Origin of the sequence: Amycolatopsis sp. NPDC057786, from assembly GCF_042797905.1 — a bacterium.
Classification (GTDB): domain Bacteria; phylum Actinomycetota; class Actinomycetes; order Mycobacteriales; family Pseudonocardiaceae; genus Amycolatopsis.
The window spans coordinates 1-57,671 of record NZ_JBHVKW010000022.1 but is presented as its reverse complement, the minus strand read 5'-3'; the positions used below and the strand labels follow the sequence as shown (position 1 = coordinate 57,671).

Sequence of the window (57,671 nt, the reverse complement as noted above, 5' to 3'; positions counted from 1 at the left end):
ACTCGGCGACTTACCCGGTTCCGGCCACGGGCTGATCCAGGGCGACCTGTCGGATCCCGAGGCGGCGCAGCGGGTCGCCGACGAGGCGGAGGCGCTGGTGGACGGCGTCGACGTCCTGGTGAACAACGCCGCCTTCGCGCCGTCCGCCGCGTCGGCCCATCCCGTCGCCGAAGTGTCCTATGAGGACTGGCAGCGTGCCTGGCGGCGGATGCTCGACGTCAACGTCCTCGGCACCGCGAACGTGACCTACTGCGTGGCCCGGCACATGATCGAGCGCGGCGCGGCAGGCAGGGTGGTCAACATCGGCTCGCGGGGCGCCTTCAAGGGTGAGCCCGAGTTCCCCGCATACGGCGCGAGCAAGGCCGCGCTGCACTCGCTTGGGCAGTCGCTCGCTGTCGCCCTCGCCCCGCACGGGATCGCGGTGACCTCGGTCGCGCCCGGTTTCACCGCCACGGACCGGGTCGCGGCGAAGGTCGAGGGCGCGAGCGGCGAGAGCCCGTTCGGCCGGGTCGGCACGCCGGAGGAGGTCGCGGCGGCGGTCGTCTATCTCGCTTCCGCCGAGGCCACGTGGGCGTCCGGCGCGATCCTCGACCTGAACGGCGCGTCGCATCTGCGGATGTGAACTGGATCACGAATGCAGCATTGACGGCCTCCCGCGCGTCTAAAGGTCGTGCACAAGCTGGGGAAGGTCCTGGTCGCCGCGCTCGCGGCGGCGGTGTTCGGCGGGACCGCGTACGGATACACGACGCTGAGTTCGCTGGACGGCGTCACCCGCGAAGACGTGATCGACGCGCCGGAGCCGGGGGAACGGCCCGCCGACGGTTCGCTGGACATCCTGCTGGTCGGCCGCGATTCGCGGTCCGACAATCAGGGCAGACCGCTGGCCCCGGAGGTGCTGCGGGAACTGCGGGTCGGCGCGAACGGCGACGACCTGACGGACACGCTCATCGTGCTCCGCATCCCCAACGGGCAGCAGGCCGTGAAGGCCTTTTCGATCCCGCGTGACTCGTGGGTCGCGCAGCCGGGGCAGAAGGACAAGAGCAAGATCAACGAGATCTTCGGCCGCGCCAAGTTCGCCTCGGCGAGTGAGCAGCGCGCGGCGGGCAAGACCGACAAGGCGGAGATCGAAAAGGTGGCGATCACCGCCGCGCGGAAGGCGACCTTGAAGGCCGTCGAGGAACTCGCCGGGATCAAGATCGACCACTTCGCCGAAGTCAACCTGCTGAGCTTCTACGAGATCAGCAAGGCCGTCGGCGGGGTCGAGGTCTGCCTGAACAAGGCGACCAAGGACCGCGAATCCGGCGCGGACTTCCCCGCCGGGCGGCAGACGATCCAGGGCGCCGACGCGCTGGCCTTCGTCCGCCAGCGCAAGAACCTGCCCCGCAGCGACCTCGACCGCGTACGCCGCCAACAGGTGTTCCTCGCCGGGCTGGCGAAGCAGACCCTGTCCGCCGGAACGCTGGCGAACCCGGCCCGTGTCTCCGAACTGATCGACGCGGTGAAGCGTTCGGTGGTGCTCGACGGTTCGTGGGACCTGCTCGACTTCGTCCGGCAGATGCGCGGGGTCTCCGGCGGTGGCATCGCCTTCGAGACGATCCCGGTGGTCAACCCCGACTACCGCTACGACCCCCGGCATCCGACCTGGACCGCCGTGCAGGTGGATCCCACCCAGGTGCGGGCGTTCGCCGCCTCGCTGATCGGCGCCCAGCCCACGACACCGCAGGCGCCCGCCGGCCCCAAGGTCGACGTCGTCAACGCGAGCGGCAAGGACGGTCTCGCCGCCCGCGTCTCGGACCTGTTGGCGGAGAAGGGATTCGGCAAGGGCGACACGAAGGCCGAAACCGGGCGGCGTACCTCCGTCGTCCGGTACAGCGACGCGGCCGGGCCCGCGGCGGAGATCGCGAAACTGCTCGGTGGACTGGACGTCCAGAAAGCCGATTCGGTCGCCGCGGGCCAGATCGAGGTCGTCCTCGGCCAGGTCTACAAAGGACCGGGCGTTTCCGCGGGCGGGGGAGCGCCCGCGCAGGGTGACCAGCCGATCACGCCGGACACCGCGGGCTGCATCGACTGACTCTCAGCCCGGTGGGACTTTGCCGTTCTTCGCCACCGGAAGGCCCAGCTGGACCGGTTCGGTGATGACGACCTCTTCGCCGGGAAGCCGCGCCAGCACCGGGTTCAGGTGGGTCAGTTTCAGGGTGACCGGCCCGACGACGCTCGGGGCGGTGCTGACGTCCGCCTTCGCCAGATCCAGCCACTGCACGGTGCCGAGCACTTCCGGCGGGATCTCGTCACCGCGTTTGGCCACCGGGACGCACAACTGCCGCGCGTTGCCGACCTTGACGTCCACCTTCGGCCGGTCGGCCAGCACCGGGTTGAGATGGCCCAGCGTCACCGGGAACGGGATGGTGGGGATGCCGAGGACGCGCAGGGCGTAGCACTCGAGGTCGATGTGCCGCACGAACGACAGGATCTCCGACGGTGGGATGGTGCCGTTCTTCGCGACCGGGACGCACAACTGCTCCGGCGACAACATCGTGACGTGCGCGTCCTGGATGCCGAGCTTCTGCACGACGGGGTTCAGATGGCTCAGCGTCAGCGGGAAGTCGACCGCGCGGCCTTCGATCCGGTAGCAGGACAGATCCACCCAGCGGACGTAGTCGAGGATTCCCGGCGGCGGGATGGCGCCGTTCTTCGCGACCGGTACGCAGAGCTGTTGGCGTTCACCCAGCTTGACCGTCTCCGACGGCAATTTCGCGAGGACGGGGTTGAGGTGCGTGAGGGTGAGTTCGACCGGCGGCGGTTTGTAGCCCTCGGTCCGGTAGCAGGACAGGTCGAGCTGGGAGACGAAAGGCAGCGGCGGCGGTGCGCCCGGAGCGGCGGTGGCCGCGCCGGGCAGTACCGCGACGAGCAAGAGCGAGGCCAGGGCGGCGAAGCAGCGCAGAGTCGATCTTCGTGACATGGCAAGGCCTTTCCGCGAAGTGGGTTGGCTACTTCACGGTGGACCCCTGCCGAGCCCGCCCGACACCGCCGACCGGGCAGCCTATGGTGCGGTCACCGGCTCCAGCCGCACCACGATCGCCTTCGACACCGGGGTGTTCGACTTGTCGGCCACCGAATCCAGCGGCACCAACGCGTTCGCCTCGGGGAAGTACGCCGCCGCGCAGCCCTTCGCCGTCGGGTAGGAGACCACCCGGAACCGTGGGGCCCGGCGGTCGCCGTCCCGCCATTCCGAGACCAAGTCGACCATCGCGCCGTCGGCGAGCCCGAGCGAGACCAGGTCCTCGGGGTTCACCAGTACCACGCGCCGCGCGTCCTCGATCCCGCGGTAACGGTCGGAGAGCCCGTAGATCGTGGTGTTGTACTGGTCGTGGCTGCGCATCGTCTGCAGCAGCAGCCTGCCTTCGGGCACCTCGGGATACTCGAGCTCGGAGACGGTGAAGTTCGCCTTGCCGTTGGCGGTCCCGTTGAACTGCCGGGAGTCGCGCGGCGCGTTCGGCAGGACGAAGCCGTCGGGCTCGCGCACTCGGGCGTTGTAGTCGTGGCAGCCGGGGACGACCTTGGCGATCCGGTCTCGGATGAGGTCGTAGTCGGCGTGGAAGTCCCGCCACGGCACGGCGTGCCCGGCACCGAGCAGGGCCTCCGCGAGATGGCAGATGATGGCGACCTCGGAGAGCAGATGCTCACTGGCCGGCGCCAGCCTGCCGCGTGAGGTGTGCACCTGCGACATCGAGTCCTCGACGGTGACGAACTGCTCGCCGCCCGCCTGGAGGTCGCGTTCGGTGCGGCCGAGGGTGGGCAGGATCAGCGCGGTCTTGCCGGTGACCACGTGCGACCGGTTGAGCTTGGTGGACACGTGCGCGGTCAGCGAACACGACTTGAGCGCCTTCTCGGTCAGCTCCGTGTCCGGTGTGGCGGAGGCGAAGTTGCCGCCGACGGCGAAGAAGACCTTGCCCTTGCCGTCCCGCATCGCGCGGATCGCGTCGACGGTGTCGTAACCGTGGTCTCGCGGGACCTTGATGCCGAACTCGGCGTCGAGACTGTCCATAAAGGACTCAGGCATCTTCTCCCAGATGCCCATCGTCCGGTCGCCCTGGACGTTGGAGTGCCCGCGCACCGGGCACAGACCCGCGCCAGGCTCGCCGATCATACCGCGCACCAGCGCCAGGTTCGCGACCTCGGAGATCGTCTGCACCGCGTGCTTGTGTTGGGTCAGGCCCATCGCCCAGCAGTAGATGGTCCGCTTCGACGTCGCGATCATCCGCGCGAGCCGCTCGATCTGCTCCCGTGGCAGCCCGGTCGCGGCGCCGACCTCGGTCCAGTCGATCTCCCGCAGATGCTTCGCGTAGTCCTCGAACCCCTCGGTGGACGATTCGACGAACGCGCGGTCGACGATCGTGCCGGGAGTCTCGCCTTCCCACTTCAGCAGCAGATGGCCGATCGCCTGGAACAGCGCGAGGTCGCCGCCGAGCCGGATCTGCGCGAACTCGTCGGCCAGCGGGGTGCCCTTGCCGACCACGCCGCGGACGTTCTGCGGATTCTTGAACCGCATCAGGCCGGCTTCGGGCAGCGGGTTGACCGCCATGATCTTCGCGCCGTTGCCCTTGGCCTCCTCCAGCGCGGACAGCATGCGCGGGTGGTTGGTGCCCGGGTTCTGGCCGACCACCACGATCAGGTCCGCCTTGTGGATGTCGGCGAGCGACACCGAGCCCTTGCCGATCCCGGTCGTGGCCGCGAGCGCCGCGCCGGAGGACTCGTGGCACATGTTGGAGCAGTCGGGGAGGTTGTTGGTGCCGAAGGAGCGCACGAGCAGCTGGTAGAGGAACGCGGCCTCGTTGCTGGTGCGGCCGGAGGTGTAGAAGATCGCCTCGTTCGGGTCCTGCAGCGCGCGAAGTTCGTCGGCGACCAGCGTGAACGCGTCGTCCCAGGAGATCGGCTCGTAATGCGTCGCGCCTTCGCGCAGCACGAACGGCTCGGTGATGCGGCCTTGCTGCCCGAGCCAGTAGTCCGTCTTCTCCGCCAGCTCTTGAATCGAGTGCGCGGCGAAGAACTCGCGGCCGACGCGGCGCTTCGTCGCCTCCTCGGCGACGGCCTTCGCGCCGTTCTCGCAGAACTCCGCGAGTTTGCGGTGCTCACCGTCGACCTCGCGCGGCTCCGGCCAGGCGCAACCTGGGCAGTCGAAGCCGTCGCGCTGGTTCAGCAGGCGCAACGTCTTCACCGTGCGCGCGGCGCCCATCTGTTCCATGCCGCGCATCAGGGAGACGGCGACCCCAGGGATCCCTGCCGCCCAGCTCTTCGGTTTCCCGACCTCGAGCTGGGTCTCGTCAACGTCGTTCGCGGGTGCTTCGCGGGTCATGACCCCATCGTGCGCCTTGCCGCTCCCGCGCGCGACCGAGGGGTGCCGGTTCGGATCATCGACGTAGCACATGTGCTACTCTGGTCCCATGGGTTCTGTTGGATTGCGGGAATTGCGACAGCAGGCTTCCGAGCTGGTGCGGCGGGCCGAAGCCGGGGAAGAGGTGACGATCACCGTCTCCGGTCGTCCCAGCGCCCGGCTGGTGCCGGTGTCCAGGCGTGCCTGGCGGTCCTACGACGAAGTGGCTGAAATATTCCGCGGGCCCGCCGATCCGGACTGGGACGCCGATCGGGACCTGATCGATCAGACCTTCCGTGATCCCTGGACCACCGCATGAGGGCGGTACTGGACACCAGTGTCGTCATCGCCACCGATCTGCCACCGCTCGAAGGAGAGCTGGCCATTAGTTCCGCCACCATCGCCGAGTTGCATTTCGGCGTCCTGGTGGCGGCGAATCCGGTCCGGCGCGCCCAGCGATTGCGACGGCTGAGCGCGCTTCAGCGTGATTTCGATGCGTTGCCGATCGACGACGCCGTGGCCGCCAGTTATGGGCTGCTCGCGGTGTCCGTGGTCGAAGCGGGACGTCAGCCGCGTGCGCGGACCATGGATCTCCTGATCGCCGCGACCGCGCACGCTCACGACGCCCGGCTGTACACCCGCAACGCCAAGGATCTCGTCGGGATCGAGGATCTGGTGGAAGTAATCCCGGTCTGACGCCCCTCGCGGCCCCGACGAGGTGCGTCAGGCGTCGGTGACGAGCCGGGTGATCTGCGATTCGTCGAGCGGGAACCAGGGCGTCTCGTTGACGCCGCGTTCCTGCACCGCGTTCACCGTGATCGCGGCCACGACCAGCACGATCAGGGCGACGATCGCGGCGACGCCCGGCCACCGGCTCGTCCCCGGCGCGGAGTAGCCGCCACCGGAGGCCGCCTTGCGCTCCTTGCGGCGTTTCTTCTTGAGCTCCTTCTTCGCACCCAGCCAGGCGTCCAGCTCGGCGTGCTTCTGCCAGTTCGGGTCGACCAGGTCCGGGTGGGTCTCGATCCGCCGGTCCTCTTCGTCCATCTCTGTCCTCTTCCCCAGGGTTCGGCAGGGCTACCCGCAGGTGTCCCTCGACGGGAGGGGTTTCGTCGGGTCGTAGGTGCTGGCCTCGTCGACCGGTGGCCCGGCGACAGGTCTGTCTTTGTCAGCGTACTGGGGTGCGAGGATGCCGGCCTTCGCCGCATCACAGGCCATGCGTGAGCTGTAGCCCGCGCCGTCTCCGAAACCGAGCCCGGCGTCGGCCTTCGCGAACGGCGGAGCCTTGCGGATCACGTAGTCCTGTTCGTCCCGGACGAACGGGACGACGTCCTCCGGGGACCTGACCTCGCCCGGACGCGCGTCGAAGGCATACGCGGTCACGTAACTCGCGTGGATGATCAGCTCGCCGTCTTCGCCGCTCTTCGTCGTGAGGGAGCCCGTCATGCGCGGACTCACCGGAAGCAGCCGGTTCGGTCCGATGAGGACCAGGTACTGGCTCTTCTCGAGGGTGGCCGTGCTCGTGACCTTCGGTTCGATCCGGGCGCGCTCGTTCGGAGCCAGCAGCGCCAGCAGTTCCGAACCATCGTGATCCTGCAACGCGCGCGAGCCGAGCCGCGCGGCCGAAATGGCCTCCGTCACCTTCCGGTACGCGGCGTCGACCTCCTGCGCGGTGAAGCCCGCGATGGCCTGCCCCGGCGGCACGGTGATCCCGGCCAGTCCCTCGCGCCAGTTCGCGGCGGGAGTGCGGTCGAAGGGCCGGTCGAGATCGACACCGATGAGCACCGGGGCCGCCTTCGGAGGCTGCCCCGGATCGGCGCTTCCCCGCATTTGGGGCACGACGACCGCCGCGGCCCCGAGCAGGGCCACGGTCCCGGTCAGGAACAGGACCACGACGAGCCGCCGTGACATCCCGAAACGGCGCCTCGGCCTCTGCTTCCGCCGCTGCTTGAGGTCCTTCTTCGCGCCGAGCCAGGCGTCCAGTTCCGCGTGCTTACGCCATTCCGGATCCATCAGATCCGGATGCGTCTCCAACCGCCGGTCTGCCAAGAGCCCGCCCCTCCCCAGTGCGTGACGACATCCCCTCATCGGCTGGGAACGGCGGGCGTTACGGCCGGTGAGGAACTCGTTAGAGGGGGTTCGTAGACTTGTCAACTGTGACCGAGAACGCCCAGCAGCAGCAGACCGACCTTCCGGGTACCTGGAACCCGGCCGACGAAGAAGCCTCGCTCTACCAGCGTTGGGTAGACGCCGGCTACTTCACGGCCGACCCCACGTCGGACAAGCCGCCGTTCACGGTAGTCATCCCGCCCCCGAACGTGACCGGTTCGCTGCACATCGGGCACGCGTTCGAGCACACCCTGATCGACGCCATCACCCGCTACCACCGCATGCTCGGCGACGAGACGCTGTACCTGCCGGGTATGGACCACGCGAGCATCGCGGTCCACGCGCTGGTCGAGAAGCAGCTCCGCGCCGAGGGCACCAGCCGCCGCGAGCTCGGCCGCGAGGCCTTCGTGGAGCGCGTCTGGCAGTGGAAGAACGAGCACGGCGGCAAGATCCTCGCCCAGATGAAGCGCCTCGGCGAGGGCGTCGACTGGACCCGTGAGCGGTTCACCATGGACGACGGCCTGTCCAAGGCCGTCAACACGATCTTCAAGAAGCTCTACGACGACGGCCTGATCTACCGCGCCGAGCGGCTGGTCAACTGGTCGCCGGAGCTGCGGTCGGTGCTGTCCGACGCCGAGGTGAAGCACGAAGAGGTCGAAGGCGAACTCGTCTCGATGCGCTACGGCGACGGCGAGAACGCGATCGTCGTGGCCACCACCCGGATGGAGACGATGCTCGGCGACACCGCCGTCGCGGTCCACCCGGACGACGAGCGCTACACGCACCTCATCGGCACCGAGGTCGAGCTTCCGCTGACCGGGCGCAAGATCCCGATCGTCGCGGACAAGCACGTCGACCCGGAGTTCGGCACCGGCGCGGTCAAGGTGACCCCCGCGCACGACCCGAACGACTTCGAGATCGGCCAGCGGCACGACCTGCCGATGATCACGATCATGGACGAGCAGGGCCGGATCGACGGCACCGGCACCGAGTTCGACGGCATGGACCGCTTCGAAGCCCGTGTCGCGGTGCGGGAGAAGCTGCGCGAGCACGGCCGCATCGTCGCGGAGAAGCGCCCGTACCTGCACAGTGTCGGACACTCCGAGCGGTCGAAGGAGCCGATCGAGCCGCGGCTTTCGCTGCAGTGGTTCGTGAAGGTCGGCCCGCTCGCGAAGGCCGCCGGGGACGCGGTGCGCGACGGCCGCGTGAACGTCCACCCGGCGGAGATGGAGAAGCGCTACTTCGACTGGGTCGACAACCTGCACGACTGGTGCATCTCGCGCCAGCTGTGGTGGGGCCACCGCATCCCGGTCTGGTACGGCCCGAACGACGAGGTCGTCTGCGTCGGACCGGACGAGGAGCCGCCTTCGGGTGAGGGCTGGACCCAGGACCCGGACGTCCTCGACACCTGGTTCTCGTCGGGCCTGTGGCCGTTCTCCACCCTCGGCTGGCCGGAGAAGACCCCGGACCTGAACAAGTTCTATCCGACGTCGGTGCTGGTCACCGGCTACGACATCCTGTTCTTCTGGGTCGTGCGGATGATGATGTTCGGCCTCTACGCCACCGGCGAGGCGCCGTTCAAGACCATCGCGCTGCACGGCATGGTCCGCGACCAGTTCGGCAAGAAGATGTCGAAGACCGCGGGCAACGGTGTCGACCCCATCGAGTGGATGGACCGCTACGGCACCGACGCGCTGCGCTTCACCCTCACGCGGGGCGCCAACCCTGGTACCGACGTGCCGATCGGCGAGGAGTGGGTCGCGGGCTCCCGGAACTTCACCACGAAGCTCTGGAACGCCACCAAGTTCGCGATGATGAACGGCGCGGACGCGAACGCCCCGCTGCCCGCGGCCGCCGAGCTCACCGAGGCCGACCGCTGGATCCTCGGCAGGCTCGGCAACGTCGTCGACGAGGTCACCGGTTACCTGGCGGACTACCAGTTCGCGAAGGCCACCGACACGCTCTACCAGTTCACCTGGACCGAGCTGTGCGACTGGTACCTGGAGCTGTCGAAGGTTCAGGTCTTCCAGGGTGACGAGGCCCGCGTGACGGCGACGCGCGCGGTGCTGGGACACGTGTTCGACACGGTGCTGAAGCTGCTGCACCCGTTCATCCCGTTCATCACCGAGAAGCTGTGGACGGCGCTGACCGGCCGTGAGTCGCTGGTGGTCGCCCCGTGGCCGGTGGCCGACGCCTCGTACGCCGACCCCGTGGCGGACAAGCGGATCGCGGACGTGCAGAAGCTGGTCACCGAGGTCCGCCGGTTCCGCGCGGACCAGGGCCTCAAGCCCAGCCAGAAGGTGGCCGCGCGGCTGTCCGGCGACGGGTTCGCCGAGCTCACCGGGCACGACGAGCCGATCCGTTCGCTGGTCCGGCTCACCCAGCCCGAGGACGGCTTCGCGCCGAGCGCGTCGCTCGAGGTCGGTCTGTCGGCCGGTGTGGTGACCGTCGAACTGGACCTGTCCGGCACCATCGACGTCGCCGCGGAGCGCAAGCGCCTGCAGAAGGACCTCGGCGCGGCGGAGAAGGAACTGGCGCAGGCCGAGGCCAAACTCGGCAACCAGGCCTTCATCGACAAGGCGCCGGAGCCGGTGATCGGCAAGATCCGGGCGCGCAAGGAGACCGCGGTCGCCGACATCGAGCGCATCAACGCCCGGTTGGCCGCCCTTCCCGCCTCCTGACGAGCGCTATGAAAGGTCCTTTCCTTGCAAAATTTGCAAGGAAAGGACCTTTCATAGCACGTGCGGTGGCTCAGCGGAGGTGACGGAGGACCACGCCGGCCACCCCCACCATTCCGGTGCGGTAGGGGTGATAGGCAGCCGCGGCGAGCAGTTTCGTGTGCTGCCCGTTGATCCACGCGGCCCCGTTCGGCGCGCAGGCGTCGTGCCCGGCGGACGGACCGAACGTATCCACGAAGGTCGCCTTGCCATCGGCGGCGACGGCCTTCTCGATCGCCGAGTTCAACGCCTTCTCGACGTCGTTGAGCCAGGCGTAGTCGCCCTCGGCGAACGGCAGGATCTTCGGGCAGTAGCCGCGTTCCGGCGCGATCCGCGGGTAGCCGACGACGAGCACGTCGGCGCGCGGCGAGCGTGCGTGGATCCCGGCAAGTACCTTCTCGACGTTCTTGCCGGTGTCGGCGATCTTGACCTTGATGGTGTCGACACCGCCGACGGTGAACCTGTCCTGGCACGGGTTCCCCGTGGGATCGCTCGCGCGCAGTGACGGGCAGACGCCGACCAGCGTGCCGAAGACGTCGTGGTCGTTGCCGCCGATCCCGACCGTGACCAGGTCGGTGTTCGCGCGCAGGGCGCTGAACTGGGGCGGGTTGCTGCCGAGGGTCACGCTCTGCCGCTGCGTCATGTTGGTGGTGTCGGCGCCACCGCAGCTGATGTCGGTGAAGGAGCGGACCCGCAGGGCCGAGGCGAGGATCGACGGGTAGTTCTGCGTCGACTTGCCGCAGAAGAGGGGGTCGAGGCGGGGGAGCGGGATCAGCGGCCCGGAGGTGTAGGAATCACCCAGCGCGACGTAATTCCGGTAGGACCGCGGGGCGGCGGTGGCCGCCGTGGCGGAGGCGATCAGCAGGACGACGGTCGAGACGGCCGCGAACAGGACAGGTCTGAAGCGCATGAGGACCCCGATCTCCGGACTGGACGGCCTCTCAAAAATGAACCGGATCCGGCCTGCTCGGCGCCGCCGATCGGGTGGTCGGGCGCCGGTTTCACCCGCTTGGGGTGTCACATCGGGTGATCGTCTTCCGGCCGTCGGTAGACGAGGAGATAGCGGTAGAAGAGCAGGTTCCGGACCTTGCTTCCCGGCAGCAGCCTGGCCGCGTCGCGCCGGATCCGGTTCATCGGCGGGTAGGTCTCCGCGATCGGCGCCGTCGGCAGCGGATCGGCCCCGCCGTTGAGCCGGTCGCCCGCGTACACGAGCGCCCTGGCCACGGCGTTGACCGGGGAGGCCACGAAGGCCCGCGCGTAATCGGCGAACGTGCTGGGCCTGCCGAGGCCGAGCACGGCCAGCACACCGCCCGGGACCAGCGCTTCACGCAGCTTCGTGACCGTGTCGAACGGCACATGGTGGAGCGACGCGAGGCAGGAGATGAAGTCATACGCCGCCTCCGGCAGCTTTTCGGCGACCACGTCGGCCTGCCGGTAGGAGATCGTGCCGGGCCCCGGCGAACCGGCGGCGCCGGCGAGCTCGATCATCGGGCCGGACCGGTCGATCGCCTCGACGTGCATCCCGGTCGCCGCGAGCCGCCGCGCGAACCGCCCGCTGCCGCAGCCCACGTCCAGCGCCACGCCGGGCCCAGGAGGCAGCTGGTCGAGCAGCAGCGGGTGGTAGTGGTCGTTGTGGTTGAACCCCATGCGTCGAGAGTGCCAGGAAAAGCCGCACGTAGACTCGGTCAGACAGGCAGCAAGGGTAAGAGGAGAGTTCGTGCCGCGAGGTGACGGCCGGGATTCCGAAGATTTCAGGGAAGCCCCGGACCTGGCAGATCTGGACAGTTTCGCCGGTGTCGACGAATTGGGGGCACGCGCCCACGATCCGTCCGACGACACCGACCCGGATCTGGACGCACCCGACGCCGCGTACCAGGCGGGCGGCGGCGCCGGCGGCGGGATCGGCGGGATCGGGCAGCTGGGGGACAACCTCGCGCTCGGCCCGGTGCCGGACCTCGTCGCCCCCGAGGACGTGGAGCTCCACGAACTGGACGACCAGGGCGACGAGTTCGCCCCGGCCGACCCGAACGGGGAGCAGGCGCGCCGTGAACTGCTCGCCGTCGAGGCCGAGCTGAACCAGCGCTGGCCCGAGACCAAGATCGAGCCGTCCCTCGCCCGGATCGCGGCCCTGGTCAACCTCATGGGTGAACCGCACCGCGGCTACCCGGTACTGCACGTCGCCGGGACCAACGGCAAGGGCTCGACCGTCCGGATGATCGACGCGCTGCTGACGAGGATGGGCCTGCGCGTCGGCCGGTACACCAGCCCGCACCTGCAGCTGGTCACCGAGCGGATCGGGCTCGACGGCGCCCCCATCTCCGCCGCCGCGTACGTCGACCTGTATCGCGACGTCGCGCCGTACGTGACCATGGTGGACAACGCGGGCGGGCCCGACGCGGTGCCGATGAGCAAGTTCGAGGTGCTCACCGGCATGGCGTTCGCGGCCTTCGCCGACGCGCCCGTCGAAGCCGCGGTCGTCGAAACCGGGCTCGGCGGCTCCTGGGACGCCACCAACGTCGTCGACGGCGAAGTCGCCGTCATCACCCCGATCGGCGTCGACCACGTCGAGTACTTCGGCGGCTCGCCTGCCAAAGCCGCGGTGGAGAAGGCCGGGATCATCAAGCCCGGTAGCGTCGCGGTCATCGCCGAGCAGGACCCCGAAGTGCAGAAGATCCTGCTGGAACGCGCCGTCGAGGTCGACGCGAGCGTCGCCCGCGCGGGCAGCGAGTTCGGTGTGCTGGAGCGTGAGATCGCCGTCGGCGGGCAGATGCTGAAGCTACAGGGCCTCGGCGGGGTCTACGACGAGATCTTCCTGCCGCTGCACGGCGCGCACCAGGCCGCCAACGCCGCCCTCGCGCTGGCCGCTGTCGAAGCCTTCTTCGGCGCGGGCAAGGACAAGCAACTGGTCATCGAAGCCGTCCGCGAGGCCTTCGCCGAGGTCGAGACCCCCGGCAGGCTGGAACGCGTTCGCGCCGCGCCGACCGTGCTGCTCGACGCCGCCCACAACCCGCACGGCGCCAAGGCGCTCGCGACCACCGTCGCCGAAGAGTTCGCGTTCCGCCGCCTCGTCGCCGTGGTCGGCGTGATGGCGGAGAAGGACGCCCGCGGCATCCTGGACGCCCTCGAACCCGTCGTCTCCGAGATCGTCGTCACCAAGAACTCGTCCCCGCGCGCGATGCCGCTCGACGAGCTCAACGACATCGCCATCTCGATCTTCGGCGAAGACCGTGTCGTGGCCGAGTCCAGCCTGGCCGCCGCGATCGAAACCGCCATCGGCCTCGTCGAGCAGAGCGACGACCCCGAGGAGCCCCTGGCGGGCGGCGGCGTGCTGGTCACCGGCTCGGTCGTCACCGCGGGCGAGGCCAGGACCCTGTTCGGTAAGGAGCCGGCGTGACCGACGAAACCCCGAAGCCGCCCGCCAAGGACCCGATGAAGTCCTTCCGCGGCGTGATGGCCGGGTCCCTGATCATGGAGGGCATCACCGTCGCGCTCGCGCTGCCGGTGGTGGCGAAACTAGGCGGCGGTGTCGGCTCGCTCACCGGCTGGTCGGTGATCGTCATCGCGGTCGCGCTGATCGTGCTGTGCGGTTTTCTGAAGAAGCCCTGGGCGGTACCAGCGGTGCTCGTGCTGCAGGTCGCGCTGATCGCCTTTTTCGTCGCGCTGCCCGCCGTGGCGATCCTCGGGGTGATCTTCCTCGGGATCTGGCTGTGGCTGCTGTGGCTGCGGCGGGACGTGGCGCGGCGGATGGCGGCCGGGACGCTCCCGAGTCAGCAACAGCAACCTCAGTAGGTTCTCCAGGGTCGCCAGGGCAAAGGCGTAACTCGCGTGTCTGGACACCGCACTGGGGTGTGCGGGGTCTGATCACGCGAGTTACGCCTCCAAGCACGCGAGTTACGTCTCCGATCACGTGAGTTTCGCGCGTGATCGCGCGCTCAGCGCAGCCTCACCACCTTCAGCTCCGGTGACCTCGCGATGTCCGCGGCGCAGAACCGTCCCCGCACCCAGCCACCCCGCGAGTACAACCGCGTTTGGTCGGCGAAATGCGGTGACGTGACGTCGGCCGACTGCGAGTACGTCATGATCGTCGAGACGTCCGGGCAGGCTTTGCCGTCGAACCCGACCACCTGGACATAACTGGATCCGTGGACGACCTCGTGGTTGCCCTTGGCCGGATCCCACAGCGCCGTGATCACGTTCAGCACGCCGAGGTCACCCGGCCCGCCGTGGATCGGGATCCGTTGTCCGGCCCGGGTCACCGTCTGGTGGTCGCCGAGCCTGCCGTCGACCGGGATGCCGTTGGCGCGGAATTCCGCGAGCGTGTCACCGAAGGCCTTCTGCACGTCGGGATTCCCGGTCGCGAGGGTGTTCGGGGTGGTGACAGGCCGGTTCGGGTCGAACGGCACCTGCCAGATGCCCCGGAGCCCGCCGAGCCGGTCTCTGAACCGCTCGAAGAAGAGTGCGCCGCGGCTGTCGAGCCGGAACGTGCGGTCCCAGGAAGCCAGTGTCGTGCAGGCGTTGCCGACGGGCACCGGCCCCGACGTGGACGGAGCCTGGCCGCCGGGGAAGGCCGCGCACATCTTCGCCGTGTCGGCGGCGGCGAGTTCCGCGGTGCGGCTTCGGCCGCGGTACAGCATGTCCTTCATCGACGACGGCGTGAATCCCTTGCCGGTCATGCCTTCTTCGGTGGCGATCAACGCTTCCCGCGTCCGGTCCGACCGCTGGGTTCCGGTCGAGCCGACGATCCGGGGGAGCGGCGCGATCGGCGCACGGGCGTTGGAGAGCCAGGCACTGTCGTTGGCGTTGAGTTCGTAGTCACGTCGTTGCTGCAGCGGCAGCCGGGACGGTGCGAACAGGCCCGGTTCCAGGGAATCCGGGTCGGAACCCCAGTCGCACGACGATTTCGAACCGTCCAAAATGGAGAGTCCGGTACCGGGGAACAGTGCGCGGCCCAGCGGGGTCCCGCAGTTCGCCGCCCGCTCGTCGGTGACGTGCGGGACGACCTGGATGTCGCTGTACAACGCGTTGCCCGCCCGGTCGGCGGCGAGGGTGTTGACCCACGGGACACCCTGCGTGCGCGCGAGTGCGGTGGCGACGTCCGTGGTGCTGCGCGATCCGGCCAGCTCGAACCAGGTGTTGAGGCCGCGCAGGTTTCCGGCGTTCCCGTCGCGCAGCGCGTGGGCGGACTTCGTCGTCCACGGCGTGGGCACGCCGAACGCCGAACCGACGACCTGGCCGTACCGCGTTCCGTAGAAGGTGCGGGCGACCTGCCGCCGCTCGCCGTCCGGCTCCCGGACCTCGACCTTCACCTCGTGCGTGGTCATCTTCTCCGGTTTCCCGTCGACGAGGTAGGTCGTCGGGTCGCCGGGGGTCAGCGGCACTTCGAAGAGGCCGAACGTGATCGCCGTCGACACCGTATGCGTCCACGTGACGTCGGCGTTGTGGCCGATCTGCGGCAACGGGAGCCCCAGCAGGCTCCCGCCCGCGACGTCGAACCGGCCGGGGATGGTCAGCTGCGACTGCCAGAACCGGCGCCCGCCCTGCCACGGATAGTGCGGATTCCCGAGCAGCAGGCCGCCGCCGGACCTCGTTCCGTCGCCGCCGACGGCGATGCCGTTGCTGCCGAGCTCGCCGGTCTTCATCGTCTCGCGGAGGCCGTCGGCGATCTTCGGCGCCGACTCCGGCCCGGCGGCCGGAACGTCCTTTGTGGACGGCGGCTGGGTGCGGACGAGGTCGGCGGCGAGCAGGCCCTGCCCGCCCACCGAGGAGACGGCGTAGAAGTGCCGGTAGAAGTCGAGTTCGGTGATCGGCCGGACCCAGTCCGCGCCGCGGCACACCGGATCGGTGATGCGCTGGACGCCGGTCTGCTTCAGGTACGCGTTGTAGCCAGCGACGTATCCGGCCGCCAGCTCGCGCACCTCGGTCCGCGGGCCGTGCGGCGCGGGCCGCTCGAGAAGCCTTTCGATCACCCCGGAGTCGTTGATCCGCTGGAAGTGCAGGTCGCTGTCGAGGTTGTTCTCCGCCTCGCTCATCGCCGGATTGCCCTGTCCGCCGGCGCCGAAGTACGCGGAGCGCCGCGCGGACACCGTCAGATAGGTGTTCGCGAGTTCGCAGATGTTGTCCTTGGCCGCGGCGAACCCGTAGCCGTAGCCGAGGCCGTCGAAGTCCTTCGCCGCGATATGCGGAATGCCGTACTCGGTGTACCGGATCACCGCCCGCGACCGGCCCAGCTCGTCCGCCGACGAAACCCCGGCCGTGACGCTCGCCACCGCCAAAGCCGCCGTGAGCAGCACGAGCCCACGCTGGAATCTCCGCATCGTTCCCCCATCCGGATCGATCGTCCCCGGTGATCGACGCTACCGGCGGCGAGCGGCGGGAAGCATCGGCCGAACGGTTGAGCCGGCTACCGTCCGTTCGTTCATCACCAGGTCAACCGCCGTTGGCCCACCGGCCGTGGCCGCGGGATAGAACCGCGCCATGACCGCTTCCCACCACAACCGCCGCACGCTGCTCAAAGCCGGTCTCACCGGCGCTGGAGCCGTCGCGGGCGGCTTGCTCTTGCCAGGGGCCGCGAACGCCGTCCCGCTGCTCCGCCGTGACCGTCCGGTGCTCACCCACGGTGTCCAGTCCGGCGACGTCACCACCGGTTCCGGCATCGTCTGGTCGCGCGCCGACCGGCCTTCGCGGCTGATCGTGGAGATCTCCCGGGATCCGTCGTTCCGGCACGCGCGCGTCGTGCGCGGCCCGGTGATGAGCCCGGAGACCGGCGGCACCGGCAAGGTCCGCGTCGCCGGCCTCATGCCGGGGACCGAGGTCCACTACCGCGTCACCGCCGAAGACCTCGACGGCCGCGCTCGCAGCGAAGCCGTCACCGGCCGCTTCGCCACCGCCCCGGTCGGCCGCTCGGACGTCCGGCTGCTGTGGTCCGGCGACGTCGCCGGGCAGAACTGGGGCATCAACCCCGAACGCGGCGGGATGACGATCTACCGCGCGATGGCGGACCGCCGTCCCGATCTGTTCCTCCACTGTGGAGACACGGTCTACGCCGACGGGCCGCTCACCGAGACCGTCGCGCTGCCCGGCGGGCGCGTGTGGCGCAACATCGTCACCCCGGAGAAGGCGAAGGTCGCCGAGACGCTCGACGAGTACCGCGGCCAGTTCGCCTACAACCTCCTCGACGAGAACCTCAAGCGCTTCACCGCGAACGTGCCCGCGTATGTCCAGTGGGACGACCACGAAGTCGTGAACAACTGGTACCCGGGTGAGATCCTCGACGACCGCCCCGAATACACCGAGAAGCGCGTCGACGTGCTCGCCGCCCGCGCGTTCCAGGCGTTCCACGAATGGCACCCGATCGACCGGCGCCAGGCCGTCGACGGCCGTGTGTACCGCAACTTCCGGCACGGCTCGCGCGCCGAGGTCTTCGTGCTGGACATGCGGACCTACAAGGACGCCAACACCTCGGACCAGACCAAGCCCGGCCACGTCCTCGGCGACCGTCAGGCGCGCTGGCTCGTCGACGCGCTCGACCGCAGCACCGCCACGTGGAAGATCATCCAGGCCGACCTCCCGATCGGTCTCACCGTCCCGGACGGCAAGGCCATCGAAGGCGTCGCCAACGGACTCCCCGGCGCGCCCGGCGGCCGCGAGACCGAACTCGCCTGGGTGCTGCGGGAGATCTCGCGGCGCCGGGTGCGCAACGTCGTCTGGCTGACCGCCGACGTGCACTACACCGCGGCGCACCACTATTCGCCGGATCGCGCGTCCTTCACCGATTTCGACCCGTTCTGGGAATTCGTCTCCGGCCCGCTCAACGCCGGCGCGTTCGGCCCGAACAAGCTCGACCCGACGTTCGGGCCGGAAGCGGTGTTCGTGCACGCCCCGCCCGCCGCGAACACCTCGCCCGCCGACGGCTTCCAGCACTTCGGTGAGGTGAACATCGACGGACGGAGTGGCGTGCTCACGGTCGACCTGAGGGACGCGACCGGCGCTTCGCTGTGGTCGAAGACCCTTCAGCCCCAACGCTGAGCAGTTCCGTCAGGACCGCGATGCTGCGGTCGCCGTGCCCGGCCTCGGCGGCCCGCCGCACGAGGTCGTGCAGCGGCGACTGCCAGCCGACGTCGACGCCTTCCTCGGCCAGTTCGAGGTCGGCGGCGGCACCGGCGTGGAAGATGTCCACCGAGGCCGCGGGATCCGAGTAGTCGCGGTTGTCGATTTCCTTGGCGTACATCGGAAGCACCGAGATGATCATCTCGAACCATTTGGTGGCGTAGGGCAGGAGCGTGGCGGCTTCGAGCCCGCGCGACCGCAGCGCGGCGGCACCCTGGAAGAACCCGACCAGCGCGGGCAGCAGGGTGCCGCCGACGGCCGTTTCGTACAGCGCCGCGAGGTCGCTGTCCCCGCCGAGGTGGACGGTGTCGCCGCCCAGCACCCGCAACGTGTCCAGGTGCTCGTCGAAGACGGTCTTGTCGCCGCCGTAGTACAGCAGCGTGTCCGGCGCTCCGACAGCCGACGGCACGTTCTTGATCGCGCCGTCGAGGTAGCGCGCGCCGTGCTCCTTCGCCCATTCGGCCATGCGGCGAGCTCCCGCCGGTGAGCCGCTGTTCAGGGTCACCAGAGCGCGTCCGGTCAGGGAAGCGGGCTCCAAGGTCGCGCGCGTGTCTTCGTAGGTGGTCAGGCAGGCGATGGTCACCGGGCTCGCCCGCACCGCGTCCCCGGCCGTCGCGGCCAGGACGGCTCCCCGTGCGACGAGGGGATCGGCCTTCGAGGCCGTCCTGTTCCACACGGTGGTCGGATGCCCGGCCGCCAGGAAGGCGTCCGCCAGGGCCGAACCCATCGAACCGAGGCCCACGACGGTCACCGGCGTCTTCGGCATTTTTCGCTCCAGTCAAAGGAAATCTTCGGGATGACTCCATGCTGGGCGGTCGCGTACATTAGATCAAGTACCTACTATTTTGCCGGGTACTGACAAAAAGGTATGTGAAGCGATGACCAAGAACCGGACGTTCACCTGCGGCCTCGACGCCGCGATCGCCGTCATGGGCGGCAAATGGAAAGGCCTCATCCTGTTCGCGCTCCAGGACGGGCCGCTGCGCTTCGGGGAGCTGCGCCGCGCGGTGCCCGGTATCAGCGAGCGGGTTTTGATCCTGCAACTGCGCGAGATGGAGACCACCGGACTACTGCATCGCGAGGTGTACCACCAGGTTCCGCCGAAGGTGGAGTATTCGCTGACGGAGTTCGGGGATTCCCTCAACACCGCGATGGCCGCGCTCGGGGAGTGGGGCGAGGAGCACCTCGAACGGATCGAGGCCATTCCCTGGTCCGAAGTGAAGTGAGCCGCGAAGCACCCAGTAGGCTCCGGGCGAATAGCACGAATCCCACCCAAGGAGAAATACCGCCGTGACTGAACGCACGCTGGTCCTCGTCAAGCCCGATGGCGTCGCGCGCGGCCTCGTCGGCGAGGTCATCGCTCGCATCGAGCGCAAGGGCCTGAAGCTCGCCGCCCTCGAACTGCGCACCGTCGAGCGCTCGGTCGCCGAGGAGCACTACGCCGAGCACAAGGAGCGCCCGTTCTTCGGCGACCTCCTCGAGTTCATCACCTCGGGCCCGCTGGTCGCGATCGCCGTCGAGGGCCCCCGCGCCATCGCCGCGTTCCGTCAGCTCGCCGGCGGCACCGACCCGGTCGAGAAGGCCACCCCCGGCACCCTGCGCGGCGACTTCGCGCTGGAGACCCAGTACAACCTGGTGCACGGTTCGGACTCCCCGGAGTCGGCCGAGCGCGAGCTCAAGCTCTGGTTCCCCGAGGTCTGACAGAATCGTGGACGGCGCGGGAGCGCCGCGCCGTCCACGATCCTGGGGAGCCACGATGACACCGGACGAGTACCTGGAGCGCTTGCGGGACCTCACCGCCGGTTTCGCGCGGGTCGTGCGCACCGGGGACCACGCCGCGCCCGTGCCGTGCTGCGGGGAGTGGCGCCTGCGTGACCTGGCCGTCCACCTCGGCAACGTCCACCGCTGGGCGGCCGGGATCGTGCGCACCGGCGACCCCGGCCCGCAGGACCTCGAAGCCGAGCCGGACGGGGATCTCGCCGCCTGGTACCGCGAAAGCGCGGACGAACTCATCGAGGCGTTGCGTGAAGCCTCCCCGCACGACGGTGCCTGGAACTTCACCGCCGCCGACAAGACCAAGGCCTTCTGGTTCCGCCGCCAGGTCCACGAGACCGCGGTGCACCTGCTCGACGCGCACCGCTCGGCAGGGACCGGCTACACCCTGGACCCGTCCCTCGCCGCCGACGGCGTGGACGAGGTCCTCCTCGCCATGCTGCCGAAGGTGAAACGCTGGCACACTCCGCCGACGGTCACCGTTCCGTTGCTGCTGAAGACCTCCGACACCGGAGACGCCTGGTTGATCACACCGCCGGGTGATACCGACGTTCCCGGCTCACGGCGGGCGGACCCCGCCGAGGCCGCGGGCGCCGTCGTCGAAGGGCCCGCGGAGGAGCTGGATCTGCTGCTGTGGCAACGGATCGAACTCGCCGCTTCGGGTATCAAGATCACCGGTGACGTAGAGGCGGCCGAGACCTTCCTCGCCGGGCCGGTCACGCCCTGACCTTCGCGCCCTACGCCGTTCGGTTCACGTTCACCTCGGGGTCTTCTCCTGGCGGCTCGCGTCCGCTGTGCTGAGCGATGCTGCCTATCACTCGATCGTGGGGTAATTCGTGAGAAATTCACGCCTGTTGCTGCTCGCTGCCCTGCTGCCCGGATTGTTCGTCGCCGCACCGGCGCACGCCGATCCCTTGGCCGCTCCGCTCGGTCCGGCGCCCGTCGAAGCCGCCCCCGCGGCCTCCTCGGCGAAGGAGGGGCCGTCCGCGTACGCCGTGGCCGCGCCCGACGACGGACTCGTCACCACCAGCGCGACTTCGCGCGTGGCACCGGGTCTGAGCCTCACCGAGTTCGACCGCTACGACCCGGCGGGCTGGATCCGCGGCGACACCCTCGCCGTCGACCTCACCAGCAAGACCCTCAAGCCGACGTATCTCAGCCCTGGCACGGTTTCCGCGCGGACACCGCTTTCGCAGCAGGTCGCCAGGTCCGGTGCGGTCGCCGGGGTCAACGGCGACTTCTTCGACATCAACGCCAGCGGCGCGCCGATCGGCGTCGGCATCGACGCCGGGAAACTCCAGACGGCGCCCGCGCGCGGCCACAACCTGACCGCGTCGATCACCGAGGAAGGCAAGGCACGGCTCGCGGAGGTGTTCCTCGACGCGTCGGTCACCCTTCCGGACGGCCGGGTCGTGCCCGCGTCGAACTTCAACAGCCCCGTGCTGAGCGGTGACGCGATCGGCGTCTACACGCCGTTGTGGGGCGCGTCCTCGCGGCGGACCTCGGTCGCGGGCGCCCGGCGGGTCGTCGAGGTCGAGGTCTCCGACGGCGTCGTCACGCAGGTGCGGCCGCAGCCCGCGGACGGCCCGATCGCGGCCGGCGCGACGGTCCTGCTCGCCCGTGACGGCGGCGTGGACACGTTGTCCGGCTTGAAGACCGGCGACCGGGTGGGGGTCACGTACGCGCCGAAGAGTGACGCGGGCAAGCTGTCCGTCTCGATCGGCGGCAACAAGGTCCTGCTGCGCGACGGCGCGGTCCAGCCGGTCGACAACGTCGCGATGCATCCCCGGACCGCGGTCGGGTTCTCGGCCGACGGCACGAAGATGTGGCTGGCGACGGTCGACGGCCGTCAGGCGGACAGCCGCGGCATGACGGAGCTGGAACTCGCGCGCCACATGAAGTCGCTCGGCGCGGACGACGCCCTCAACCTCGACGGCGGCGGCTCGTCGACCATGCTCGCCCGTGAAGTGGGGGAGAAGACGCCGCTGGTCCGCAACTCGCCGTCGGACGGCGGGGAACGCCTGGTGCCCAACGGGATCGGCGTCGCGACCACACCGGGAAGCGGACGCCTGACCGGATTCGCGCCCCGTCCCGCGCAGGACACCGCCGACGCGACGCGCGTGCTCTCCGGGCTGACGCGGAAACTCGCCGCGGGCGGTCACGACGAGACCGGCGCCGCCGTCGATGGCAAGGTCCAGTGGCTCAGTACGAATCCGATCCGTGGCACCGTGACCGACGGTGTGTTCACCGCGCACGCCGACCGGCTCCGGCCGGACGCGCCCGCGGACGTCGACGTCTACGCGAAACGCGGCGGTGTCATGGGCAAGGCCACGCTGAACGTCCTCGGCTCCCCGGTCCGTCTTGGCACGAGCACCGAGCAGGTCGCACTGTCCGGCGAGGGCGCGAAGAGCACCTTCAAGGTGTTCGGTTACGACGCCGACGGTTACGGCACGTGGATCGAGCCCGACGACGTCAAACTCGATTACGACCCCGCGGTGGTGAAGATCGAACCGTCCGGTGACGGGTTCGCGGTCACCGCGCTCAAGGCGTCGGGCGCTTCGGCGATCACCGCCACCGCCGGCGGGAAGGTGACGCATCTGGCGGCTTCCGTGGGCACGGAATCCCGCGTTGCGTCCCCACTGGACGGCCCGGCGGGCTGGTCCGCCAGTGTCTTCCCGGCCGTCGTCGGCGCCGCGCTTTCCGAGGCACCCGGCCGGGACGGCGGACGCGGTCTCGCGCTGGACTACCGGCTGAACGGAACCAACGCCACGCGCGCGGCGTACGTCAACTCGGCGGCGCCGATCGCGCTGCCCCCCGGCACGCAGCGGGTCGGTCTGTGGGTCAACGGCGACGCGAAGGGTGCCTGGCTGCGGGCGGAACTCCGTGACGCCGCCAACGTCCCGTCCGTCGTGGATCTGTCGCTGAGCGTCGACTGGACGGGCTGGCGCTACGTGCGCGCGGCCATCCCCGCCGGGCTTCCCGACGGGCAGCGGCTGACGAAGTTCTACGCCGTCGAGAACGTCCCGGCTCAGCAGTACGAGGGACGTTTGGTCTTCGACGACCTCACCTTCGAGGTCGCACCCGCGGCCGCCGTCCCCGCCGATCCGGCCCCGCGCGACCCGGCGCTGATCACCGACGGCACCGCGACCGGCGGCCTGCGGATCGCCGTGGTCAGCGACGCGCAGTTCACCGCCGACCAGCCCGACGGCCCGCTGGTCGCCCAGGCCCGGCGCGCGCTGCGCGAGGCGGTGGCGGCGAAACCGGATCTCGTGCTGATCAACGGCGACTTCGTCGACCGCGGCACGGCGGCCGACTTCGTGCTGGCTCGCTCGATCATCGATGAGGAACTGGCCGGCAAGGCGCCCTGGTACTACGTTCCGGGCAACCACGAAGCCGACGGCGGGCACGGGCTCGCGGAGTTCCAGGCGGCGTTCGGGGAGACCCATCGCGTCGCCGATATCGCCGGGATCCGGCTGGTGCTGATGGATTCCTCGCGCGGTTCGCTGCGCGCGGGCGGGTTCGACCAGATCCGGATGCTGCGCGAGGCGCTCGACGGCGCGAAGGCGGACAAGCGGATCCGCGGCGTGGTCGTCGCGATGCACCATCCGGTCAAGGATCCGAGCCCCGCCGGGAACTCGCAGCTGGCCGACCGCAAGGAAGCCGCCATGCTGACCGGCTGGATGACCGCCTTCGAACGCGAATCCGGGAAGCAGGCGGCCGCGATCGCCTCACACGCGGGCGTGTTCGACCTTTCGCGGGTCGACGGCGTGCCGTATCTGGTGAACGGCAACTCCGGGAAGTCGCCCGCGGCGGCCCCCGGTGACGGCGGGTTCGTCGGCTGGACGATGGTCCGGTTCGAACCGGGGGACAGGGCGCAGCCGGTGCGGTTCGAGACGCGGCCGAACGTCGACGCGCTGACGGTCTCCGGACCTTCGTCGCTGGCTCGTGGGGAGAAGGCGGACATCCGGGCCGTGGTGACGCAGGGAGCACGTCAGGTGCCGGTCTCGTACCCGGTCAGCGCGGACTGGAAGGGCGGCTGGGGTACGCATGTCGCCGGCGGGTTCCTGCCCGCGATGCCCTGGGACGTCGCGTCGTTCGACCCGGCGACCGGGGTGCTGACCGCGCTGCGGCCCGGGACGGCGAACCTGTCGGTCACCGTCAACGGGGTCACGCGGAGCCTCTCGGTCACCGTGGGCTGAAAGCGTCCTTCACCGCATTACACGCTATGAAAGGGCCCTTCACCGCGTCGCACGCGGTGAAGGGCCCCTTCAGCCCACGAGCGTCAGGCGGCTTCGTGCTCCTCTTCGACCGACCCCGGCAGCGCCGGACCCCGCGGCGGGATCGCCTCGGCGTCGGCCGGGTCCACCTTCCGCACCGAACCGTCGGCAGCGGACTGCGCGATCGCGAGCATCGAGGCCAGCGCGTCCTGGATCTGCTGCTGTTCCCGCTCCGGGATGAGGCTCAGTTCGATCAGCACGCTGCCGTTGCCGAGCAGCCCGTAGCCGTTGCGCGCGATACCCTGGTACGAACCGCCGGGGTATTGCGAGACATAGCCGCCGTTGGCGTCGATCGACCGCTGCACCACGACCGCGACCTGCTTCGCGAAGTCCACATCGGACGGTTTCACGCCCGGATGCGTCGGCCACATCGTGGAAGCGGTGATCTCCTTGCCGTTGGCGTCCCGGTAACGGCCCTGCATGTGGTAGTCGACCATGATGTCCGGCTTGAACGACGCGTTCCGTCGCTGGATCAGGCCCGCTTCGGTGGCCGGATTGTCCTTCGGTGCCACGGCCGGGTCGTGGTAGCGGTTGATGTCGTACCCCTTGCCCTTCTCACCGTATTCGGGAGTGGCGTCGGGGTCGTAGTTGTAGCGCCAGTCGCGCTCGTGCCCGTCGGGGTTGGCGCGCACGACGATGTCCACGGTCACCTTCGCCAGCAGCTTCTGCGCCCACGGGCTGTGCCCGACCCCGACCTTGCGCAGGAATTCGAGCGCGGCGGGAGTTCCGAGCGGCTCGTCGCCATGCTGCTGGGTGACGTACTGGATCCGCGTCTTGCCATGACCGACCCTGGCCGCCCACACCGGACGGCCCTCGTTGCTGCGGCCGATCCTGTCCACCCGGATCTTGCCGTGGCTGAGCGCCGCCAGCTTGTGCAGTTCGAAGGCCAGCTTGGCGGTGGACGGCCGCGGGTCCACAGTGGCCGCACCGGTCTCCGCCGCTTGGGCGGCGGGCGCCACCAGGAGCCCGGCGCTGACGAAAACGGACAACAGGGCGATTCTGGGCTTGAGACTCATGGACGGTGAGTATCGACGAGCGGGCAACGGCCGACAAGGGGCCGGATAAACCGGTCGAATTCTGTCGGTGGCAGGTCCTAGGGTGCCTACCGTGGGTGACTCAGAGCACGAACCGGCGATGGTGCAGGCGAAGGCGTTGGTCAAGCGATTCGGCGATTTCGAGGCCGTCCGCGGGATCGACGTCGAGGTCCGGCCGGGGGAGGCGTTCGGCTTCCTCGGGCCCAACGGCGCGGGCAAGTCCTCCACCATGCGGATGATCGCGAGCGTCTCCCCGCGCACCGACGGTGACCTGCGGGTCCTCGGGATGGATCCGGACGTCGAGGGGCCGAAGATCCGAGCCCGGCTCGGGGTGGTGCCGCAGCAGGACAACCTGGACACCGAGCTCACCGTCCGGCAGAACCTGCAGATCTACGGCCGCTACTTCGGGCTTTCCCGGTCGCACGTGCGGAGCAAGGCCGAGGAGCTGATGGAGTTCGCCCAGCTCACCGACCGGGCGAACGCGGAGGTCGATTCGCTCTCCGGCGGGATGAAGCGGCGGCTGACCATCGCGCGGTCCCTGGTCAACGACCCGGAGCTGCTGCTCCTCGACGAGCCGACGACGGGGCTCGACCCGCAGGCCCGCCATCTGTTGTGGGACCGGCTGTTCCGGCTCAAGGCCGGCGGGACCACGCTCATCATCACCACGCACTACATGGACGAGGCGGAGCAGCTCTGCGACCGGCTGGTCGTGATGGACAACGGCCGGATCGCCGCCGAAGGCTCGCCCGCGGACCTGATCAGCCGGTACTCCACCCGCGAGGTCGTGGAGCTGCGCTTCCCGAACGGCGAGCAGGAGTCGGCCGCGAAGCGGATCGAAGGCCTCGCCGAACGCGTCGAGGTGCTGCCGGACCGTGTCCTCCTCTACACGATGACCGGTGAGGCCACCCTCGAACAGGCGCACGCGCGCGGGCTGCGTCCGCTGTCGAGCCTGGTCCGCCGCAGTTCGCTGGAGGACGTCTTCCTCCGCCTCACCGGCCGGACGCTGGTGGACTGATGACCACCGCGCAGACGAAGGCGTCGACGGGCCGCGTGGTCTCGCGCTGGGCGGGAGCCTGGCTGCGGGTCGAGGGCCATTGGATGTGGTACCGCCGGTATTGGGTGTCCACTTTGTACTCGACAGGCCTGCAACCGGTGCTCTTCCTGGCCGCGATGGGGCTCGGGTTCGGTTCACAGGTCCAGGCCGGCGCGGCGACGGGCGGGTTCTCGTACCTGGAGTACGTCGCCCCCGCGCTGCTCGTGGCGGGTGCGGCGCAGCTGGCGGTGGGGGAGTCGAGCTACCCGGTGCTGTCGGGGTTCAAGTGGCAGCAGGACTACATCGCCGTCACCGCCACCCCGATCACGCCGGGACAGGTGCTCGGCAGTCAGATCATGTGGGTGAGCCTGCGGCTGACCTTGGCGGGCACGATCTACGCCGTCATCGCGGCGCTCTTCGGCTCCTGGACGAGCTTCGGCGTGCTCGCCGTCATCCTGATCGGGACGCTCACCGGGATCGCGTGCGGCACGCCGGTGATGGCGCTGGCCGCGACCACCTACGACGAGGGCACCCGGTTCGGTCTCGTGTTCCGGTTCGTCCTGATCCCGATGACGTTGTTCTCCGGCACGTTCTTCCCCATCACCGAACTGCCGGCCCCGCTGATGTGGATCGCCTGGGTCTCCCCGCTGTGGCACGGCAACGAGGCGGCGAGGGCGGTCAGCCTCGGCACCGTCGGCCCGCTCGCCACGCTGGGCCACCTCGCCTTCCTGGTCGTGCTGGCCGGGGTGGGCTGGGCGCTGGCGCACAAGTACTTCTACCGACGGCTGGTGGTCTGAAATGGCGGTGCTCACCGAAGCCCCGCGTCGCGGGGTGCTGCTGCGCATCCTGCCGTCCGCGCTGTACAGCGGGCGGTCGACGGCGGTGCTGGAGCGCACCTTCCTGACGTATTCGCACGCCTGGATGCTGTTCGTGTCCGGCGTCTTCGAGCCGCTGTTCTATCTGATGGCCTTCCAGCTCGGCTTCGGCAAGCTCGTCGGCGAGGTCGTGGGGCCCGGCGGGCAGGCGATGAGCTACGTCGCCTTCGTCGCGCCCGGCCTGCTCGCGGCGTCGGCGATGAACGGCGCGATCCTCGACTCGACGTACAACCTGTTCTTCAAGCTGAAGTACGCCAAGCTGTACGACGCCATGCTCGCCACCCCGATCGGGCCGCTGGACATCGCGCTCGGCGAGGTCGGCTGGTCGGTGCTGCGCGGCGGGATCTACTCGGCGACCTTCCTCGGCGTGATGACCGTGATGGGGCTGCCCGGCTCGTGGTGGGCCCTGCTGATGATCCCGGCGGCGCTGCTGATCGCGATGGCGTTCTCGGCCATCGGCATCGTGCTGGTGACCTTCCTGCGGTCGGTGTCGCAGTTCGACTACATCAACCTCGTGCTGATGCCGCTGTTCCTGTTCTCCACGACGTTCTACCCGCTGTCGGTGTACCCGGCGGGGATCCAGTGGATCGTGCAGGTCTTCCCGCTGTACCACGGGATCGAGCTGATGCGCGGCCTCTCGGCGGGCGTCCTGTCGTGGAGCATGCTCGGGAACGTGGCGTATCTGGTGGCGCTGGCGGCGGTCGGGATCTACGCGTCCTCGAAGCGGTTCGGCAAGCTCCTGCTGCGCTGACCGGTCAGCGGGCCGGGTTCGCGCCCGTTCGCCGCGGCGCCACCGCGGCCAGCGCGTCGACCATGCCGTGCCCGTAGAAGCCGTTGAACCCCGCGTAACCGGTGCAGTACGCGTCCTGGGAGCCGTCACCGGTCAGGTCGTAGTCGGCGGGGCACGTGATCGGGGTGGCCTGGGCGTCCAGCGTCCGCCTCAGCTGGCGCGCGCTGTAGCCTGGATGCTTCGACGCGAGCAACGCCGCGACCCCGGCGACGTGCGGCGCGGCCATCGACGTCCCGCACAGCGGCGCGTAGCCGCCGGGAACGGTCGAGAGCACGCACCGCCCGGCCTCGCCGCCGGGAGCGGTCACGTCGATCACGCCCAGCCCGTACGAGCTGTAGCCGGCCTTGACCCGCTCCTCGCTCACGGACGACACCGCGACGACGTCACGCAGGCCGGCGGGCAGCGCCTGGCAGCCTTCGGAGCCGGACCGGGCACCCGAGCGCGGCGATGGCACCAGCTCGGCGGCCTCGTTGGTCGCCGCCGCGATGCTGAGGGTGCCCGCCGAGGTCGCGTACTCGACGGCGCGGGCCATGACCTCGTTGACCACGCCCCGCTCGTCGTTGTGGGCGCACGAGAGCGACCACGGGTCGACGAAGTAGCTGCTGTTGGTCACGGCCATGCCCTGTGAGGCGGCCCACATCAGGCCGCAGACGGCGGCTTCGGGGTCGGCGTACCCGCGGTCGTCGATCACCTTCACCGAGGCGATCCGGACGCCGGGCGCCACCCCGGTGATGCCTTTGCCGTCGTCGGCCGCGGCGATGATCCCCGCGACGTGGGTGCCGTGCACCGACGTCGTCGCGGCCCAGTTCCGGTCGGGCACGCCGGTCAGGCAGCCCGCGGACTTCCCGGGGTCGAGGGCGCCCGCCAGTTCTGGATGGGCGGAGTCGATACCGGAGTCGAGGACGCCCACGACGACGTCCCGGTCGCCCGGTTCGATCTCCCTGGCCCTGTCGGCGCCGATCGCGCGCATGTCCCACTGCTCGCCGGAGCGGTCGGCGGAGGGGACCTTCGCCGGATCCGTCGGCTGGAGTTCGGCGCGAGCGGGCGCCGACCTGGCCGGTGACGTGCCGTTGGCGCGCTGCACCGCCAGCCGTTCCGCCTGCGCGCTGAACGCGGCGGCGGGCCGGACCAAGTCGGCGAAGGCACGGTCGGCCGAGGTCGCCACGGCCACCGCTATCTGCGGATAGTAGGTCGTCGTGCTGCCGCAGCCGCCGTCGATGGCGGCCCTGGCCTCGGCCTCGGAAGTGCCCTTGTCGAAGGCGACGACATAACGCAGCGCCCGTCCCTGGGGATGGCACGATGGCTCGGCCTCGGCCGTCGCCACAGCGGCGACCGAGCCGCAGAGCGCCACCAAGGCGCACACGGCCGCTCGCAGGGACCGCCCCAGCAGGGACACCGGACCTCCCACCGGAGAACATCGGACAACGAGGGCACCGAGGCCTACGCTTCAGTACCCCCGAGCGGCACGCTAGCCACCCTCGGCCGGGCCGACAAGCTCTTCCGCGAAGTTCGCTCGGCCGGTGGCCGCGGCGCGCCCGGGAGGCGGCTCTGTGGCACCGAGTACACCGGAGTGGGGCCGGTGTGTGGGATACTCGCGGTGGCCGCTGGCCGACGGGCACACGTGAGAGGTGGCGCTCGCGGTCTCGTGGCCCGGTGGTGTGCTGCACATCCTCCACACGCGTCGCCGCTGTATGCGGCTCGACGACGTGGCGGGCGGCCCGATGTCGCGAACGTGGCCAGCGCTCCGCCGAGCAGACCTTCAGCCGTACGCGGCGCCCGGACAACCCCGGCGCCGTCGCGGTGCCGGGCAAGGATTCCCGCTGCTGGTGACCACCACGGCGGAACGAACAGAAAGGGGCCCCTGCGCGGCCGCGTCGAGCCGGTGAGAGCCAGCCGACGCGCCCGGGGGCGGAGGAGATATATGTCGAACGCGGACACACCCGCCGTCACCGGCGGGAATACCGCCACACCCATCGCAAGCCAGCTGGGCGAACTGCCTCCCCGGATCCGGGTGCACGCGCTGGCGAAGCTGCTGGGGACCAACAGCCGTGAACTGATGGCCAAGCTCGGTGAGCTCGGCGAAACCGTCCGGAGCGCGCAGTCCAGCGTCACGCGTGAGGTGGCGCACAAGCTCGCCGAAGCCCTCGCCGGCGGAGACGAGCCCGAAAGCGCCGAGGCGGCCCCTGCCGCCGAAGCTCCCGTCGCCGAGACCCCGGCGGCTCCCGAGACCAAGCCCGAGGCCGAGCCGGAGCCCGCTCCGCAGGTGGAGGCCCCTTCGCGGCGTGTTCCGCCCGCGCTCGCCGCCCCGGTGACGCCGGAGCCGCCGCAGGCGACGACCAGGCCCGCGAAGGCCTCCGTGCACGTCCCGGTGTTCGCCGCGCCGTCGCCGGTGTTCCTGCCGCCGGAGCCCGTCGCGGCGAAGCCGGCCCGCAAGCCGGAGCCCGCCTTCACCCCGACCGAGGAAACCGCCTCCGACGAGGACGAGACGCAGACCGAGCAGGCCGAAGGGCACGGCACCGACGAGGACGGTGACGACGCCAACAGCCGTCGCCGCCGTCGTCGTGGACGCCGTGGGCGCGGCCGGGGCAAGGGCGGCGACGAGAGCTCGGACTCGGCCGAGTCCGAGAACGAAGACGAGCAGCCCGAAGCCCCGCGTAACCGTCAGCAGCGGGCGAAGGACAAGGCCGCCGAGACCGAGGAGACCGCGGGCGAGACCGCCGAAGAGGCGTCCGCCGAGGCCGATTCGGACAACGACGGCGATTCGGACGGTGGCAGCAAGCGCCGCCGTCGCCGCCGCCGCCGTAAGGGCGGGGACGACGACAACGCCGAAGCCACCAGCGACGACCCGCCCAACACGGTCGTCCACGTGCGCCAGGCCAAGGCCGCCGAGACCGAACGTCCCGCCAGGGACGAGGTCCGCAGCGTGCGCGGCTCGACCCGGCTCGAGGCCAAGCGCCAGCGCCGCCGGGACGGCCGCGAGGCGGGCCGTCGTCGTGCGCCGATCCTGTCCGAGGCCGAGTTCCTCGCCCGCCGCGAGTCGGTCGAGCGCACCATGGTCGTCGCCGAGAAGGGTGACTCCACGCAGATCGGCGTGCTCGAGGACGGCGTCCTGTGCGAGCACTTCGTGACCTCGTCGGGCACCGGCTCGATCGTCGGCAACGTGTACCTCGGCCGCGTGCAGAACGTGCTGCCGTCGATGGAGGCCGCCTTCATCGACATCGGCCGCGGCCGCAACGCCGTGCTGTACGCCGGTGAGGTCGACTGGGACGCCGCCGGACTCGAGGGCAAGGCCCGCAAGATCGAGCAGGCGCTCTCCACCGGTGACTCCGTGCTGGTCCAGGTCACCAAGGACCCGGTCGGGCACAAGGGCGCCCGGCTGACCACACAGATCTCGCTGCCGGGTCGGTTCCTGGTCTACGTGCCCGCGGGCGGTGCCACCGGTATCTCCCGGAAGCTCCCGGAGAACGAGCGCCGCCGCCTGAAGGACATCCTCAAGCGCATCGTCCCCGAGGACGCCGGTGTGATCATCCGCACCGCGTCCGAAGGCATCAGCGAGGAGGAGCTGGACCGCGACGTCCGCCGCCTCAAGGCGCAGTGGGACGTCATCAAGGAGAAGGCCGAAGCGGGCAACGGCGGCAAGAAGAACAGCGCCCCGGTGATGCTCTACGAGGAGCCGGACCTGCTGGTCAAGGTCGTGCGCGACCTGTTCACCGAGGACTTCGCCAAGCTGGAGATCCAGGGCGACAAGGCCTGGGACACCATCTACAACTACGTCCAGCACGTGGCGCCGGACCTGGCGGATCGCGTCAAGCGGTACACGGGCACCGGTTCGGCCTTCGCCGACCACCGGATCGACGAGCAGATCACCAAGGCGCTGGACCGCAAGGTCTGGCTGCCCTCGGGCGGCTACCTCGTCATCGACCGCACCGAAGCGATGACGGTCATCGACGTCAACACCGGCAAGTTCACCGGATCGGGTGGCAACCTCGAAGAGACGGTGACCAGGAACAACCTGGAGTCGGCGGAGGAGATCGTCCGCCAGCTCCGGCTCCGGGACATCGGCGGCATCATCGTCATCGACTTCATCGACATGGTGCTCGAATCCAACCGTGAGCTCGTGCTGCGACGGCTGACCGAATGCCTCGGCCGCGACCGCACGCGTCACCAGGTCGCCGAGGTCACCTCGCTCGGCCTGGTGCAGATGACCCGCAAGAAGATCGGCACCGGGCTGCTCGAGGCGTTCTCGACGCCGTGTGAGCACTGCAAGGGCCGCGGCGTGGTCGTCTCGACCGAGCCGCAGCGCACCGCTGGTGGCGGCAACGGCCACAACCACGGCGGCAGCGGCGGTGGCGGCGGCAAGGAGCAGGGCTCCCGCCGGTCCCGCGGCCGGGGCAAGGGCGAGGACCAGGGTCAGAACGAACCCGCCGCGGCCAAGGTCGAGGCGCCGGCGCCCGCTCAGCGCGAGTCGGTGGTTTCGGCGGTCCAGGCCGTGGCCAACGCCACCAAGGCGGCCAAGGGCGAGCACTCGCACGAGGCCACCGAGAACGTCGAGGGCGCCGCGCTCAACGGCCACGCCCCGCAGGCGGCTGAACAGCCCGCTGAGCCGGTGGCGGCGGTTTCGGAGCCCGTAGCCGACGCGACCGTCGAACAGGCGGCCGAGGCGGCTTCCGAGCCGGTCCGGGAGCCGGTCGCCGAGGCGCCCGCGACCGAACTCGCCGGTGAGCCGGTGACGACTTCGGACGACGAGGCTCCGGCCGTGCGTGAAGAAGAGATCGCCGTCGTCGCGGAATCCGGCCCGGAGCCCGAAGCACCCGAGGTTCCGGTGACCGCTGAGACTGTTGTGACGGAAGAGGTTTCCGCGCCCGAGGCCCCGGTGGCCCAGGAGGAGACCGAGCCCGAGGTGGACGTCCCGGCCCCGGCCGTGCGCTCCACGACCCGCCGTCGTCCGCGACGGGCGGCCTCACGGCCGGCCGGTCCGCCGGTCAAGGCGTCGGAAAAGAGCTAGTGAACACCTAGGGGCACCCCGGTGTGATCGCACCGGGGAGCCCCACGTAACCTATAGAACGGCCCGCCACTTAGCGGCGGGCACCTTGCGCAGAATCTGCCCACCGAGAATTTCTTGATGGGCCGGGTCACGCAAGCCCCCACCCGTTGTCGAGTAAGCAGGAGACTTCCGTGTCGGCGTACGCGATCGTCAAGACTGGCGGCAAGCAGTACAAGGTGGCCGTCGGCGACGTCGTCGAGGTCGAGAAGCTCGAAGGCGAGCCGGGTACCGAGCACACCTTCCCCGCAGTCCTTTTTGTGGACGGTGGCGACGTCACCACGGACGCCGACGCGCTGGCGAAGGTCTCGGTCACCGGCAAGGTCGTCGAGCAGACCAAGGGTCCGAAGATCCGGATCCACAAGTTCAAGAACAAGACCGGCTACCACAAGCGCCAGGGTCACCGGCAGAAGCTGACCCGCGTCGAGGTCACCGGCATCTCCAAGTAGGACTTTCTCCGGATCTTCGTCAGAAAGAGGACTGAGCCATGGCTCACAAGAAGGGTGCGTCCAGCTCCCGCAACGGTCGCGATTCGAACGCGCAGCGGCTGGGCGTCAAGCGTTACGGCGGTCAGGAAGTCAACGCGGGCGAGATCTTGATCCGCCAGCGTGGCACCAAGTTCCACCCCGGCGTGAACGTCGGCCGTGGCGGCGACGACACGCTGTTCGCGCTGGCCGCCGGTGCGGTCCAGTTCGGCGAGAAGCGTGGCCGCAAGACGGTCAACATCGTGCCGACCGAAGCCTGAGTTCCGGCTTCGAGTTAGAACCTCTGACGAGGGGTGGGCCGGAATATCCGGGCCCACCCCTCGTTTGTTTTATGTATCCCCTTTTTCTCGAGAGTGAATAGAGGCAAGTCATGGCGTCCCGGTTCGTGGACCGAGCGGTGATCCATCTGGCCGCCGGCGACGGTGGGAACGGCTGCGCCTCGGTGCACCGCGAGAAGTTCAAGCCCCTCGGCGGCCCGGACGGCGGCAACGGCGGCAACGGCGGCGACGTGCTGCTGGTCGTCGACCCGAACGTCCACACGCTGCTCGACTTCCACTTCCGCCCGCACGCCCGCGCCGGCAACGGCAAGCTGGGCCAGGGCGGCAACCGCGCCGGTGCCGCGGGGGAGACGCTGGAGATGCGCGTCCCGTCCGGCACCGTCGTGATGACCGAGGACGGCGAGATCCTGGCCGACCTGGTCGGCCCCGGCACCACCTTCGTCGCCGCGCAGGGCGGCCGCGGCGGTCTCGGCAACGCCGCGCTGGCCTCCAAGGCCCGCCGGGCCCCCGGATTCGCGCTGCTGGGCGAGCCGGGGGAGTCCCGCGACCTCGTCCTTGAGCTGCGCTCGGTCGCCGACGTCGGTCTCCTCGGCTTCCCGTCCGCGGGCAAGTCTTCGCTGATCTCGGTGCTTTCGGCCGCCAAGCCGAAGATCGCCGACTACCCCTTCACCACGCTGGTGCCGAACCTGGGCGTGATCACCGCCGGCTCGACCGTGTTCACCATGGCCGACGTCCCGGGGCTGATCCCCGGCGCGAGCGAAGGCAAGGGCCTCGGCCTCGACTTCCTGCGCCATATCGAACGCTGCGCGGTGCTGGTGCACGTCGTCGACTGCGCCACCTTCGAGCCGGGGCGCGACCCGCTGTCCGACATCGACGCTCTTGAAGAAGAGCTCGCCCGCTACACCCCGAGCCTCGGCGGCGACCTCGCCGACCGGCCGCGCGTGGTGGTGCTGAACAAGATCGACATCCCGGACGCCGCCGAACTCGCCGAGTTCGTGCGCCCGGAACTGGAAGCCCGCGGGCTCAGCGTGTTCGAGATCTCCACGGCGTCGCGGCAGGGCCTGAAGGAACTGACCTACGCGCTCGCCGCCGTCGTCGAGAAGTACCGCGCCGACCAGCCCGCCCCCGAGCCGGCGAAGGTCGTGCTCCGGCCGATGGCCGTCGACGACGCCGGCTTCACCGTCGAGCACGACCCGGAGGAGGAAGGCGCGTTCATCATCCGCGGCTCCCGCCCGGAACGGTGGATCCGGCAGACCAACTTCGGCAACGACGAAGCCGTGGGTTACCTCGCGGACCGGCTCAACCGGCTGGGCGTCGAGGAAGTGCTGGCACGCAAGGGCGCCGTACCCGGCAGCCCCGTCACCATCGGCGACGTCCAGTTCGAGTGGGAGCCGTCGACCCCGGCCGGGGTCGCGGTGCACCTGTCGGGCCGGGGCACGGACGTGCGGCTGGAGAACACCAGCCGGATCGGTGCCGCCGAGCGCAAGGAAGCCCGCCGGATCCGTCGTGACGGTCCGGACGGCATCGAAGACGAAGACGAGATGGACGACGAGTGAGCTCAACCCGGGTGGCGATCGCCGACGCGAAGCGGGTGGTCGTCAAGGTCGGTTCTTCAGCGCTGACCACCGCCGGCGACGGTCTCGACGTGACCAGGCTGGACGCTCTGGTGGACGCGATCGCCGACCGGGTCTCCCGCGGCACGCAGATCGTGCTGGTGTCCTCGGGCGCGATCGGCGCGGGCCTCGCGCCGCTCTCGCTCGGCAAACGGCCGCGTGACCTCGCCACCCAGCAGGCCGCGGCCAGTGTCGGGCAGCTCGCGCTGGCGCACGCCTACGCCGAGTCGTTCGGCCGGTTTTCCCTGACCGTGGGCCAGGTTCTGCTGACCTCGGACGACGTCGTGCGCCGCGCGCACTACCGCAACGCGCAGAACACGTTCACCCGGCTGCTGGCCCTCGGCGCGGTTCCGGTGGTCAACGAGAACGACACCGTGGCCACCGAAGAGATCCGCTTCGGCGACAACGACCGGCTGGCCGCACTGGTGGCGCACCTGATCGGCGCCGACGCGCTCATTCTGCTGTCCGATGTGGACGGTCTGTACGACGGGGATCCCCGTGACGGCGCGACCCGCAAGATCGCCGAGGTCGCCGGGGAGTCCGATGTGGACGGAATCACCGTCGGCATGTCGAGCTCCGGACTCGGCACCGGCGGCATGGTCTCGAAGCTCGCCGCCGCCCGCACCGCCGCCGGTGCCGGCATCCCGGTCCTGCTCGCCGCCGCTTCCGAGGCGGCACGCGCCCTGACCACCGCCGACGTCGGCACGGCCTTCGCCGCCGCCGACTCCCGGCTGTCGGCCCGCCGGTTCTGGCTGGGCTACGCCGCCGGCGCGACCGGGAAGCTGCACCTCGACGACGGCGCGGTCGCGGCCGTCGTCCGCCGCCGCCGCTCGTTGCTCGCCGCCGGGATCACCGGCGTCGACGGTGACTTCCAGGCCGGCGACGTCGTCGATCTGGTCGATCTTCGGCAGCGGACCGTGGCGCGCGGGGTCGTGGCCTTCGACGCGGGCGAGTTGCCCGACCTGATCGGCCGCTCCAGTCACGACCTCCCCGCGGAACAGCGGCGTGAGGTCGTCCACGCGGACGACCTCGTCCCGCTGCGCCGCTAGGCCACCCAGCCCGCGGTCACGGCGATTCCGCGGACCCCGGCCTCGCTCGGCAGCGACAGCAGGGGACCTTTGCTACCGCTTCCCCGGATCGGCGAGGTGACCGACGAGGCGCGCCAGCTGTTCGCCGTAGGCCTCGGCGAATTCGGCCGATGCGGGGTCCTGGCCGGAGACCGCGCGTACGACGCGAGGCAACGCCAGCGCGGCGCTGGACGCGGCCATGAAGATCACCAGCAGAAAGGCAGGATCGAGGTCGGCGGGGAAGTCGCCCGCGGCCTGCCGGGCCCGTACGTACTCCACCTGGCGCTGGAGGAACCCGCGCTGGCCCTCGACGCCGACCGCGTCGGGAGCGCCGTCGGTCAAGTTCTCCCAGAGGAACAGCTTGGCGAGTGCGTGATCCCGGATCCCCGACCGGGCAAAGTACCGGACGACCTCCGCGAACGGCGTGTCGGGGTCTGAGGCCGCGGCGTAGTCGTCGTACATCGTCGCGGTCAGCGCGTTGTACAGCCCTTCCTTGCCGCCGAAGTAGTACGAGATGAGCTGCTTGTTCACGCCCGCTTTCGCGGCGATCTCGCTGACGCGTGCCGCGGCGTACCCCTTCGCGCCGAATTCGTCCTTCGCCGCCTCCAAGAGCAGCTTCTTCGTGCGCTCGGGATCGCGGTGGCGTTCGACAGGGGCGCGGCGAGGGGCGCGTGGGGCGGCTTCGGACATGGGGTTCAGCTTAGCCGCTGACTCTTTCAAACGTACGGTTGACTTTATTATCCGTCTGGTTGATAGTTGTCGGCGGAGAGAGGAGAAACCCGTGACCACGAGAATCGCGATCATCGGCGGCGGAACGGGCGGGCTCTGCCTGGCGCAGGGATTGCGCAAGGCGGGGATCGAAGTATCCGTCCACGAGCGCAGCCGCACCCGGACCGAACGGCTGCAGGGCTATCGCGTGCACATCAATCCGCATGGTTCGGCCGCACTGCACGAATGCCTGCCGCCTGAGCTCTGGCAACGCTTTCTGGAGACCACGGGCGCCACGAGCGGACCGTTCACCTTCGTGACCGAGCAGTTGCGGGACCTGCTGGTGATCGACAGCGAGCTCACCTCGAGCCCCGATCCCGCGTCGGACCACCACTCGGTCAGCCGGATCAGCCTCCATCAGGTGCTGTCCGACGGGCTCGACGGAGTTCTGCACCACGGCAAGGAGTTCGTCGGCTACCGCCGTGAAGGCGAGGTGGTCGTTTGCGAGTTCGCCGACGGCAGCCTCGTCGAGGCCGACCTGGTCATCGGCGCCGACGGGGCCAATTCCCGGGTACGCAAACAGTTCCTGCCCGAAGCCGACCGGGTGGACACCGGGATCATCGCGATCGCGGGCAAACACCCCCTGACCGAAGAGGCTCGCAAGCGTTTGCCCGCCCGGCTCACCGACGGCCCGAGCATGGTGATGCCGCGTACCGGCGCGGGGCTGTTCAGCGCACCGCATGAGCTGAGCGGGGTCTCGTCGGTCAACGACGAAACCGCCGACTACGACCCCGTCCTGTTCGACAACACCTCGAGTTACGTCATGTGGGCGTTCGCTGCGGACGCCCGGCGCTATCCGGACGACCTGTCGTCAAGGGACGGGGCGGCTCTGCGTTCTCTGGTGCTGGACCTGATCGACGACTGGGCTCCCGCGTTCAAGGAGCTGGTCGCCGGCTCGCCCGAGGGGACGGTGTCCCGGCTGCCGATCTTCACCTCGAAGCCCGTCGCTCCCTGGCCGACCGGCAACGTCACCCTGATCGGCGACGCGATCCACAGCATGACCCCGTTCCGCGGTATCGGGGCGAACACCGCCCTCCGGGACGCGCAACTGTTGTGCCGCAACCTCGTCGAAGCTCGGAAGACCGGCGCGGTGCGCTCCGCGGTCGCCGACTACGAGCAGCGGATGCGGGACTACGGTTTCGCGGCGGTGCGCGACTCGGAACGCAGCGCCCGCCAGTTCGTGTCGGAGAACCGCGCGGGCCGCACGATGGCACGAGGGATGTTCCGCTTCTTCCAGGCGGTCCCTCCGCTGAAGCGCAAGGTCTTCAGCGACCACGGCGACTCATAGCCGGGCAGGGGTGGAGATGCCGAGCAGGGACAAACCCAGCGTCAGCGTCTTCGAGGTGAGCTCGGCCAGCAGCAGCCGCGAGTCGCGGACGCCGGGACCTTTCGCGCCCAGCACCGGGCACTGTTCGTAGAACCGCGAGAACACGACCGCGGTTTCGTACAGGTAGGTGCACAGCTTGTGGGGGAAATTCCCGGCGGTGGCCGCGCCGACCGCCTCGGGGAAGCGGGCCAGCGCGAGTGCCAGTGTCCGTTCCTCAGGCTGGCCGAGCAGGATCCGCGCGCCGGTGAGGTCCTGGTCCGCCTTGGCCAGCACGGAACGGATCCGCGCGTTGGCGTACTGCAGGTAGACCGACGTGTTCCCGTTCTTGGAGAGCATCCGGTCCCAGGAGAAGACGTAGTCACGCTCGCGATCGCCGGAAAGATCGGCGTACTTGAGCGCGCCGATCCCGATCGCCTTGGCGACCTCTTCCCTCGCGTCGGGAGAGAGGTCGCCCCGGCCGTCGATCACTTCGGCGGCGTGGGAGACCGCCTCGGCGAGCAGGTCGGAAAGACGGACCGACTCGCCCGCCCGGGTCTTCATGGCACGGCCGTCTTCACCGAGTACCGAACCGAACCCGATGTGCTCCGCCCGATGCTCGTCGCGGAGCCAACCGGCGGCCCGGCACACGGCGAACACCATCGCGAAGTGCTGTGCTTGCGGCGCACCGACGACGTAGAGCAGGTCCGAGACACCGCGCTGCTCCGTCCAGTAGCGCAGGGTTGCGAGGTCTGTGGCCGCGTAGCCGTAACCGCCGTCCCGCTTCCGCACGATGAGCGGCAGCGGATCGCCCTCCCGGTTGCGGAAACCGTCGGGAAAGACGCAGACCGCGCCATCGCTGATCTCGGTCAGCCCGGCGGCGATCAGATCGTCCACGACCGCGGCGAGAAACGGATTGTAGAAGCTCTCGCCGTAGATGTCCTGATCGGTCAGGTCGATGCCGAGGAGCTCGTAGACGTGAGTGAAATGCCGTGTCGACTCGCCGACCAGCCGCCGCCACAGCGACAGAGTGTGGTCGTCACCGCTTTGCAGGAGCACCACCCGGTTCCGTGACCGGGCGGCGAAGTCGTCGTCGCTTTCGAACTTCGACCGGGCGGCACGGTAGAAGCCGTTGAGGTCTGCGATCGTGTACGGACCCGAGGGGCGCTCGTCGAGCAGATGCTCGATCAGCATGCCGAACGGCGTACCCCAGTCGCCGAGATGGTTGTGCGGGATGACCTCATGCCCGGCGAACCGCGCCAGCCGCGTGATCGCGTCACCGATGACGGTCGACCGGAGGTGTCCGGCGTGCATTTCCTTCGCCACGTTCGGGCTGCTGTAGTCGATGGCGATCCGCCGCGGCCGCTGCGTCACCGCGACTCCCAGGCGTGCGTCGCCGTTGAGCGCCGTCGTCCGCTCCTCCAGCCAGGACGAGCGCAGCCTGAAGTTCAGGAAACCCGGCCCCGCGACCTCGGGTGGTTCGGCGAGGTCGGCGACGTCGAGCCGTGCCACGATCTCGGCGGCGATCTCCCTCGGTGGTTTGCCGAGTCGCTTGCCCAGGCTCATCGCGAGATCGCATTGGTAGTCGACCCCATCTTGCGCGGAGACCCGCACCAGTGCGGACGGAGGCTCGAGGTCCGTGACGTGGCGAAGGGCATCCACCACGCGTCGCGCCAGTTCCTCGCTTACATCGCCGAACAACACGGTGCCCCTCCTTCGCGCTCGTCGTAGGAGCGCGAGGGTAGCCACCTCGCCCGTCATCGGCGACGGAGTTTCAGCGCAGGTCGCTGCCCTTGGTCTCCGGCAGGGTACGGATGACGAAGAACGCGATCACCGCTCCGGCGGCCACGTACCAGAAGAACAGCGTCGACAACCCCGCGTCGGACAGCGCGGTGAGCACCAGGGGAGCGGTCCCGCCGAACAACGCGACGGTCAGGTTGTACCAGGCGCCGATGCCGAGACCGCGCAGTTCGGTGGGGAACAGCTCGCTCATGATCGCTGGCGCGATCGACGTCATCGCCGTGTACAGGCAGAGCCCGACGCAGAACACGACCATCAGGCCCGGCAGCCCTGGCCTGACCAAAGTGGACAGTGGGACGATGAGGATCGCGGTCGCCGCCGCCCAGACGAGCAGCTGTGGCTTGCGCCCGAAGCGATCCGACAAGACGCCCATCGGGTATTGAAGCGCGACGAACAACGCCGTCGCGATTGACAACGCGAGGAACACGTCGACGTCGTCGGCCTTGCGGGTCTTGACCGCGAAGGAGGTCAGGGCGCTGAAGAACGTGTAGTAGCAAAGGGTCGACAGCATCGAGAAGCCCACGAGCTGCACGACGGCCCGCGGGTGCTCGCGAAGGGTGGTGCGCAGCGGACGTTCGACCCGGCGCGCCGTCGACTTCTTCTCCTCGAAGATCTCGGTCTCGGCGAGGCTGCGCCGGAGCCACAGGCCGATGATGCCGAGAACACCGCCGAGCAGGAACGGGATCCGCCAGCCGTACGCGGTCAGATCCGCCTTGGACATCGTCCGCGCGAGCACGAACCCGAGGATCGAGGCGAGCAGGACGGCGGAGCCGGTCGAGATGTAGAAGAAGGCGGAGTACCGGCCGCGGCGGGCGGGCGGCGCGATCTCACCGAGGTAGGCCGAAGCGTTGGAGACCTCGCCGCCGAGCGACAGCCCTTGCGCAACCCTGGCCAGCAGCAACAGGATCGGGGCCAGCCAGCCGACCTGGTCGAACGTCGGCAGGAGACCGATGGCCACCGATCCACCCGCCATCAGGACGATGGTCAGGATCATCGCCGGCTTCCGGCCTCTGACGTCGGCGAACCGGCCGAGTAACATCCCGCCGAGCGGCCGGAAGAAGAACGCCAACGCGTAGGTGGCGAAGGTGTTGATCAACGCGAGGGCTTCGTTGCCCTTCGGGAAGAACTCGCTGGCGAAGTAGATGCTGAAGGTCGCGTAGATGGTCCAGTCGAACCATTCCAGCGCGTTTCCGACACTGGCGGCGAACAACTTCTTCACCGGGAGCCGATGCCCCAGCCGCTCCGTCGTTGAGTCCGCCATCGGCACCTCCGTACTCGCGCGTGGACGGAACCTTGCCAGAAAGTCCCCGCGCGGGAAAGAACCTGTCGAATGTCGGGATCGGGCTCTTCGGTTACGAGGTGCTGGCGAGAGCGAACGGCAGCACCGCACGGGCTCCGGCCTGACGGAGCAGCCGCGCGGACAGCGTCATCGTCCACCCGGTGTCGATCAGGTCGTCGACCAGCAGGATCGGACCGTCGGCCGCGGCCACTCGCGCCGACAGGTCCTCGGGGAGGCTGAGGCGTTTCCACAGATCGGCCAGCCGCTGGGCGCTGTTCGCCTGACGCGGGGGCGGCCCCGCCGAGGCGACTGCGCCCAAGTACTCCAGGCGTCCGATCGAGGCCAGCTTCGTCGCCAGGCTGTGGACCAGCTGAGGTCGTGTGGCTGAGGGCACTTCCACCACGGCCACCGGGCGCTCCGACCACTGCCAGCCCTTGAGTACTTCGATACAGGCGTGGAAGACCGGGTCGGGGAGTTCGGTGTCCTGCGCGGCCGGGCCGACGAGTTCGCGCAGCCGCGTGCCCCAGCCGACGTCGGTCACGCGGCCGACGACCTGGCCGGTTTCGGCCTGCTCGCCCGCCGGCAGGCGCCCGGAGAGCGGGACGTCCAGCCCGGCCATCCCGGTCGGCCACATCTTCCGCGGCGCGACTTCAACCCCCGGACGGCCCAGCCGTTGCCGGGTGGCGTCGACGACGTCATCGGAAATCGTGGTGTCCCAATGCTTTCCGGTGCAGTTGTCACACCGCCCGCAGGGGGTCGCTTCGGGGTCGTCGAGCTGCTTCCGGAGGAACTCCATCCGGCAGCCGGTGGTCTCCAGATACGCCAGCATGGCGTTCTGTTCGTTGGTCCGAGCCGCGCTTACTCGCGCGTAGCGTTCCTTGTCGTAGCGCCACTCTTCGCCGGTGCCTTCCCAACCGCCCTTCACCCGGCGGACGGCGCCATCGACGTCCAGCACCTTCAGGACCATCTCGAGCCGGGAACGGGAGAGTTCGACGAACGGTTCGAGCGCCGGTGTCGACAGTGGACGGTCAGCGTAGGCCAGCGCGTTGAGCACCTGGGTCACCCGGAGTTCGTCCGGGAACGCCAGCGAACCGAAGTACGCCCAGATGTCCTTGTCCTCGTGGCCCGGCAACAGGATCACTTCGGCGCGGTCGACGCCACGCCCGGCGCGGCCGACCTGCTGGTAGTACGCGATCGGGGAGGACGGGGCGCCGAGATGGACCACGAAACCCAGGTCCGGCTTGTCGAACCCCATGCCCAGCGCCGAAGTGGCCACCAGCGCCTTGACGTTGTTGTTCAGCAGATCGTCTTCGGCCGCCTGCCGGTCCGCCGGGTCGGTCTTGCCGGTGTAGGCGGCGACCGGGTAGCCGCGCTCGGTCAGCAACCCCGCGACGTCGTGCGCGGCGGCGACGGTGAGCGTGTAGATGATCCCGGACCCGGGCAGCTCAGCCAGGTGCTCGGCCAGCCAGGCGAGCCGGGCCTGCGACGTCGGCAGCTTCGCCACCGACAGATGCAGGCTCTCGCGGTCCAGGCTGCCGCGCAGGACGAGGGTGTCGCCCCCGTTGCCGATGCCGAGCTGCTCGGCGACGTCGGTCGCCACGCGGTCGTTCGCGGTCGCGGTGGTGGCGAGCACCGGGACACCGTCGGGCAGATCCTTCAGCAGTGTCCGCAGCCGCCGGTAGTCCGGGCGGAAGTCGTGGCCCCAGTCCGAGATGCAGTGCGCCTCGTCGACCACGAGCAGGCCGGCGGTCGCGGTCAGCTTCGGCAGGACGGTGTCGCGGAAATCCGGGTTGTTGAGCCGCTCGGGGCTGACGAGGAGGACGTCGACCTCGCCGGCCGCGATCGCCGCCTGGACCTGGTCCCACTCCTGCGGGTTCGCGGAGTTCATCGTCGCCGCGTGGATACCCGCCCTGGCCGCCGCGGAGATCTGGTTGCGCATCAGCGCGAGCAGCGGCGAGATGATCACCGTCGGGCCGTTGCCCCGCTCCCGCAGCAACGCGGTGGCCAGGAAGTACACCGCGGACTTCCCCCAGCCGGTGCGCTGCACGACGAGCGCGCGACGGCGGTGGGCGACCAGCGCCTCGATGGCCGTCCACTGGTCGTCACGCAGGCGGGCGCCCTCGCCCGCCAACGACTGGAGGAGGGTCTCGGCGCGATCCCGGAGAGTCGATGTGTCCACGTCCCCACCTCTACCCCATGCCACCGACGAAGTCGCGATCGGCATGTCGTGAACGGACCGTTCATCCATGGAACGGACTGTAATGTGACCCAGATCACCACCGGTCGGTGGGTCCGGCGACCCGAGCGTGGAGCCTCGTGCGCTGTATAGGCTCACGACCCATGTCACCACGCAGGATCGGGGTCATGGGCGGCACGTTCGACCCCATTCACCACGGGCACCTCGTCGCGGCCAGTGAGGTCCAGGCGCGATTCGCGCTCGACGAGGTCATCTTCGTGCCCACCGGTCAGCCGTGGCAGAAGTCCGACAGGGTGGTCACCCGTGCCGAGGACCGCTATCTGATGACTGTGATCGCGACGGCGTCCAACCCCGTCTTCTCGGTCAGCCGCGTCGACATCGACCGCGTCGGGCAGACCTACACCGTCGACACCCTGCGCGACCTGCGTGCCGAGTACCCGGACGACCAGCTGTTCTTCATCACCGGCGCGGACGCGCTCGAACAGATCCTCACCTGGCGCAACGCCGACGAGCTGTTCGACCTCGCCCATTTCATCGGCGTCACCAGGCCCGGCTACCGCCTCAATTCGCAGCATCTGCCGAGCGGGAAGGTGAGCCTGGTCGAGGTGACCGCGATGGCGATCTCGTCCACCGCGTGCCGCGAACGCGTCGAAGGCGGGGAGCCCGTCTGGTACCTCGTCCCCGACGGTGTGGTGCGCTACATCGCCAAAAAGGACCTCTATCGGAAAGACCGGGGTGCTTGACCGGGTACCCTCGTCGGGCGAACCCGCGAGTAAAGCCATCTGTTTGAGGAGAACTGTGACAGCCACGTCCGAGGCACGAGAGCTGGCCGTAGCGGCCGCCCATGCGGCGGCGGACAAGAAGGCGAGCGACGTGGTCGTGCTGGACGTGTCCGACCAGCTGGTCATCACCGACGCCTTCGTCATCGCGTCCGCGCCCAACGAGCGCCAGGTCGGCGCCATCGTCGACAACGTCGAGGAGCAGCTCCGGCTCGGTGGGCACAAGCCCGTCCGCCGTGAAGGCGCCCGTGAGGGCCGCTGGGTCCTGCTGGACTACGTCGACGTCGTCATCCACGTCCAGCACCAGGAGGAACGCTCCTTCTACGGTCTCGAGCGGCTCTGGAAAGACTGCCCGCGGATCGAGGTCGCCGGTCTGGAGACACCCGCCGAGGAGGACCCCGCCGACGCGCAAGGCGCCTCGTGAGCCCGCGGCGGCTGGTGCTCTGGCGCCACGGCGAGACCGACTACAACGCGGCAGGCCGGATGCAGGGGCATCTGGACTCCGCGTTGACACCGGTCGGCTGGAACCAGGCCAGGTTCGCCGTGCCCGCGCTCGCCCGCTTCTCGCCGGATCTGGTGATCGCCTCGGATCTGCGCCGCGCCACCGACACGGCCACCGTGCTCACCGAAGCCATCGGCGTCCCGCTGCGGATCGACAAGCGCCTCCGGGAAACCCATCTGGGTGAATGGCAGGGCTTCACCGGCCAGCAGGTCGACGAGGCGTACCCAGGAGAACGCGCGCGCTGGCGCGTCGACGCGACCTGGGCACCGCCCGGCGGCGAGTCGCGGGTCGACGTCGCCGAACGCGCGATGGAGGTCGTCGCGGACCTGGACCGGCCCAATTCCGACGCCGGCGACGCGGTACTGCTGGCCACGCACGGCGGCCTGATCATCGCGCTGACCGCGAAACTGCTCGGCCTGCCGGTCCCGTCCTGGCCTTCGCTGGGCGGGATCGCGAACTGTCACTGGGTCGAACTGACCAGGCGTGACGGCAACTGGCGGCTGGCCGCCTACAACGCGGGCATCACCGGCTGACCATGGCCCCGCGCCTGCTGGTGTTCGGCGATTCCCTCAGCTTCCACGGCCCGGACGGCCCGCACGCCGCCGACGACGCGCGTCTGTGGCCCAACATCGCCGCCGAAGCGCTCGGTGGCGCCGCGGACCTAGTCGCCGGGTTCGGCTGGACCGCCCGCGACGCCTGGTGGTCGTTGATCGGTGATCCGCGGGTCTGGGCCGATCTGCATCACGTCGACGCCGTCGTGCTGGCCGTCGGCAGCATGGACACCCTGCCCTCGCCGCTGCCCACCTACCTGCGCACCGGTCTCCGCTATCTGCGGCCCGACCCGCTGCGGCGCGTGGTGCGCAAGGCGTATCTAGCCGCTCAACCGCGGCTCGCGATCGCCCTCCGGGGGCGCCCGGTGGTCCTGCCGTCGAAGCTCACCGTCCAGTATCTCGACACCGCTGTGGGGGCTTTGCGCACGCTGCGACCGGAGCTGCCGATCTTCGGCATGCTGCCCTCCGTGCATCGATCCGACTCTTACGGCCGCGTCCACACCGCCCGCGCCGGTGCCGCCGCCGCCCTCGCCGACTGGGGCCGTCGCGCGGACGTCCCGCTGCTGGATCTCGAAGCCGTCGTCGGCGACCACGTGCTGAGCGGGCGGGGCAATCCGGACGGAATGCACTGGGGGTGGGAGGGACATGCCGCCGTCGGCGCGGAAATGGCCCGCCTGATGGCCCCGGTGCTCCGCCCCGCGGCAACGTAGGCTGACTGCCGTGTCGGTCGCCGTAGTCACGGATTCCACTGCCCACCTGCCGGAAGGCTTCGCCGAACGGAACGGGATCCGGGTGGTCCCGCTGCACGTCCTCGTGGACGGCGTCGTTTTCCTCGACGGCCTCGAAATGGGCCCCGCCGCCCTGGCCGAGGCGCTCGGCAAACGCAGACTGGTGACGACGTCCCGGCCGACGCCCGCCGAATTCGTCAAGGAGTTCCGGGCCGCGCTGGCCGAGGGTGCGGACGCCGTCGTGTCGGTGCATCTGTCCCGGGAGTTGTCCGGCACCTGGGAGGCCGCGGTGCTCGCGGCCCAGGAGGTCGGGCCGGACAAGGTGCGCGTGGTCGATTCGCGCAGCACCGCGATGGGACTCGGCTTCGCCGCCCTGCGCGCGGCGAGTGCCGCCGCTGACGGGGCGGAACCCGCCGAGGTGGAGGCCGCCGCGGTCGACGCGGTGAGCCGCTCGGAGACCTTGTTCGCCGTCGAAACCCTCGAATACCTGCGCCGCGGCGGGCGGATCGGCCCGGCGGCCGCCCTGCTCGGCACGGCGCTCGCGGTGAAACCCGTGCTCCACATGTCCGAAGGCCGGATCCAGCCGTTGGAGAAGGTGCGGACGATGAATCGCGCGGTGGCGCGCCTGGTCGAACTCGCCGTGAAAGCTGCCGAAGGCGGGCTCGCCGACATCGCCGTCCACCACCTGGCTTCCCCCGAGCGCGCCGTCGAACTGGCCAACCGGCTCGAGGAATCCATCAACTGCCCGGACGGGTGCGTGGTCTCGGAGATCGGCGCCGTCATCGGGGCCCACACCGGCCCCGGTGTGCTCGGCGTCGTGATCCAGCGAGCCGGTTAGAAAACCGGCAAGCCTCCCACGCCTCCCCGACGGAAACCGGCGAACAGGGCACGGCCGCGGCCGGGTTGTCCACAACACCCCACTTGTCCACAGCCTCGGGATTCACCACTGCCGCCCGCCACTCCCGCTCCGTAGCGTCGTTCACGTGTTCGACCAAACCGCCCGTCCATCGGGACCCTCCGTCAACGCCAGGCTGGCGTGGCTGGCAGCGCAGCTGTCGTCGCCCACCCAGGGCCCGCCCGTGGGCAGGCTCGTCCGCCGCTGGGTGCCCGCCCGGTTCACGGCGGACGGGATCCCGGTGAACCGGCGGTGGTTCGTCGTGGCGGCCGTGCTGATCGCGGTGGCCGTGATCGTGACCGGCGCGATCGCCTTGTTCGGACACCGGCCGGGGGCGGAGACCCCGCCGCCCCTGCCGTCGGCGAAGGCCGCCGGAGACGTCCCCGCCGCGGCGGGCAAGGCGCCTCTGGTGATCAGCGTCGTCGGCCGGGTCCTCAAACCCGGCCTGGTCACGGTCCCTCCGGGCGCACGGGTCGCCGATGCCCTCACGGCGGCCGGTGGGGCACAGCCCGGAACGGATCTGACCGGAGTGAATCTGGCCCGGCGGCTCACCGACGGCGAGCAGGTGGCCGTCGGCGTCCCCGTTCCCGCCGCGGCGGGAACGGCGGCACCGCCGGGGAAGCTCGACCTGAATTCGGCCACGGCCGAGCAACTCGACACCCTGCCCGGGGTCGGCGAAGTGATGGCGAAACGCATCGTCGACTGGCGGTCCGGGCACGGCGGGTTCACCAGCGTCGAGCAACTCCGTGACGTAGAAGGGATCGGCGAAAGCAAGTTCAAGAAGGTCCGGGAATTGGTGTCCGTCGGATGAACCCGTCCGCCGATCCGTCCGAAGTGGACACCGCGTCGTGGCGAGGGCAGGACCTGCGGCTGATACCGGCCGCGATGACTGCCTGGCTCGGCACTCTTTCCGGGTTGTTGGGCGGCTGGTGGATCACGATGCTCTGCGGTGCGGCCGCCGTGGTGCTCGCGATCGCCGCCGGTGTCCGCGCCCGCCGGACGGCGTCCCGGTGGGTGGCGGGCCTGGGTGCCCTGGCCGTCCTCGGCGTGCTCACCGCCGGTCCGGTGGCGCTGCGGATCCGGGCCGCCGAGCTCGACGACCTCCGTGCCGCCGCCGCACGGGGGAGTGACGTCACCACGAGGGTGGTGGTCACCGAGCGGCCACGTCCGGTCCGCGGTGCCGGATACGCCGATCGCCGGGCAGGAACCCGCCTGGTGGTCATCGCCGCGACGGTGGACACCGCGGTGACGGGTGAACGGGTGGTGGATTCGGCCGGCCGGATCCTCCTGCTCGCTCCCGCCGAGGGGTGGACCGGCCTGTTGCCCGGGCAGCAGGTCACCGCCTCGGGGCGGCTCGCACCGTCGAAGGGGGCCGAACTGACGGTCGCGGTCCTCTCGGTGCGAGGCCCGCCGTCGGCCCTCGGGCCGGAGCCTTGGTGGCAGCGAGCCGCGGAATCGCTGCGCGCCGGGCTCCGGGAGCTGTGCGCCGTCCTCCCGGAGGAGCAGGCCGGTCTCGTGCCCGGGCTGGTCGTGGGGGATACGAGCACACTGTCCCCGAGGGTCGAACGCGAGTTTACGGACTCCGGTATGTCCCACCTGATGGCCGTGAGCGGTGGGAACGTGGCGATCGTCTGCGGCTCGATCCTCCTCCTGCTGAGGGTGCTCCGGGTCGGGCCGCGGACTTCCGCCGCCGCGGCCGCCGCGGGGCTCGCCGGGTTCGTGGTCCTCGCCGGGCCCGCGCCCAGCGTGCTTCGCGCCGGGGTGATGGGGGCGGTCGGGCTGCTGGCGCTGGCACTGGGGCGCCGGGGTTCGGCGCTGCCCGCGCTGGCGTTCGCGGTGGCCGGGTTGGTCGTGGCCGACCCCGCGATGGCCGCCGACTTCGGATTCGCGCTTTCGGTGCTGGCCACGGCCGGTCTGGTACTGCTGGCGCCGAGGTGGGCGGAATGGCTGGTCGGACGCGGTGTTCCGGCCGGTTACGCCGAGGGGCTGACCATCCCGCTGGCCGCGTTCGTGGTGACGACGCCGGTCATCGCGGGCATGGCGGGATCGGTCAGTCTCGTCTCGGTGGTGACCAACGTGCTCGCCGCGCCGGTGGTCGCCCCGGCCACCGTGTTCGGCGTGCTCGCCACCGTCGTCGGCCCGTGGTGGCCGTCGGCGGGAAGGCTGCTGGTCCGCTTGACCGAACCCGAGGCGAGCTGGCTCATCACCGTGGCCCGCCACGGCGCCCGTGCGCCGGGAGCGGTCATGGACTGGCCGGATGGCTGGTGGGGCGGGCTGCTCGCGGCCGGAGTGCTGGTCGTCCTGCTCGTCGCCATCCGGCTGCGGCACGCCAGGATTCTTCTGGCGGTCGCGCTGGCCGCCGGATTGCTCGTCTTCGTGCCGGTGCGAGTGCTGGCTCCGGCGTGGCCGCCGGCGTCGTGGAGTGCCGTCGCGTGCGACGTCGGGCAGGGTGACGCCGTCGTCCTCGCGACGGGTGAGCAAGGGCGGGCGGTCCTGGTCGACACCGGGCCGGAACCGGGACCGGTCGACGAATGCCTGAGCAGGCTCGGCGTCGACCGGGTGCCGTTGATCGTGCTGAGTCATCTGCACGCCGACCACATCGGCGGTCTCGTATCCGTCTTCGAGGGCAGGTCGGTCGGGGCGGTCGCCGTCGGACCCGGCCGGGCTCCCGCGTGGGCGTGGCAGCAGGTCGCGGACGAAACCGCGCGCCGTGGGATTCCCTTGCTGGAGCTGGAGATCGGGCAACGGCTGGACTGGCCGGGGTTGTCACTGGACGTACTGGGGCCGCGGTATGTCACCGGTCGATCGGTCCGCGAACAGGACGGCACGGTGATCAACAACGGTTCCGTCGTCCTGCGCGCCGGGACCCCGGCTGGCAGGGTGCTGCTGACAGGCGACATCGAGCTAGCCGCGCAAGCCGACCTGATGGCCGAGGGCGCCGAACTGCGTGCCGAGATCCTGAAGGTCCCGCATCACGGAAGCCGTTACACGGCACCGGATTTCCTCAACGCCGTCGCGCCGCGGGCGGCCTTGGTGAGCGTCGGCGCCGGAAACACCTACGGGCATCCGAACAAGTCCACTATGGACAATCTGGCGGCCGTCGGCGCCTCGGTCGCCAGGACGGATACGGACGGCGACACCGCGGTCCTCTCCGACGCGCGAGGTCTCGCACTGGTGCGCCGGGGTGAGCCCCGAGGCCCGCCTCGTTCCTGAGGCGGGCCGCAGGGACTCAGATGCCCCGAGCTTCTAGATGCCTAGAGCCTCGCGGACCGCGTCGGCCGAGGCGCTGACGGTGGCCTTGGGGCCGATCTTGTCCTCGACGGCGTCGAGGGTCTTGAGGCCGTCACCGGTGATCAGCAGGACGATCTCCTCGTCCGGGTTGAGCTTCCCGGTCTCGATGAGCTTCTTGGCCGTCGCGACGGTGACGCCGCCGGCGGTCTCGGTGAAGATGCCCTCGGTGCGGGCGAGCAGCCGGATGCCTTCGACGACCTCTTCGTCGGTGACGTCTTCGATAGCGCCACCGGTGCGGTTGACCACGTCGAGGACGTAGGGACCGTCGGCCGGGTTCCCGATCGCCAGCGACCGGGCGATCGTGTCCGGCTTGACCGGCTGGACGACGTCGTGTCCCGCGCGGAAGGCCGCCGAGACGGGGGAGCAGCCGGTGGCCTGCGCGCCGAACACCTTGTACGGCGTCTCGTCGACGAGGCCGAGCTGCCCGAACTCGCGGAAACCCTTGTCCACCTTGGTGAGCTGGGAACCGGAGGCGATCGGCACCACGATCTGGGACGGAAGCCGCCAGCCGAGCTGTTCGGCGACCTCGAAGGCCAGCGTCTTGGAGCCTTCCGAGTAGTAGGGCCGGACGTTCACGTTGACGAACGCCCAGCTCTCCTGTTCGGCGGCGAGCTGGGTGGCGAGCCGGTTCACGTCGTCGTAGTTGCCGTCGACCGCGATCAGGTCACCGTCGTACACGGCGGTGGTGAGGATCTTGGCGCGTTCCAGGGTCTTCGGGATCAGCACGACCGACCGCCAGCCGGCGCGGGCCGCCGCGGCGGCGACGGCGTTGGCCAGGTTGCCGGTCGAGGGACAGGCGAGCACGTCGAACCCGAACTCGCGCGCGGCCGCCAAAGCGACGGCGACCACGCGGTCCTTGAACGAGTGAGTGGGATTGCCGGTGTCGTCCTTGACCCAGACCTTCTTGACGCCCAAGGCTTTCGCGAGCCTGTCGGCCTGGATGAGCCGCGTGGCGCCGGGCTCGGTGTTGGGGATCTCTTCGACGTTCGAGGGAACGGGAAGGAGTTTCTTGTAGCGCCAGATGTTCTTCGGTCCGGCTTCGATGTCCTCGCGGCGCACGCGGCCGAAGTCGTAGGCGACCTCGAGCGGCGAGAAGTCCTCGGCGGATACGAATTCGGGAGCGAGCGGCTGCCGGTGTCCCTCTTCCTTCGACACCAGTTCGACGGCCGGTCCGAGATCCGGGGTCTTGGTGGTGGAGGTCGTGCCGAGGGTTGCGGTCATCGCGAGGTTCCTTTCCTCATCTGCCCCGCCATGGCGGGCCGGAATTGGCACCGTGTTCGTCAGCTACCCCGCGATCGCGGGATGACAGGCTGACGCCGGTTGCCGGGGCTTCATCGGGCCGTTCCCTCTGCCCCTCTGGATGAGCGGTATTCGATTGTCGGCACGCGCGTGATCGCGTCGCCTCGCCAACACCGTACGACATGAGGCTCAGGTGGGGCCACAGTGCCCGCAACACATCACCGGACAAAGCACACGAGAGGAGGAGTGGGAGGATCGTCACCGTGACGACGCAAGCTTCCGCCCCATCGCCGCTGGTCCTGGTTCTCGGTGAGGAAGAGCTGCTGATCGAACGCGCGGTCCGCAGCGCCTCGGACGCGGCCAAGGCGATCGATCCGACGGCGGATCTCACCCGGATCCGGGTGTCGGACCTCACAGTCCCGGCGCTCGCGGAGATGGTCAGCCCCTCCCTGTTCGCCGAAGGGAGGGTGATCGTCCTCGAGTCCGCGCACGACATCTCACAGGAACTCGCCGACGGGGTGATGGCCTACATCAAGGCACCCGCCGACGGCATCGTGCTCGTAGTCGTGCACAGCGGCGGTGGCCGGAGCAAGGCCGCGAAGGGGCTTCCCGCCGCCTTGAAGAAGGCCGGTGCGGAGGTCGTCGAATGCCCGAAACTGACCAAGCCCGCTGAGCGGGAATCCTTTGTCCGCAACGAAGTCCGCCGGGTCGGCGGGAAGATCGACGGTGCGGCCGTGCTCGCGCTGATCGACGCGGTCGGCTCGGATCTGCGTGAACTGTCGTCGGCGGCGACCCAGCTGGTCGCGGACGCCGGGGGAACGGTCGACGAGCAGGCGGTCCGGCGCTACCACCGGGGCCGCGCGGACGTGAACGGGTTCGCCGTCGCGGAGAAGGCCGTCGCCGGTGACAAGGCGGCGGCGCTGGAGTCACTGCGCTGGGCGATGCAGCTGGGCGTACCGCACGTGCTGGTCGCGGACGCCCTCGCCGACGCCGTCCGGACGATCGCGCGGGTGTCCGGTGCCGGTCGCGGGAACCCGAACCAGATGGCGGGTGAGCTGGGGATGCCGCCGTGGAAGGTGCGCAAGGCCCAGGGGCAGGCCCGCGGCTGGGGCCAGGACGGGCTCGCCACCGCGATGCGGGTGGTCGCCCGGCTCAACGCCGAGGTCAAGGGGGTCGCGGCCAACCCGGAGTACGCGCTGGAGCGCGCGGTCCTGGAGGTCGTCGCCGCCCACGGCACAAGCCGCTGAAAACGGCGAAGGCCCCGGAGACTCGCGTCGCCGGGGCCCTTCAAAAGCCGATCAGAGAGAGTTCGCGCGCTTCGCCAGCGCGGACTTCTTGTTGGCGGCCTGGTTGGCGTGGAGAACGCCCTTGGTCACAGCCTTGTCCAGCTTCTTGGCCGCGTCCTTCTGCAGCTCCAGGGCCTTGGCCTTGTCGCCGGCGTCGGCGGCCTCGCGGAACTTGCGGATCGCGGTCTTCACCGAGGACCGGATCGCCTGGTTGCGCTGACGCGCCTTCTCGTTGGTGGTGATGCGCTTGATCTGCGACTTGATGTTGGCCACGGGGGCGCTCCTCTTGAATCTCTCGGTGGTTTCATCGCCGCGCTGTGACCGGCCCTGCCGCTCGTGAGAGCGCGCGGGTTTCCTCCATGACGGAATGCCACACGACGGTGAAAGGCAAGCTTAACAGCCGTCCAGTGGTGGCTCGCGGCCACCTCGGGACGGGTGCGTGAGGTACGGTGCGGAGCGTAGTGCCTAGGGTTCCGCCGCCTGCCTGTTCAGCAAAACACACAATCAGGGCAGACGGGACAGGTCCGAGCGGCACCATCGGCGGGGCCGGAAGCGCCGCCGTTCATCTGACGGGACAAAAGCCTGGAGGACCGGTGTTTTCCGCGTGCGCGGAAAACGTGAAAGGTCCGTCTTGAACGCCACCGCCCTGTCCTTCGTCGTCATCGCCGCCGTCATCCACGCGGGCTGGAACCTCGCGGCCAAGCGGATCCGTCGTGGCGGAGCCCGGTTCGTCTGGGCTTACTACAGCCTCTCCGCGATCCTGCTCGTCCCCGTCATGGCCGTCTCGCTGGCCGTGGAGCCGCAACGTCCACAGTGGACCTGGCTGGTCGCCGCGGTGGTCACGGCGGTGTTCCACGTCACCTACGGGATCGTCCTCCAGCGGGGCTACGCCGTCGGCGATCTCTCCGTCGTCTATCCCGTCGCCCGCGGTACCGGGCCGCTGATCTCGGTGCTCGCGGCCGTCGTCCTGCTCGGTGAGCGGCCGGGGGTGCTCGGCCTGGTGGGCGCGTTCCTCGTGGTCGCCGGGGTGCTGGTGATCGGGACCGGGCGGGCGCCGGAGCACGCCGACGCCGCCGATCGTGTCGCTCGCCGCAAAGGCCTGGTCTACGGACTGCTGACCGGTCTCACGATCGCCGCCTACACACTGTGGGACGCCCATTCGGTCACGGGCCTCGGGGTCCCGCCGATCGTCTACTTCGGAACCGGCGCGATCGTGCAGAGCCTTCTCATGACGCCGTACGCGTTGAAGGACCGCGAAGAGGTCTCGTGGCTCTGGCGCGAACACAAGGGTGAAGTGCTCATCGTCGGCGTGCTCTCGCCGGTCGCCTACCTGCTGGTGCTCTACGCCCTCCAGATCGCTCCGGTGAGTCTCGTCGCACCGGCGAGGGAGCTGAGCATCGTCCTGGGTGGCGTAGCCGCCTGGCTGGTCCTGGGGGAGGCTAACGCCGTCCGCAGGCTGGCCGGGTCGGTGGTGGTGCTGGCGGGGATCACCGCGATTGCGATGGCCTGAACCCATCCGGTAGGGATTGAGCCATGGACGTGCTGAGCAGCAGGGTGCTGATCCACCCGAAGGACCTCGACGTGTCGACGGCGTTCTATCGGGACACCCTGGGCCTGGCCATCGACAAGGAGTTCCCCGGCGGGACGGTGTTCTTCGCCGGGAACGGGTCGATCGAGATCGTCGGTACCGGGGAGACCGGCCCAACGCCGGACGTCGCCTTGTGGCTCCAGGTCCGGGATCTTCCCGCGGCGCTCGAGGAACTCGCGGAGAAGGGTTTGGAGCCTGTCCGCGGTGCGCGGCGTGAACCCTGGGGTCTGGACGAAGCGTGGATCACCGACCCGGACGGCACCAGGATCGTGCTGGTCGAAGTGCCGCGTGAGCACCCGTTGCGCACTGATCCGCGCTAGGCCGGCGGTTTGAACGCGCGCAGCTGAGCGGCGAGCGAGGCGCCGAAGCCCGGCGGTTCCCAGGTCCAGGTCTGCAGGTCGGTGAAGCCGGCGGCGGCGACTTCGTCGGCCAGTTCGTGCCGGGACACCGGAAGCCACTTCTCGTGCGCCGACAGCAGCAGCCGCCCGCCGGGCCGCAACGCGCGGAACAGTTCGGCGAAACCGGCCGCCCGGTCCTCCCACAACTGCACGCTGTTGACGCTCAGGACCACGTCGACGCTTCCGTCCGGCTGACCTGTCGAGTCCGCCGTGCCGAGCCGCAGCTCCACCTCGTCGCCACAGCGGCGGCGCGAGCGGGCGAGCATCTCCGGGGACGGGTCGACGCCGATCGCGTGGCCCGCGCGTTCGGCCGTGGCCTGGAGACCGACACCCGGGCCGGGGCCCACGACCAAGGCGGTTTCGCCGGACTCGATCGACGCCAGTTCGACGACGCGAAGTTCGGTGGCGGCGTTGCCGTGTGCCATCGCCCGGCCGCCGAACCGGCCGAGCAGTCCCCGAGGATGGCCGAACGTCCGGTCGAGTATCTGGGACAGTGAAGTACTCATACTTCGAGGGCACCACAGCTCATCACGGGCCGCATCGGGGATGACCCCCACTCGCACCCGGAGCGGCATGGGACCATAGAGGTGGCACACCCCGACCTTCGCGAGGAAACCCGTTGACGACGTTCGCCGACACGACCTTCACGCCCCCGGAGCTCATCCGGAACTTCTGCATCATCGCGCACATCGACCACGGCAAGTCGACCCTGGCCGACCGGATGCTGCAGCTCACCGGCGTGGTCGAGGAACGGGCCATGCGGGCTCAGTACCTCGATCGAATGGACATCGAGCGGGAACGCGGGATCACCATCAAGGCGCAGAACGTGCGCCTGCCCTGGAAGGTCGACGGGGAGGACCACGTCCTGCACATGATCGACACCCCGGGCCACGTCGACTTCACCTACGAGGTCTCTCGCGCGCTCGAAGCGTGTGAAGGTGCCGTCCTGCTGGTCGACGCCGCGCAGGGGATCGAGGCGCAGACGCTCGCCAACCTGTACCTCGCGCTGGAGAACAACCTCCAGATCATCCCGGTGCTCAACAAGATCGACCTGCCGTCGGCGGATCCGGACAAGTACGCCGCCGAGATCGCGCACATCATCGGCTGCGAGCCCTCGGACGTGCTGCGCGTGTCCGCCAAGACCGGTGTCGGTGTCGGTGACCTGCTCGACGCGGTGGTGAAGCAGGTGCCCGCGCCGCAGGGTGACGCCGACGCCCCGGCACGGGCGATGATCTTCGACTCGGTGTACGACACCTACCGGGGCGTCGTGACCTACATCAGGGTCGTCGACGGCAAGATCACGCCGCGCGAGCGGATCAAGATGATGTCCACCGGCGCCACCCACGAACTCCTCGAGGTCGGGATCATCTCGCCGGAGCCCAAGGCCAGCAAGGGGCTGGGCGTCGGTGAGGTGGGCTACCTCATCACCGGGGTGAAGGACGTCCGGCAGTCGAAGGTCGGTGACACCGTCACCTCCGAACGCCAGGGCGCGAAGGAGCCGCTCGCCGGTTACCGCGAGCCGAAGCCGATGGTCTACTCCGGCCTGTACCCGGTGGACGGTTCGGACTACCCGGACCTGCGCGAGGCCCTGGACAAGCTCCAGCTCAACGACGCCGCGCTGGACTACGAGCCCGAGACGTCGGTGGCGCTCGGCTTCGGCTTCCGCTGTGGCTTCCTCGGCCTGCTGCACCTGGAGATCACCCGCGACCGGCTGGAGCGCGAGTTCGGCCTCGACCTGATCTCCACCGCGCCGAACGTGGTCTACGACGTGGTGCTGGACGACGGCAAGGAGATCCACGTCACCAACCCGTCGGACTGGCCGACCGGGAACAAGATCGACAAGGTGCTCGAACCGGTCAGCAAGGTGAGCATCCTGGCGCCGTCGGAGTTCATCGGCACGATCATGGAGCTGTGCCAGAACAAGCGCGGCACGCTGCTCGGCATGGACTACCTGTCCGAGGACCGGGTCGAACTGCGGTACAACCTGCCGCTGGGCGAGATCATCTTCGACTTCTTCGACACGCTGAAGTCGCGGACGCGCGGTTACGCGTCGCTGGACTACGAAGAGGCCGGCGCGCAGGCGGCGGACCTGGTCAAGGTGGACATCCTGCTTCAGGGCGAGGGCGTCGACGCGTTCTCCGCGATCGTGCACAAGGACGACGCCTACAACTACGGCAACCGCATGGTGAACAGGCTTCGCGAGCTGATCCCGCGGCAGAACTTCGAGGTGCCGATCCAGGCGGCCATCGGCGCCCGCATCATCGCCCGCGAGACCATCCGCGCGATTCGCAAGGACGTGCTCGCGAAGTGCTACGGCGGTGACATCTCGCGTAAGCGCAAGCTGCTGGAAAAGCAGAAGGAAGGCAAGAAGCGGATGAAGACCGTCGGCCGGGTCGAGGTCCCGCAGGAGGCCTTCGTCGCCGCGCTGTCCACAGAGGACTCAGGCAAGAAGAAGCAGTAACGGCACACGTGAAAAGGCCGCCCGGATCACGATCCGGGCG

The 57,671-nt window shown here is 69.7% G+C and carries 49 protein-coding genes and 1 riboswitch (1 of these 50 running past the window's edge); of the genes, 32 read left to right on the top strand and 17 right to left on the bottom strand.

Going from position 1 to position 57,671, the window contains the following annotated elements; genetic code table 11:
- Positions 1 to 622, top strand: the 3' portion of a protein-coding gene (locus tag ACFVM3_RS15200; protein WP_378439058.1) for an SDR family NAD(P)-dependent oxidoreductase. 122 nt of this gene lie to the left of the window's left edge; the window shows 622 of its 744 coding nt (coding positions 123-744); its start codon lies off the left edge, out of view; the stop codon is at positions 620 to 622.
- A 48-nt stretch (positions 623 to 670) separates the two neighbouring features.
- Entirely contained in the window at positions 671 to 2,071 is a 1,401-nt protein-coding gene (locus ACFVM3_RS15195) for an LCP family protein (protein WP_378439056.1), read from the top strand.
- Positions 2,072 to 2,074: 3 nt separating this feature from the next.
- On the opposite strand, the gene ACFVM3_RS15190 is transcribed toward ACFVM3_RS15195, so the two are convergent.
- A complete protein-coding gene (locus ACFVM3_RS15190) occupies positions 2,075 to 2,959 on the bottom strand; it encodes a hypothetical protein (protein ID WP_378439054.1) in 885 nt (294 codons plus the stop codon).
- Between the two features lie 81 nt (positions 2,960 to 3,040).
- A complete protein-coding gene (locus tag ACFVM3_RS15185; protein WP_378439052.1) occupies positions 3,041 to 5,353 on the bottom strand; it encodes an FdhF/YdeP family oxidoreductase in 2,313 nt (770 codons plus the stop codon).
- 88 nt (positions 5,354 to 5,441) lie between these two features.
- Between ACFVM3_RS15185 and ACFVM3_RS15180 the strand changes: the two genes are divergently transcribed.
- Both ACFVM3_RS15180 and ACFVM3_RS15175 read left to right on the top strand, forming a co-directional pair.
- Complete coding sequence (locus tag ACFVM3_RS15180) at positions 5,442 to 5,690, top strand: type II toxin-antitoxin system Phd/YefM family antitoxin (protein ID WP_378439050.1); 249 nt, start codon at positions 5,442 to 5,444, stop codon at positions 5,688 to 5,690.
- Positions 5,687 to 6,067, top strand: a complete 381-nt coding sequence (locus ACFVM3_RS15175) for a type II toxin-antitoxin system VapC family toxin (RefSeq protein WP_378439048.1) — start codon at positions 5,687 to 5,689, stop codon at positions 6,065 to 6,067. The genes ACFVM3_RS15180 and ACFVM3_RS15175 overlap by 4 nt, the downstream gene beginning before the upstream one ends.
- Positions 6,068 to 6,094: 27 nt before the next feature.
- Here ACFVM3_RS15175 and ACFVM3_RS15170 read toward each other — a convergent pair whose 3' ends face one another.
- Positions 6,095 to 6,415 carry a hypothetical protein gene (locus ACFVM3_RS15170; RefSeq protein ID WP_378439046.1) on the bottom strand — a complete coding sequence of 107 codons (321 nt, stop codon included), beginning with the start codon at positions 6,413 to 6,415 and terminating at the stop codon, positions 6,095 to 6,097.
- 30 nt (positions 6,416 to 6,445) lie between these two features.
- Positions 6,446 to 7,417 (bottom strand): hypothetical protein, encoded by a 972-nt coding sequence (locus tag ACFVM3_RS15165; RefSeq protein WP_378439044.1) that lies wholly within the window; start codon positions 7,415 to 7,417, stop codon positions 6,446 to 6,448.
- Positions 7,418 to 7,524: 107 nt separating this feature from the next.
- Here ACFVM3_RS15165 and ACFVM3_RS15160 point away from each other — a divergent pair, with 107 nt between their 5' ends.
- Positions 7,525 to 10,158, top strand: a complete 2,634-nt coding sequence (locus ACFVM3_RS15160; protein ID WP_378439042.1) for a valine--tRNA ligase — start codon at positions 7,525 to 7,527, stop codon at positions 10,156 to 10,158.
- Positions 10,159 to 10,228: 70 nt separating this feature from the next.
- Here the strand turns inward: ACFVM3_RS15160 and ACFVM3_RS15155 are convergent, their stop codons facing one another.
- Positions 10,229 to 11,104: an SGNH/GDSL hydrolase family protein gene (locus tag ACFVM3_RS15155; RefSeq protein WP_378439041.1), complete on the bottom strand. Its 876-nt coding sequence runs from the start codon at positions 11,102 to 11,104 to the stop codon at positions 10,229 to 10,231.
- Positions 11,105 to 11,211: 107 nt separating this feature from the next.
- Positions 11,212 to 11,841: a class I SAM-dependent methyltransferase gene (locus ACFVM3_RS15150; RefSeq protein WP_378439039.1), complete on the bottom strand. Its 630-nt coding sequence runs from the start codon at positions 11,839 to 11,841 to the stop codon at positions 11,212 to 11,214.
- Between the two features lie 70 nt (positions 11,842 to 11,911).
- On the opposite strand from ACFVM3_RS15150, the gene ACFVM3_RS15145 reads away from it, so the two are divergent.
- A complete protein-coding gene (locus ACFVM3_RS15145; RefSeq protein ID WP_378439037.1) occupies positions 11,912 to 13,588 on the top strand; it encodes a bifunctional folylpolyglutamate synthase/dihydrofolate synthase in 1,677 nt (558 codons plus the stop codon).
- Positions 13,585 to 13,983, top strand: coding sequence for a DUF4233 domain-containing protein (locus tag ACFVM3_RS15140; RefSeq protein ID WP_034316250.1), 399 nt, complete (start codon positions 13,585 to 13,587; stop codon positions 13,981 to 13,983). Before ACFVM3_RS15145 ends, ACFVM3_RS15140 begins: the two co-directional genes overlap by 4 nt.
- Before the next feature lie 143 nt (positions 13,984 to 14,126).
- Here ACFVM3_RS15140 and ACFVM3_RS15135 read toward each other — a convergent pair whose 3' ends face one another.
- On the bottom strand, positions 14,127 to 16,508 hold the full coding sequence (locus tag ACFVM3_RS15135) for a penicillin acylase family protein (RefSeq protein WP_378439035.1): 2,382 nt from the start codon (positions 16,506 to 16,508) through the stop codon (positions 14,127 to 14,129).
- 160 nt (positions 16,509 to 16,668) lie between these two features.
- Between ACFVM3_RS15135 and ACFVM3_RS15130 the strand changes: the two genes are divergently transcribed.
- Complete coding sequence (locus tag ACFVM3_RS15130) at positions 16,669 to 18,219, top strand: alkaline phosphatase D family protein (protein WP_378439033.1); 1,551 nt, start codon at positions 16,669 to 16,671, stop codon at positions 18,217 to 18,219.
- Here ACFVM3_RS15130 and ACFVM3_RS15125 read toward each other — a convergent pair.
- The gene (locus tag ACFVM3_RS15125; RefSeq protein WP_378439032.1) at positions 18,152 to 19,066 is read right to left on the bottom strand and encodes an NAD(P)-dependent oxidoreductase; all 915 of its coding nucleotides are present in this window, start codon (positions 19,064 to 19,066) and stop codon (positions 18,152 to 18,154) included. The genes ACFVM3_RS15130 and ACFVM3_RS15125 overlap by 68 nt on opposite strands.
- Positions 19,067 to 19,178: 112 nt before the next feature.
- Between ACFVM3_RS15125 and ACFVM3_RS15120 the strand changes: the two genes are divergently transcribed.
- From ACFVM3_RS15120 to ACFVM3_RS15105, 4 genes are all read left to right on the top strand, one after another.
- The gene (locus tag ACFVM3_RS15120) at positions 19,179 to 19,526 is read left to right on the top strand and encodes a helix-turn-helix domain-containing protein (RefSeq protein ID WP_192745848.1); all 348 of its coding nucleotides are present in this window, start codon (positions 19,179 to 19,181) and stop codon (positions 19,524 to 19,526) included.
- A gap of 64 nt (positions 19,527 to 19,590) precedes the next feature.
- Complete coding sequence (gene ndk, locus ACFVM3_RS15115; protein WP_005158515.1) at positions 19,591 to 20,001, top strand: nucleoside-diphosphate kinase; 411 nt, start codon at positions 19,591 to 19,593, stop codon at positions 19,999 to 20,001.
- 55 nt (positions 20,002 to 20,056) lie between these two features.
- On the top strand, positions 20,057 to 20,800 hold the full coding sequence (locus ACFVM3_RS15110) for a maleylpyruvate isomerase family mycothiol-dependent enzyme (RefSeq protein ID WP_378439030.1): 744 nt from the start codon (positions 20,057 to 20,059) through the stop codon (positions 20,798 to 20,800).
- 127 nt (positions 20,801 to 20,927) lie between these two features.
- Complete coding sequence (locus tag ACFVM3_RS15105) at positions 20,928 to 24,272, top strand: phosphodiester glycosidase family protein (protein WP_378439099.1); 3,345 nt, start codon at positions 20,928 to 20,930, stop codon at positions 24,270 to 24,272.
- A gap of 83 nt (positions 24,273 to 24,355) precedes the next feature.
- On the opposite strand, the gene ACFVM3_RS15100 is transcribed toward ACFVM3_RS15105, so the two are convergent.
- On the bottom strand, positions 24,356 to 25,366 hold the full coding sequence (locus ACFVM3_RS15100; RefSeq protein WP_378439028.1) for a M14 family zinc carboxypeptidase: 1,011 nt from the start codon (positions 25,364 to 25,366) through the stop codon (positions 24,356 to 24,358).
- A 118-nt stretch (positions 25,367 to 25,484) separates the two neighbouring features.
- Here ACFVM3_RS15100 and ACFVM3_RS15095 point away from each other — a divergent pair, with 118 nt between their 5' ends.
- The 3 genes from ACFVM3_RS15095 to ACFVM3_RS15085 are packed head-to-tail and all read left to right on the top strand — an operon-like array spanning position 25,485 to position 28,043.
- Positions 25,485 to 26,399 (top strand): ABC transporter ATP-binding protein, encoded by a 915-nt coding sequence (locus tag ACFVM3_RS15095; protein ID WP_378439098.1) that lies wholly within the window; start codon positions 25,485 to 25,487, stop codon positions 26,397 to 26,399.
- The gene (locus ACFVM3_RS15090; protein ID WP_378439026.1) at positions 26,399 to 27,214 is read left to right on the top strand and encodes an ABC transporter permease; all 816 of its coding nucleotides are present in this window, start codon (positions 26,399 to 26,401) and stop codon (positions 27,212 to 27,214) included. Before ACFVM3_RS15095 ends, ACFVM3_RS15090 begins: the two co-directional genes overlap by 1 nt.
- A gap of 1 nt (position 27,215) precedes the next feature.
- A complete protein-coding gene (locus ACFVM3_RS15085) occupies positions 27,216 to 28,043 on the top strand; it encodes an ABC transporter permease (protein ID WP_378439024.1) in 828 nt (275 codons plus the stop codon).
- A gap of 4 nt (positions 28,044 to 28,047) precedes the next feature.
- On the opposite strand, the gene ACFVM3_RS15080 is transcribed toward ACFVM3_RS15085, so the two are convergent.
- The gene (locus tag ACFVM3_RS15080; RefSeq protein ID WP_378439022.1) at positions 28,048 to 29,478 is read right to left on the bottom strand and encodes a S8 family serine peptidase; all 1,431 of its coding nucleotides are present in this window, start codon (positions 29,476 to 29,478) and stop codon (positions 28,048 to 28,050) included.
- 525 nt (positions 29,479 to 30,003) lie between these two features.
- Between ACFVM3_RS15080 and ACFVM3_RS15075 the strand changes: the two genes are divergently transcribed.
- From ACFVM3_RS15075 to proB, 5 genes are all read left to right on the top strand, one after another.
- Positions 30,004 to 33,087 carry a translation initiation factor IF-2 N-terminal domain-containing protein gene (locus tag ACFVM3_RS15075; protein ID WP_378439020.1) on the top strand — a complete coding sequence of 1,028 codons (3,084 nt, stop codon included), beginning with the start codon at positions 30,004 to 30,006 and terminating at the stop codon, positions 33,085 to 33,087.
- 170 nt (positions 33,088 to 33,257) lie between these two features.
- Positions 33,258 to 33,572: a 50S ribosomal protein L21 gene (gene rplU / locus ACFVM3_RS15070; RefSeq protein ID WP_005158538.1), complete on the top strand. Its 315-nt coding sequence runs from the start codon at positions 33,258 to 33,260 to the stop codon at positions 33,570 to 33,572.
- A 38-nt stretch (positions 33,573 to 33,610) separates the two neighbouring features.
- On the top strand, positions 33,611 to 33,868 hold the full coding sequence (gene rpmA, locus ACFVM3_RS15065) for a 50S ribosomal protein L27 (protein ID WP_007034782.1): 258 nt from the start codon (positions 33,611 to 33,613) through the stop codon (positions 33,866 to 33,868).
- Positions 33,869 to 33,978: 110 nt separating this feature from the next.
- Positions 33,979 to 35,442: a GTPase ObgE gene (gene obgE / locus ACFVM3_RS15060; protein WP_378439018.1), complete on the top strand. Its 1,464-nt coding sequence runs from the start codon at positions 33,979 to 33,981 to the stop codon at positions 35,440 to 35,442.
- The gene (proB, locus tag ACFVM3_RS15055; protein WP_378439016.1) at positions 35,439 to 36,548 is read left to right on the top strand and encodes a glutamate 5-kinase; all 1,110 of its coding nucleotides are present in this window, start codon (positions 35,439 to 35,441) and stop codon (positions 36,546 to 36,548) included. Before obgE ends, proB begins: the two co-directional genes overlap by 4 nt.
- 72 nt (positions 36,549 to 36,620) lie before the next feature.
- Here the strand turns inward: proB and ACFVM3_RS15050 are convergent, their stop codons facing one another.
- Positions 36,621 to 37,256 (bottom strand): TetR/AcrR family transcriptional regulator, encoded by a 636-nt coding sequence (locus ACFVM3_RS15050; RefSeq protein WP_378439014.1) that lies wholly within the window; start codon positions 37,254 to 37,256, stop codon positions 36,621 to 36,623.
- Between the two features lie 91 nt (positions 37,257 to 37,347).
- On the opposite strand from ACFVM3_RS15050, the gene ACFVM3_RS15045 reads away from it, so the two are divergent.
- Entirely contained in the window at positions 37,348 to 38,622 is a 1,275-nt protein-coding gene (locus ACFVM3_RS15045) for an FAD-dependent oxidoreductase (protein WP_378439012.1), read from the top strand.
- Here ACFVM3_RS15045 and argS read toward each other — a convergent pair.
- From argS to ACFVM3_RS15030, 3 genes are all read right to left on the bottom strand, one after another.
- The gene (gene argS, locus ACFVM3_RS15040; protein WP_378439010.1) at positions 38,617 to 40,341 is read right to left on the bottom strand and encodes an arginine--tRNA ligase; all 1,725 of its coding nucleotides are present in this window, start codon (positions 40,339 to 40,341) and stop codon (positions 38,617 to 38,619) included. The genes ACFVM3_RS15045 and argS overlap by 6 nt on opposite strands.
- A 70-nt stretch (positions 40,342 to 40,411) precedes the next feature.
- A complete protein-coding gene (locus ACFVM3_RS15035; RefSeq protein WP_378439008.1) occupies positions 40,412 to 41,698 on the bottom strand; it encodes an MFS transporter in 1,287 nt (428 codons plus the stop codon).
- A 91-nt stretch (positions 41,699 to 41,789) separates the two neighbouring features.
- A complete protein-coding gene (locus ACFVM3_RS15030) occupies positions 41,790 to 43,895 on the bottom strand; it encodes a RecQ family ATP-dependent DNA helicase (RefSeq protein ID WP_378439006.1) in 2,106 nt (701 codons plus the stop codon).
- A 161-nt stretch (positions 43,896 to 44,056) separates the two neighbouring features.
- On the opposite strand from ACFVM3_RS15030, the gene nadD reads away from it, so the two are divergent.
- The 7 genes from nadD (at position 44,057) to ACFVM3_RS14995 (ending at position 50,581) form a co-directional block, all read left to right on the top strand.
- Complete coding sequence (nadD, locus tag ACFVM3_RS15025) at positions 44,057 to 44,656, top strand: nicotinate-nucleotide adenylyltransferase (RefSeq protein WP_091597568.1); 600 nt, start codon at positions 44,057 to 44,059, stop codon at positions 44,654 to 44,656.
- Positions 44,657 to 44,711: 55 nt separating this feature from the next.
- Positions 44,712 to 45,116 carry a ribosome silencing factor gene (gene rsfS, locus ACFVM3_RS15020; RefSeq protein ID WP_016332398.1) on the top strand — a complete coding sequence of 135 codons (405 nt, stop codon included), beginning with the start codon at positions 44,712 to 44,714 and terminating at the stop codon, positions 45,114 to 45,116.
- On the top strand, positions 45,113 to 45,727 hold the full coding sequence (locus tag ACFVM3_RS15015; protein ID WP_126729709.1) for a histidine phosphatase family protein: 615 nt from the start codon (positions 45,113 to 45,115) through the stop codon (positions 45,725 to 45,727). Before rsfS ends, ACFVM3_RS15015 begins: the two co-directional genes overlap by 4 nt.
- 2 nt (positions 45,728 to 45,729) lie before the next feature.
- Positions 45,730 to 46,455: a diglucosylglycerate octanoyltransferase gene (gene octT / locus ACFVM3_RS15010; RefSeq protein WP_192745833.1), complete on the top strand. Its 726-nt coding sequence runs from the start codon at positions 45,730 to 45,732 to the stop codon at positions 46,453 to 46,455.
- 10 nt (positions 46,456 to 46,465) lie between these two features.
- A complete protein-coding gene (locus ACFVM3_RS15005) occupies positions 46,466 to 47,311 on the top strand; it encodes a DegV family protein (protein ID WP_192745832.1) in 846 nt (281 codons plus the stop codon).
- 145 nt (positions 47,312 to 47,456) lie between these two features.
- A complete protein-coding gene (locus ACFVM3_RS15000; protein WP_378439004.1) occupies positions 47,457 to 48,179 on the top strand; it encodes a helix-hairpin-helix domain-containing protein in 723 nt (240 codons plus the stop codon).
- The gene (locus tag ACFVM3_RS14995) at positions 48,176 to 50,581 is read left to right on the top strand and encodes a ComEC/Rec2 family competence protein (protein ID WP_378439002.1); all 2,406 of its coding nucleotides are present in this window, start codon (positions 48,176 to 48,178) and stop codon (positions 50,579 to 50,581) included. Before ACFVM3_RS15000 ends, ACFVM3_RS14995 begins: the two co-directional genes overlap by 4 nt.
- Before the next feature lie 33 nt (positions 50,582 to 50,614).
- On the opposite strand, the gene thrC is transcribed toward ACFVM3_RS14995, so the two are convergent.
- Positions 50,615 to 51,880: a threonine synthase gene (thrC, locus tag ACFVM3_RS14990; RefSeq protein ID WP_005158594.1), complete on the bottom strand. Its 1,266-nt coding sequence runs from the start codon at positions 51,878 to 51,880 to the stop codon at positions 50,615 to 50,617.
- Positions 51,881 to 51,893: 13 nt separating this feature from the next.
- A riboswitch (SAM riboswitch) is annotated at positions 51,894 to 52,026 on the bottom strand.
- Between the two features lie 135 nt (positions 52,027 to 52,161).
- Here thrC and holA point away from each other — a divergent pair.
- Positions 52,162 to 53,145, top strand: coding sequence for a DNA polymerase III subunit delta (gene holA / locus ACFVM3_RS14985; RefSeq protein ID WP_378439001.1), 984 nt, complete (start codon positions 52,162 to 52,164; stop codon positions 53,143 to 53,145).
- Positions 53,146 to 53,196: 51 nt separating this feature from the next.
- On the opposite strand, the gene rpsT is transcribed toward holA, so the two are convergent.
- Positions 53,197 to 53,457 (bottom strand): 30S ribosomal protein S20, encoded by a 261-nt coding sequence (gene rpsT, locus ACFVM3_RS14980; protein WP_007034798.1) that lies wholly within the window; start codon positions 53,455 to 53,457, stop codon positions 53,197 to 53,199.
- Between the two features lie 358 nt (positions 53,458 to 53,815).
- Here rpsT and ACFVM3_RS14975 point away from each other — a divergent pair, with 358 nt between their 5' ends.
- Together ACFVM3_RS14975 and ACFVM3_RS14970 are read left to right on the top strand one after the other, a co-directional pair.
- The gene (locus ACFVM3_RS14975; RefSeq protein WP_378438999.1) at positions 53,816 to 54,694 is read left to right on the top strand and encodes an EamA family transporter; all 879 of its coding nucleotides are present in this window, start codon (positions 53,816 to 53,818) and stop codon (positions 54,692 to 54,694) included.
- 23 nt (positions 54,695 to 54,717) lie between these two features.
- The gene (locus ACFVM3_RS14970; RefSeq protein WP_378438997.1) at positions 54,718 to 55,092 is read left to right on the top strand and encodes a VOC family protein; all 375 of its coding nucleotides are present in this window, start codon (positions 54,718 to 54,720) and stop codon (positions 55,090 to 55,092) included.
- Here the strand turns inward: ACFVM3_RS14970 and ACFVM3_RS14965 are convergent.
- Entirely contained in the window at positions 55,089 to 55,676 is a 588-nt protein-coding gene (locus tag ACFVM3_RS14965) for a class I SAM-dependent methyltransferase (protein ID WP_378438995.1), read from the bottom strand. The two genes, ACFVM3_RS14970 and ACFVM3_RS14965, sit on opposite strands and share 4 nt — an antisense overlap.
- Positions 55,677 to 55,789: 113 nt before the next feature.
- Between ACFVM3_RS14965 and lepA the strand changes: the two genes are divergently transcribed.
- Positions 55,790 to 57,631 carry a translation elongation factor 4 gene (lepA, locus tag ACFVM3_RS14960; protein ID WP_378438993.1) on the top strand — a complete coding sequence of 614 codons (1,842 nt, stop codon included), beginning with the start codon at positions 55,790 to 55,792 and terminating at the stop codon, positions 57,629 to 57,631.
- Positions 57,632 to 57,671: the final 40 nt, after the last annotated feature.

Coding starts and splice junctions, on each gene's coding strand:
- ACFVM3_RS15190 (WP_378439054.1), bottom strand. CDS start 2,959: ATGTCACGAAGATCGACTCTGCGCTGCTTCGCCGCCCTGGCCTCGCTC.
- ACFVM3_RS15185 (WP_378439052.1), bottom strand. CDS start 5,353: ATGACCCGCGAAGCACCCGCGAACGACGTTGACGAGACCCAGCTCGAG.
- ACFVM3_RS15180 (WP_378439050.1), top strand. CDS start 5,442: ATGGGTTCTGTTGGATTGCGGGAATTGCGACAGCAGGCTTCCGAGCTG.
- ACFVM3_RS15175 (WP_378439048.1), top strand. CDS start 5,687: ATGAGGGCGGTACTGGACACCAGTGTCGTCATCGCCACCGATCTGCCA.
- ACFVM3_RS15170 (WP_378439046.1), bottom strand. CDS start 6,415: ATGGACGAAGAGGACCGGCGGATCGAGACCCACCCGGACCTGGTCGAC.
- ACFVM3_RS15155 (WP_378439041.1), bottom strand. CDS start 11,104: ATGCGCTTCAGACCTGTCCTGTTCGCGGCCGTCTCGACCGTCGTCCTG.
- ACFVM3_RS15150 (WP_378439039.1), bottom strand. CDS start 11,841: ATGGGGTTCAACCACAACGACCACTACCACCCGCTGCTGCTCGACCAG.
- ACFVM3_RS15135 (WP_378439035.1), bottom strand. CDS start 16,508: ATGCGGAGATTCCAGCGTGGGCTCGTGCTGCTCACGGCGGCTTTGGCG.
- ACFVM3_RS15130 (WP_378439033.1), top strand. CDS start 16,669: ATGACCGCTTCCCACCACAACCGCCGCACGCTGCTCAAAGCCGGTCTC.
- ACFVM3_RS15125 (WP_378439032.1), bottom strand. CDS start 19,066: ATGCCGAAGACGCCGGTGACCGTCGTGGGCCTCGGTTCGATGGGTTCG.
- ACFVM3_RS15120 (WP_192745848.1), top strand. CDS start 19,179: ATGACCAAGAACCGGACGTTCACCTGCGGCCTCGACGCCGCGATCGCC.
- ACFVM3_RS15110 (WP_378439030.1), top strand. CDS start 20,057: ATGACACCGGACGAGTACCTGGAGCGCTTGCGGGACCTCACCGCCGGT.
- ACFVM3_RS15100 (WP_378439028.1), bottom strand. CDS start 25,366: ATGAGTCTCAAGCCCAGAATCGCCCTGTTGTCCGTTTTCGTCAGCGCC.
- ACFVM3_RS15095 (WP_378439098.1), top strand. CDS start 25,485: ATGGTGCAGGCGAAGGCGTTGGTCAAGCGATTCGGCGATTTCGAGGCC.
- ACFVM3_RS15090 (WP_378439026.1), top strand. CDS start 26,399: ATGACCACCGCGCAGACGAAGGCGTCGACGGGCCGCGTGGTCTCGCGC.
- ACFVM3_RS15085 (WP_378439024.1), top strand. CDS start 27,216: ATGGCGGTGCTCACCGAAGCCCCGCGTCGCGGGGTGCTGCTGCGCATC.
- ACFVM3_RS15075 (WP_378439020.1), top strand. CDS start 30,004: ATGTCGAACGCGGACACACCCGCCGTCACCGGCGGGAATACCGCCACA.
- rpmA (WP_007034782.1), top strand. CDS start 33,611: ATGGCTCACAAGAAGGGTGCGTCCAGCTCCCGCAACGGTCGCGATTCG.
- obgE (WP_378439018.1), top strand. CDS start 33,979: ATGGCGTCCCGGTTCGTGGACCGAGCGGTGATCCATCTGGCCGCCGGC.
- ACFVM3_RS15050 (WP_378439014.1), bottom strand. CDS start 37,256: ATGTCCGAAGCCGCCCCACGCGCCCCTCGCCGCGCCCCTGTCGAACGC.
- ACFVM3_RS15035 (WP_378439008.1), bottom strand. CDS start 41,698: ATGGCGGACTCAACGACGGAGCGGCTGGGGCATCGGCTCCCGGTGAAG.
- nadD (WP_091597568.1), top strand. CDS start 44,057: ATGTCACCACGCAGGATCGGGGTCATGGGCGGCACGTTCGACCCCATT.
- octT (WP_192745833.1), top strand. CDS start 45,730: ATGGCCCCGCGCCTGCTGGTGTTCGGCGATTCCCTCAGCTTCCACGGC.
- ACFVM3_RS14995 (WP_378439002.1), top strand. CDS start 48,176: ATGAACCCGTCCGCCGATCCGTCCGAAGTGGACACCGCGTCGTGGCGA.
- thrC (WP_005158594.1), bottom strand. CDS start 51,880: ATGACCGCAACCCTCGGCACGACCTCCACCACCAAGACCCCGGATCTC.
- ACFVM3_RS14970 (WP_378438997.1), top strand. CDS start 54,718: ATGGACGTGCTGAGCAGCAGGGTGCTGATCCACCCGAAGGACCTCGAC.
- ACFVM3_RS14965 (WP_378438995.1), bottom strand. CDS start 55,676: ATGAGTACTTCACTGTCCCAGATACTCGACCGGACGTTCGGCCATCCT.